The sequence below is a fragment of the Lacticaseibacillus mingshuiensis genome (genome assembly GCF_016861785.1).
In the GTDB taxonomy this organism is placed as follows: domain Bacteria; phylum Bacillota; class Bacilli; order Lactobacillales; family Lactobacillaceae; genus Lacticaseibacillus; species Lacticaseibacillus mingshuiensis.
Genome location: NZ_BOLS01000013.1, coordinates 1 through 52,504, shown reverse-complemented (window position 1 = coordinate 52,504; position 52,504 = coordinate 1). Strand labels below are relative to the sequence as shown.

The window sequence follows — 52,504 nt, the reverse complement described above, 5'->3', positions numbered from 1 at the left end:
CACCAGTGCAAGTTTGATGCAGATGCAGCAAATGCAGCGGCGGCACTTGGCGCAACAGCTCGTTTATCCAGCGGTGCTGCTGGGCCTGCTAGCGATTTTGCAGGTCGCGCTATTGGCCGTTGCATTACCCTTGCTTGAATTGCCAGTTGGTCCGGCTGCGTGGTGGTCGATCGGACTGTCAGGGACGATGGCACTCGCAGGCGGTTTCGGCGCGTTAGGGTGGCGGTTTGTGCCGGCCGCCGCGCGTGCCACCCTTGCCATGCGCGTGCCTGTGGTTCGGCGCATGATGACCCTGTTTTACCAATACCAGTTCATGACTGGGAGCCAGGCCTACCTGCTTACGGGCCAGCAACTGACCGATTATTTGGCACATCTGGGGGCCATGCCAGCCGGTCCGCTTGCCAAAGTTGGGCGTCAGGCGACAGTCAGCCTCAGTGGTGGGGCAACGGTGGCCGAGGTGCTTCATCATCCGTTGATTCCGCAAAGTCTGCCCGCACTGCTTGCGCTGGGTTTACCCCGCGAACAAGTTGTCAATGGAATCGAGTTATTGGCGGCACAGCAATTTGCCAGATTGCAGAGTGGTTTGGCCAAGGCCGTCGCGGTGGTGCAGCCGCTGCTGTTTTTAGTGATCGGTAGCCAGATCGTGCTGGTCTATCTGACCGTTTTATTGCCTCTTTATCAACAGATCGGAGGAATGGGAACATGAGACACAAAAGACGACGTGGGTTTACCCTGATCGAAGTCTTGGCCGCCATCGTTTTGATCGTGGTCCTCACAGTGGCACTGGTCGCAACGATCAACAGTCAAGTTCAGCAGGCTAATCGCCAAAATAATCGGATACTGGTCGAAACAGTCAACGCGCAACTCGTCATTACCGCCCAGCAGGTTGGCTGGGTGAAACCGACCAGTACGCAGGATCTCGTGACGCAAGGAATCATCTCCAAGGAGCAGCTGGATCGGTTAACTGGGACCGCCACATTTGATCTGACCAGCGACCCGCCGCAGTTTCGGATTCGCCCATGAGGCGGCGGGGGTTTACCTTGATCGAGGTCCTAGCCAGTCTTGTGGTGGCGACGCTACTTTTGACCGCTGCACTTACAGGCGCCAATCAGCTGATCGCGCGGCAGACTGCGCAACATTTTATGCAGGCTTGGCAGGCAAGCTGGCGCGCCCAAAGACTGGCGACGGCGCGAACTGGACAACGCGCACGACTGGTTGCTTCCTATTATGACCAGTGGGTGCGGGTGGGGCCGTGGCCGGAAAAAATGAGCGCCGGAAAATGGGAGACCGCCGTCACGACGCAGACTTTTGTTCTGCCAAAAGGGGTCTCTTTGCGCTGGCCCAAGGCAAAAAATGTTTTTTTCCCAGCCGATGCGGAAATGGTCTATCAAGGTGGTGATTCATTCAGCGGGCTAGTCACGTTGATCTTTGATTTTGCGGATGGCCACAGCGAGTCGGTCAGTTCACAGATGAGTTGGGGGGAATTGCGGTGGTATCGCGATTAAAGGGGAGTACCATGGCGGAACATCTTGCGGCCTTAATGGTGCTGGTGCTCGCCGCGTCATGGCTGGTCCTGATTCAATCTTTTTATTTGCGGAATGTGAAGCCGGCGCGGCTGGAAATGTCGGCCAAAGAGGCGGCGCTGATCGGACTCCACGAGCTTCAGGGGCGGGGCCAAAAGACTGACGAATTGGCGGCCACTGTCAGATACGGGCTCGAGAATTGGCAAATTCAGCTGACCGAAACCGGCATCCTGGTGACGGGGGAGGGACACCACTATGAATTTTTCCTATCCGGGAATGAGACGGCGCGGTAACACCATGGTCGAGGCCATGATCGCGGTGGCATTATTTGTGGCGGTCGTTTTACTTTGGCGGCCGGTCCTTCGGGGATTTTTGGTGGCGGCCTGGCCAGATCGGGATTACTTGTTGGCTATGAGCGCCCAGACGCGGCTGGAGGAGATGGCGCAACAGGCGACGACGATGACGATCAACCACGCCGAGGCAGGGGATGAATGGCAGGTGACGACCCCAGCTGGCGCGCTGACTGTCGCGGCGGGGATCAAGCCAACTGGGCCGTATTTGTTCCGGACCCCAGGCTTTAATCCACTCGCGATCGGCATCGCCAAGTGGACACTTGCACCGTTAGCCAATGGGGAGATCAAATGGACCTTCAAGACGCCACAACAGATCGAATTTTCTGGGATTCTGTCCCAGTCGTCACCAAAGGAGCGTGAGGGGGATGCGGCGACGCGGTAGTGCACTGATAGTTGCCATCGCCATTTTTGCGTTGATGACATTGGCCGGGGCGGCGCTCATGGCTGAAATGACGCAGTGGCGTCTCAGTTATCAACAGCGCAGTCAGACGCTGACAGTGCGCCTTCAAAGTGCCTGGCGGGCATACTGGCAGGCCGACCTGTCTGACGGGCCATGAGTGAATGCCGATGCGGCGCGGTTGTAACCGTGCCCATCGGCTTTTTTAAAACCTTGAAACTGGTCTGTCTCATAGGTAAAATGGAACTTGTATTATCAAAGGAGGGAGACGCTTGGCAAACGAGTTGAAGTCGCTTTACACAGTGCTAGAGCAAACAACGACGATGCTGGCGAAACAGCTGGGTACCAGCTTTTTGGCTAGTGCGATCGAGTCTGGCGAAAACCTCCAAGCGGGAGCTGTGAAGCAGGAGGACGGCAAGCCGGATGCAGAAACGGCGGCCAAGATGCAGGACCAGTATGATCAGATCGACCTGGGTGCTTTTTCTGCAGAAGACATCCGTCAGGCGCTGCAGTTACTGTTGGTCGAGGCGATCAGGCGCGATGGCATCGAGCCAAACAAACAGGTGACGCCCGATGCAATGGCGAGTCTGGCGACATATCTCGTCACGATCTTTGCGGGCTCTCTGAGCAGCCCAGTCACGGTGGTCGATCCAGTGGCAGGCAGTGGCAATCTGATCTTTGCGGTGATGAATCAGTTGCATGCCGCATTGAAGGTGACCACAACAGGGGTGCTGATCGATAATGACGAGGACCTGTTAGCATTTGCGGCCATGAGCGGTCAGTTGCAGCATCAAGATGCCCAGTATTTTCACCAAGATGCGCTGGCCACGCCGCCGGTCACGCAGGCGGACCTGGTCGTGGCGGATCTGCCGGTCGGGTACTATCCGGTGGATGAGCGCGCCAAGCAGTTTGCCACGGCCGCTGCGTCTGGCCACTCGTATGTGCATCATCTGCTACTTGAGCAGAGCCTGCACTTCTTGAAGCCTGGCGGACTCGGGCTGTTTTTCGTGCCGAGCAACGTTTTTCAGACGGATGAAGCGAAGGGCCTGACCGCATGGCTGGCAAAAACGACCTACCTGCAGGGCCTCTTGAATCTGCCTGAGGACTTCTTTGCGAGCAAGGCCGCTGAAAAATCGTTGCTGGTCTTGCAGCGGCCGGGTGGTTCGGCGAAGCGCGTCAACCAAGTTCTGTTGGGCACATTTCCCGCGCTCAATGATAAACAGGCATTCAGTCGCTTTATCGGCGACGTGAATCGCTGGGCGGCGACCAACCTCGCCCCCGCGCACCACTGAAATTAACCAGGGGTCATTGATCGATCCCGTTTAAGGAGATGTACTGATGACAAAGATTCTCGCTATCAACGCCGGCAGTTCGACGTTGAAGTTCAAATTGTTTGAAATGCCAGAGGAGACCGTGATCGCAAGTGGCATGGTCGATCGGATGGGCCTGCCGAATTCCAAATTCAAGGTCAAGTATGGCGATGGCCAGCAATACTTAGTGAACCAGGACATTCCAACGGCAGACATGGCCGTTGACCTGTTGCTGAAGGCGCTGATCGATCTCAAGATCATCGGCGATTACAAAGAGATCGAAGGCATTGGCCACCGCATCGTCGCAGGCGGCGAACGGTTTAAAGAATCTGAAGTGATCGATGCGGCGTCGCTGAAAGAAGTGCGCGCACTGTCAGATTATGCGCCACTGCACAACCCAGCTGAAGCTGACGGCATTCAGGCGTTTATGCACCTGCTGCCAGGCGTGCCGGAAGTCGGCGTCTTTGACACGTCTTTCCACACAACCATGCCGAAAATGAATTACCTGTACTCGATCAAGCGCGAGTATTACGAAAAGTTTGGCGCGCGTAAATATGGCGCCCATGGGACCAGCCACCGCTACGTGTCCCATCGTGCAGCCGAGATGCTTGGCAAGGACCTCAAGGACTTGAAGATGGTCACCTTGCATTTGGGCTCTGGTGCTTCGATCACCGCGGAAAAAGATGGCAAATCGTTTGATACCTCGATGGGCTTCACACCGTTGGCTGGGATCACGATGAGCACGCGCAGCGGTGACATCGATCCGTCGCTGGTTGCCTTTTTGCAGCAAAAGCTCGGTTTGAAGGATCCGCAAGAGATGATCGACATTCTTAACAACGAAAGCGGCTTGGTTGCGCTGTCGGAATTGTCACCTGACATGCGTGAACTGGAAAAAACGCGTGAGACTCGCCCACAGTCACAGCTGGCGATCGACATTTTCGTCAACCGCGTCATCAAATACGTGGCCGGCTACATTGCCGAAATGGGCGGCATCGACGCGTTGGTCTTTGCCGGTGGCATGGGCGAAGGCGATCCGAAGATGCGTCAGCGAATCATCGATGGCCTGTCCGTCTTTGGCCCGAAACTCGATCCTGTTTTGAATGACGTCGACACAGTTGAACGTGTGATCTCCAGCGATGACTCGCCGGTCGCCGTACTTCTGGTGCCAACCAACGAGGAATTGATGATCGCCCGCGATGTTGTGCGCCTTGCACATTTAGGTTAAAAATAAGAGGCTGGGTCGCACATTTGGGCGGCCCACCTTCTTTAGAAAAGAGGTGCTGTGATGCAGTGGACGAGTATTTTATATATCGTCGTCTTCATCGTTGCGGCTGTGGCAGTCGGGCTGTTTCGGCGGCAGGTGGTCTACGCGGCCCGGGCGCGGCGGGGCTGGCGAATCTTTTATCTGGTTGCAGCCGGCCTGATTCTGGCGATGACCCTGGTGATCTCAAAGACCGTGGATGAGTATGTGAGCGGGTTTTTCATCTGCGGGATGTTTCTGATCTTCGCTTTTTGGCAACGCGGGCTCACCACCAGTGCCGTCATCAATGGCCTGGGTAGTGTGCGCGCCTACCGCACCTTTTCCGCGATTCGGTTGCAGGCAGATGGGACTAGCGGCACCAGCATGCAGGCGATGGTCGGTTCGGTGACCGTGGTGAAAATGCGGTTTAAAGATGATCCAAAGTTCGTCGCGAAGTTTTTGAAGCGGCGGATGGACCCACAGCGCGTGATCATCGTGCAGTGAACAACTTTCATGAAAGTAGTAATAAAAGCGGCGTGACGCGATTCATGCCGCTTTTTGATTCGTCATTGGGAGGAAGCTGGGCCGCTTGCCGCGTATACTGATTCTAAGGAATAGAAGGGAACGATGTTGATTGACGCAGCACAGCACACACCAGCCGCAAATGGCCCGCAGTTTAAAGAGTCGCCACATCCAATTGATCGCGATCGGCGGCACGATCGGGACCGGCTTATTTTTGGGGGCGGGCCAATCGATTCACTTGGCGGGCCCGTCGATCTTGCTGGCGTATCTGTTGGCTGGCATCATGTGTTTTGCCTTGATGCGCGCATTGGGTGAGCTGATGCTGTCGGATGTCGATCAGCACTCCTTTGTGGATTTCATCAACCGCTATTTGGGGCCGCGCTGGGCGTTCATCACCGGCTGGACGTATTGGGTCTGCTGGATCGCGATCGCGATGGCGGAAGTGACGGCGATCGGACTCTACATTCGGTTCTGGCTCCCAGGCCTGCCGCAATGGGTGCCTGGACTGATCGCATTGGCGTTGCTGGCGCTGCTTAATCTGATCTCTGTGGGGGCGTTCGGCGAAACGGAATTTTGGTTTGCGCTGATCAAGGTGGCCGCAATCATCGCGTTGATCGCCATCGGGGCCGTGATGATCGGCTTTCATTACCGCACCGCGGTGGGCCATGCCAGCTTGCACAATCTCACGGCGTTTGGCGGTTTTTTTCCAACTGGGGTCCGTGGGTTCTTCTTATCGTTTCAAATGGTGACCTTCAGTTTCGTCGGCATCGAAATGGTCGGGATGACAGCCGGTGAGGCGCAAGATCCTGAGAAGGTGATTCCCGAGGCCATCAACAAATTACCCGTGCGGATCATTTTGTTTTATATTGGGGCCTTGTTTGTCCTGATGTGCATTTATCCTTGGAACACCTTCAGTGCAAATGCCAGTCCGTTTGTTCAGGTGTTCAACAATGTCGGCATTAAGATCGCGGCGGATGTGATCAACTTTGTGGTGCTGACCGCCGCGGCGTCGGCCTGCAATTCTAGCCTGTTTTCGACCGGCCGCATGCTGTTTTCGCTCACGCTGCCGACGAAGGGAAAATTGCACTGGTTCTCTCATTTGTCGCGCCGCCAAGTGCCAGCCCGCGCGATCGTCGGCTCGGCGCTTGTGATCGCGGTGGCAGTGCTGCTCAACATGGTATTGCCGGATCACGTGTTCAGCGTCATCTCAAGTGTCGCGACGACTAGCTTCCTGTTTGTGTGGAGCATGATCATTTTGGCGCATCTCCGGTTCAAAAAAGCACATCCCGGCAAGACTGCCTTTCCCGCGCCGCTATTTCCTGTGGCGGACTGGTTTGTGTTGGCTTTCTTGCTGATGATCGCGGTGGTGATGATGCTGCGCCAAGAAACGGCGATCGCGGAACTCCTGGCGATCGCTTGGCTGATCTTTTTAGCCATCGCGTACCGCTTGCAAGAACGGCGCGCCTAAAACGAGACGGAATCAAAAAAGTCGAGGGATCTTGACCTCGACTTTTTTACACTCATTGCTCATTGACGATCGCGGCTTTGAGCGCTTGTGCGGCGCCTGTTTCGCTGACAGTCTTATAAGCCTTGTACGCCCCGTAGAAATCACCTTTGGCCAGGGCCTCCCGCAGTGGCTGCAGCTGACTTTCGGAAAAAAGCACCTGCGCTGCAGCCTTGGCTTGGGTGCTGGATAGACTGGCGGCGCTCTGAAGTAAGTCCGCCGCCTTGGTTTGACTCTGGGCGGCGGCGACGATCGTACTCATTTTGGTGGCCTTGAGCGTCGATGCGACCTGATCCAGCGTCGCGTCGGTGTCTGGGTTGCCATTTTTTGCCGCGTCAATGCGCTGAACGATCTGGTCCTTGACCACGTTATCGGCAGGAGTGTTGCCGCCTGCCAGTGTGCGCAGGCCATTATTGACTTGCGGGAAAAAGGCGACGCCTAGGCCAATCAAAATGATGAGCGTCAGCCCGATCGCGAGGAGGATCTTTGGCCAGCGCCGTTTGCGTGGTCGATTTGTCAGACGTGTTTGGGTCATTGTTACCAGTCCTTTCATTTATAAACAGAAAGGGCCTCCGCTGGCCGCAAACTCTGCGGCTGGAGACCCATTTGTGACTGCATTTCACACGATTAGTTGGTCCTGATCAGGAACTGATCGTCACCAAGAAAGCCTATTACACCAGTAACTGTGGAAAAATTGATATTTACCCAATGGAGGTGAGGAGAATCGAACTCCTGTCCATCAGCCCTGCTACACCCAGCTCTACACTCATAGTCGATTCATTTGAATTTCGCCAACGCGCCGCGCCAACCGGCTAGGCTAACGCGCGAGGGCTATCCTGAGAATCTCTTGCGGCTCCCTCAGGCGGCAGGAGACGCCGTAGCTCAATGATTTGAGACCTGACACCGCCGCTTGAGCGACAACGGGCAGATCACGCTAAGCTGTTATTAAGCAGCCAGGGCGTAAGAATTTTCGTTTTTTGCAGTTAAATTAACTGTTTCCGTTGATGACGGAGCCGAGCCTCCGGAGTGCACTACATGCGCGAAGACCAATGTCGAGACCATTACACCCCCGATAGTTGCAACCGTCATGATAGCATGGACCAGAAAGGTTTGTCAAAGTTTGGCCAGGGTGCTAGGCTGGATATAAAATATAAGTTACAATTTGGTGATAGGAGAATTCGGTATGATTTTTATGATCGCTGGCGCTGTCCAGTTTGTGATCGGTGTCCTCTTTTTGATCGCACCGGCAAAAAAGCCAAGTAGCTTTTACGGGTATGTCTCATACCTGGCCCGCGTCACGGATGAGGGGTTCGTGTTGGCGCAAAAATGGGCGCGCAATGCACTACTGGTGACCGGGACGCTTGAGATCGCGGCGGGGGCTGCGATCAGAGCCTTACACTGGGAAGGCTTTTTCATCATTTGGCTGATTTTGGCCGTGCTCTTGTTTCTGCCGATGTTCACCTATACTGAAAGCAAATTGAAGCAATATTTGACAGCTCATGACGCGATGCCGACCGACTATGTGGATCCGGACGAGGCGCTCAAGGCGCGTTCCGCTCACCGCTACCGGCAAGGCTACCGTGATCAACGAAAGTGAGGCCCCTCATAATGAAGATTTTAATGATCGAGGACAACGAAAGCGTTGCCCAGATGATGGACATGTTTTTCAAGAAGGAACAGTGGGACGTGGTCAACGCGTATGACGGCGAGGAGGGGCTCGCCCAGTTCAATGCGGCCCCTGACAGCTTCGATCTCATCACCTTGGATCTCAACTTGCCGAAAATGGATGGGATGCAGGTCGCCCAGGAGATTCGCAAGACGTCAAAAACCGTGCCGCTGATCATGCTGACGGCGCGCGATTCGGAAAGTGACCAGGTCCTCGGCCTGGAGCTCGGCGCAGATGATTATGTGACCAAGCCGTTTTCACCGATCACGTTGGTTGCGCGCATCAAGGCGCTACATCGGCGCGCCGAAGTCAGCGACGCGCCGGCCGAGGTCAAACCGGAGACCACGGCTGAGTATGACGTGGTGACGCCGCATTTCAAGCTCAGCACCAAGACGCGCGAGGCGTTTTTGGATGACGAGCCGATCGAGGGCCTCACGCCCAAGGAATTCGACTTGCTGCACACGCTGGCGCAAAATCCTAAGCAGGTGTTCTCGCGGGAACAGCTGCTTCAATTGGTGTGGGATTACGAATATTATGGCGATGAACGCACCGTCGACGCGCATATCAAAAAGCTTCGGCAGAAGATCGAAAAGGTTGGCCCGCAGATCATCCAGACGGTCTGGGGCGTTGGCTATAAATTCGATGATTCAGGGCTTGATAAATGAAGATGCTCTACCAGCAGATGCTCGCCTTTTTCGGTGTGATCTTGGTCACGCTGGCGGTCGTCTCCATTTTGTTTATCCGCTCCACGACAAGTAACGTCTGGGAGACTAGCTTCGATCAGCTTGAACAATATACCGATGTGCTCAAGGATCGGGCGGTCGATAGCAACACGTACCTGATCAATTCGCAGTTCATCCAAAACTCCGAGGAGATTCTCAAGGACCAGCACGTGCATTTCATTATTTATGATGCCAAAAACAATGCGCGTTACCCGGCTCAGGCGGCCAATGGTGGTGCCGAGCCGATCGCCAGCAATTACTGGAAGCAGCTGAAAAATGGCAATGCCGTCGCGCTGCCTGAGCTGACGACCAATCCGGCAGATGGTAAGGCGCAAAGCATGACCATCTATTATAAGCCGGTCTTTTTGGACAATGAACTGCTGTTTGTTATCGCCGCGTATGCACCGGTCGACAATATTCAGGCGTCGATCAAAAAAACCGAGCATAACTTGTTGATCGCCTTTCTGTTGTCGATGCTGGCGGCGATCGTCATTTCCTATTTTGTCGCGCGTTACCAGACGGGGCGGATCAATCGTTTGCGGCTGGCGACCCACCAGGTGGCGGAAGGGGATTACGACGTCGAGGTGAAGGTCAAGGGGAGCCAGCGCGATGAAGTCGTGGCGCTGGCCAACGATTTTCAAGACATGGTGCAGAGTTTGCGCGCCAGCCAGGCGGAGATCAAGCGCCAGGAAGAGCGGCGCCGGCAGTTCATGGCGGATGCGGCTCACGAGATGCGCACGCCGCTCACCACGATCAATGGGCTCTTGGAAGGCCTCGCGTATGACGCGATTCCGGAAGAGAGCAAGGGCGAGTCGATTCAGTTGATGCGCCGGGAGACCAACCGTCTGATCCGACTGGTCAACGAAAATCTGGACTACGAAAAAATTCGGACCAACCAGATCATGCTCAACAAGCAGACTTTCAATGCGACAGAGGCGCTGCATGACATCGTCTCGCAGTTGACGAAAAAGGCGCAGGACGCTGGCGACACGATCACCATTGAGGCCGCAGAAGAGGTGCCGGTCTTCGCCGACCATGATCGCTTTGTGCAGGTCCTTTTCAACATCACGCAAAACGCGATTCAGTTTACCCAAAATGGGACGATCACGGTGCGTGCGAAGGCGGGCTATCACCAGACTGAGCTGGCGGTCACCGATAGTGGTATCGGCATGAGCCCGGATCAGGTCAAAAACATCTGGGAGCGGTATTATAAAGCTGATCCATCTCGTAAAAACACTAAGTACGGCGAATCTGGACTGGGCTTGGCGATCGTTCATCAACTGGTCACCTTGCATGGTGGCGAGATCAAGGTCGATTCCGAGCTTGGCAAGGGTACCACGTTTACCTTGACCTTCCCGGATGAGGAGACGGCCCCAAAGCAAGCCCCGATCACGTATACCAAATAGGAGGTTATCCGCATGGCAGATGTCCTGGTCGACGCATTCTATATTCTCAGCGAATTTCTTTTTCTTCCGGTAGCTGTTTCGCCCGCATCGCAGCGGTGGCTTTGGCTACGGCTGGCGCTGGCGATTCTACTAAACACTGCGTTGATGGGCAGTGGTGTCCTGCTGTTCGTGAATGGGCTGGGTGGCCCGAAGTGGCTGCCGCTGGTCGGTGGCGCCTTGGTAATCGGCGTCTTCGGTTTTTTGTTAGGCTATTCGCTACGCAATTTTTGGCGGGCCTACCAAGCGTCGCGCACTGCAAAATGAGACCAGACATTTCTAATCAGAACACTCGGCTACGGCTGGGTGTTTTTTTATGTCGTTACAGGCAAAACCGATTTCATTAGAATCAAATGTGTCGCAGGAATTAGAAATTGCTTTTATCAGAAACGTTCGGTAGAATGACGATATAGACAAAGTTAGGCTTGCCTAACCAAGGGAGGAATTATCTATGCTCAGAGTCAAGGGCCTGTCCGCGGCATACGAAGGGACCCCGATCTTCTCTGATGTGTCTGTCGATTTTGTACCGGGTAAGATCACTGGCATCATCGGACCAAATGGCGCAGGCAAATCAACATTGATCAAAAATATGCTGAACTTGGTGAAACCGGTGAACGGGTACGCGGAATTAAATGGCGTTCCGCTGGTGAAACAAGCGGCCTCCGTTGCCTATATCGAGCAACGCGCGGAGATCGATCTAACTTTTCCCATCGACGTCTTGGATGTGATCGTGATGGGCACCTATCCGAAACTTGGATGGTTCAAGGTGCCTGGTAAAACGCAGCGTGCCCAAGCCAAGGCGGCGCTTTCAAAGGTCGGATTGAGTGACTTTGCCCATCGCCAGATTGGCAACCTCTCTGGCGGGCAGTTGCAGCGCGTGTTCGTCGCTCGGGCCATCGTTCAGGAGGCGCCTTTGGTCTTCATGGATGAGCCGTTTTTCGGCATCGATATGCAAAGTGAGGCCGAGATCATCCGCATTCTCAAGGAATGGCGGGCGGCGGGCAAAACAATCGTGGTGGTCCATCATGATCTCAACAAGGTCAGCCAGTATTTCGATGAACTGGTGATCATGAGTCCAGGCGCGGGGGTCGTGGCGCACGGGCCCGTGGCTGAGGTTTTCACGCAAGCCAATATTCAGGCGGCGTTCTCGCCAGATCTTGGTAATGTGTTGTTTGGATCAGGCAAGGCCGATTCAGCGGTCGCCGCGGGCAAACAGGAGGTGGCCTTCAATGACTAGTCTTGTCGCGTTTTTCAACGGCTTGATGCAGTACAATTTCCTGCAGACAGCACTGATCACCGCCATTATGGTCGGGGTCATGTCCGGCATCATCGGCAGTTTCATCATTTTGCGCGGGATGTCGCTGATGGGGGATGCAATCTCTCACGCGGTGCTGCCGGGCGTGGCCGTTGCCTACATGCTTGGCATCAACGTCGTGTTCGGGGCCGCCTTCTTCGGCATTTTGGCCGCCCTATTGATCGGGTTTGTGGCCGATCGCACCAAGTTGAAAAATGATACCGCGATCGGCATCGTTTTCTCCGCCTTTTTCGCCTTAGGGTTCATCCTGATCTCGCTGGCGGAAAGCTCGACGAACCTGCATCATGTGCTGTTTGGCAACGTGCTCGCAGTCTCCGATTCCGATCTGTTACTGACAAATGCGGTGTTGGTCGTGGTCGTTCTATTCACCGTTTTGTTTTACAAGGAATTGCTGGTCTCTTCCTTTGACCCGCATTACGCACAAGCTTATGGACTGAAAGTGCAAGTCTTGCATTACGGCTTGATGCTGATGTTGACGCTGGTGACCGTGTCCGCTTTGCAAACAGTCGGCATCATCTTGATCGTTGCGATGCTGGTCACCCCAGCCGCGACCGCCTTTTTGTGGACGGAGAACATGGGCGTGATGCTGGTGTTGTCCGCGTCGATCGGCGCCGTGTCCGCATTGATCGGGCTGTATTTCAGCTATACCTTCAACTGGGCGTCCGGCCCAGCAATCGTGTTGACCGCCGCCGTCCTGTTTTTGCTCTCGTTCATTCTCTCGCCAAAACAGGGCCTGCTCCGTCAGCTGAAGGGTGGTGCGGCCAATGCTTAAACGCTTGGGTATCACCAGCCTGTTGTTGGCGGCGGTGACCGGCTTTGTCCTGTGGTTCGTGAATGCCAAACCGGTCCGGGTGATGGGCGATGCCAGCACAATGCGCATTGTCACGACCAATTCGATTTTGGAAGACATGACCGAGCAAGTGGTCGGCAGTCGCGCGGAAGTGTACAGCATTGTGCCGCGCGGGCAAGATCCTCACGAATATGAGCCGAAGCCATCCGACGCCCAAGCCACCGCGGCCGCGGATCTGATCTTCCATAACGGGCTCAAGCTCGAGACTGGCGGCAATGGCTGGTTCACAAAATTGGTGGCAAATGCCGGCAAACGCGATGGCAAGGAAGTCTTTGCGGCGTCTGAAGGCGTCACAGCCCGGTATGTAAATGGCGACAAACAATCGCCGGACCCGCATGCCTGGCTGGATATCGCCAATGGGATTCGGTACATCAAAAATATCACAGCGGCTGTGATCGACAAAGATCCGGCGCACGCAAAAGAGTACCAGGCCAACGCCGATGCCTACATCGCCAAGCTCACCAAGTTGGATCAGGCGGCCAAAAAGCAATTTGCCGACATCCCGGCGGCCAAAAAACTGTTGGTCACATCCGAAGGCGCGTTCCAGTATTTCAGCGCGGCCTATGATCTGACGCCGACCTTCATCTGGGCGATCAACACCGAATCTCAAGGGACCCCAGAGCAATTGCGCACCGTTCTGGCCAAGATCGACGACAGCGATGTGCCGGTGCTGTTCGTTGAGACCTCGGTGTCGAAAAAAGCGATGCAAAAAGTCAGCCAGGAAAGTGGCAAACCGATCTACGCGACACTCTTCACGGATTCCCTTGCCAAAAAAGGTCAGGACGGCGATACCTACCTGACCATGATGCAATGGAATCTGTCCCATATTCATGAGGGATTGGCACAATGATTGCAGGGGACTGAGTGCGCTGCCCAACACCTGTGCCGAACAAGCCACCCAGTCCTAAACGCCCCGCCCCGCACCCTTTTTCCCTTTTGTGCTACAATGAGCGTAAATTAACTTGTGGGGTGCGGGGTATGCAAAAGTATTACATTGTTGACAGCTCGATCTTGCCTGAGGTCGTTGACAAGGTGATCCGGGCGCGCACGATGATCGAAAATGGGCAGGTGCGGCAGGTCTCAGAGGCCGTCAAGCGAGTCGGTATCAGTCGTGGCACCTATTATAAGTACAAAGATTACGTGTTTTTGCCCGAGGCGGGTCTGACGCAGCGTAAGGCTGTGATCTCCCTGATGTTGCATCATGACCGCGGAATCCTGTCTGAGGTGCTCAACGCGATCTCGGCGGCGAACGGCAGTATTATCACGATCAACCAGAACATTCCGATTCATGATTGGGCCAGTGTGGTGATCTCGTTTGATATCTCTAATCTGGAAGGGACGATCGACGAGTTGCTGGATGTGCTGCGGGCATCCCGTGGGGTGACCGATGTGACCTTGATCTCAGTTGAATGAGTGCGACGCAAAAAGCGGGCGGCATTGTCATTGATGACAGCGCCGCCCGTTTTTTGTAGCCAGTAATTTTCCGGAAAAATCAGCTCAACTGATGATCTTCCAGCTGTTGATATTTATGGCGCAACGCCCCGACATGATGCTGATAATCGCGGGCATAGACCAGCGCGAAGAGGACATTGAGGACATAGTCAAACGCCGCTTGTGAGGCAAAGGTCCCAATTTTCATCACATCGAATTCCTTCTGGGTGATGATCAGCGCGACATCCGCCAATTGATTCAGCGGCGAGTTGACGTTGCCACTCAATAGGAGAAGCGGCACGCCGGCATTGGTCAAAAACTGCATCAGTTGTTCGGCGCGCGGCGTCTTGCCACCATACGTGATGAAGATGGCACAGTCGTCTTCGGTCAGGTTCGCCGCGGTCCAGGCCTCATCAGCATACTCATCCGCGATCACCGCAAACTTGTTGAGCTTGATCAGCCGATTTTGCAAACTGCGCGCCCGAATCTGTGAATCGCCACTGGCAAACAGGAAGATGCGCTTGGCATCATCGATCAGGTCGGCGGCGTGGGTAAGGTCGGCCTGCTGCAGTTGCGTCAGCGCGCGCGCCACCGCTGCCTGGGTGAGATCGGCCATTTTTTTGGCGATGGTCATGGTGCTGTCAGTCGGCATGAAGGGAAAATTCGCATCGACCGGCTCCGGCGTTTGAAGCGCGGCGGCTGCGGCCTGGGCGATCGCCACGCGGAGCTCTTTGTACCCGGCATACCCGAGCTTTTTTGCCAAACGAACGATTGCTGAGTGTGAGGTGTAAGTCTTGGCGGCCAGCTCCTCGATGGAAAGGGCGGGGATGCTGGCGAGATGAGTTTGAATATAACCAGCCAGCCGCTGCTCGGTCGCGGTCAGGCCTTCTGTTTGCGTCAATGCGTCTGTGAGTAACATCCTATCTCCAATCTGGCCGAAATGTTCAACCGCCTTGTTTTTCCAATCGAAAGGCTGGTCGGTTTCGGCCTAAGTGGCAGCACGTTCGCCGTCAAAGCAAAGAACTTGTTACACTGAGTATAACCCTACATGGAGGTCTTCACATCATGACAAAATTAACGATCGCATATATTGGCAATGGGAAAAGCACCAACCGCTATCATCTGCCGTTTGCGCTGAAGCAGGCGGACAAGATCACCGTCAAGACGATCTATGCCCGGCATGATGATCACACCTGGGCACGCATCCCGGGTGTTCATTACACGACGGACATCAACGATATTTATAATGATGACGCGATTCAGCTGGTGGTGGTCGCAACGCCGGCCGAGACGCATTTTGCACTGGCCAAGGAAGCATTGACCCGCGGTAAAAACGTGCTGGTGGAAAAGCCATTCACCGAGACGGTTGCCGAGGCGCGTGAGTTGTTTGATCTGGCCCAGGCGAAAGACCTGATGATTCAGTGTTACCAAAATCGGCGCTTCGACTCCGATTTTCTCACTGTCCAGCAGGTGATCGAAAGCGGCAAGCTTGGCGACCTGCTTGAAGTCGAGGATACTTTCGATTACTTCCGCCCGGACACCCCGGAAAACAGCACCTTCTCCGCAGCCGGCAGTTTTCTCTATGGTCATGCGTGCCATACGCTGGATCAGATCATTTCCTATTTTGGCAAACCGGATTCGGTGCACAGTGATGTTCGCCAGTTGCTTGGGCGCGGGAAGATGAACGATTATTTTGACCTAGATCTGTATTATGGCAAGATCAAGGTCGCTGTGAAATCCAGCTTTTTCCGGTTGGTGCCACGGCCGAGTTTTTCCGTGTACGGCAAACGCGGCGTCTTCATCAAGCAGGGGATGGATCGACAGGAGACGCATCTGAAGATGTTTTACATGCCGACGCATCCGGACTTTGGGCTGGACCGGCCGGAGGATTACGGGACCTTGACGTATGTGGATGACAACGGCCAATATCATCAGGAAAAAGTCGTGTCGGCCGTTGGCGATTACAGTCGCGTGTATGCGGGCTTGTATGAGACGCTGATCAATGGCAAGCCAAAAGCAGTCAAGGACGAAGAGACCTTGCTTCAGCTACAGATCTTGCAGGATGGCATCCAGCCGCTGGTCGACCAGGAAGAGGGCAAATGACATGAAGCTTGCGATTCTTGGCGCAGGGAAGATCGTGCATGATTTTTTGCCGATGGTGCAGGCACTGCCGTCGATCGAGGTGGCGGCCATTTGCGGATTGCCACAAGATGAACCAGAAATGACCCGCCTCGCTGATCAGTTTCCGATCGCGCATGTCTATACCGATATCAATGAGGGGCTTGCGGATCCGGCCGTGGATACGGTGTATGTCGCCTTGCCCAATGCCTTGCATTTTCGTTTCGCCAAACTGGCACTCGAGGCTGGCAAAAATGTGATCTGCGAAAAGCCGTTCACGCTCCATCTGGCAGAGCTTGAGACCTTGAAAGACATCGCGGAAGCAAAAGGGGTCCTGCTGCTTGAGGCGATCACCAATCAGTATCTGACTAATTATCAGCAGATCAAGGCGGATCTGCCTAAGCTCGGCGATATCAAGATCGTGTCCTGCAACTATTCGCAATATTCTTCACGTTATGATGCCTTCAAGGCGGGAACGGTGCTGCCCGTCTTTGACCCCAAGCTGGGCGGCGGAGCGCTGATGGACTTGAACATTTACAATATCCATTTTGTGGTTGGCCTGCTGGGCAAGCCGGTGGCGGTGCATTATTTTGCCAATATCGACCGCGGCGTGGATACGTCGGGTATTTTGACGCTGACTTATCCGACCTGCCAGGCGCTGTGCATCGCCGCCAAGGATTGCGCGGCGCCGGTCACGTCCAGCATTCAAGGCGACGCGGGGTCCATCATTGTTGAAGGGCCGACCAATACCGTTGAGCGCTTCGACGAGACCCTCAATGGCCAGCCGAGCATCCAGGTGGATCGGCGGGTGTCGGATCACCGAATGTTCCAAGAGTTCGATAATTTTGAGCGGCTCATTCGCCTGGCGGATCACGCTGAAGCGGATCGACGGATGGCGCACAGTGAAGCCGTGATGCAGGTGGTAGATGCGGCACTCAATGATGCGGGCATCACGCTGGGCTAACAGACACGTTGAAAAATGAGAAAGATGGGGCGCCGATCGTTGATACGATTGGCGCCCCATTAATATCTAGTTGCAATTTTGGTGAGAAGATGATAATTTGATTAAATAAATTGCTTGTGGGGGAAGTGATGGACATGACGCGTCCAGTAAAGGTGGCGGCGTTGATTTTGCTCGGCTTATTGATGATCTTGCCGGCTTTGGCGTTGACGACGGCGATCGTGGCACTCAGCTTATTTGCGACGGGCCTGGCTGCAGTTGGCATCGGGAGCGGGCTGTTGGTCGCGGTCAGTGGGACATTGGCCGGCGTCCTGCTTGTGGCGGCGGGGATGTTGATTGGGCTCCAGTTTATCCATTTTCACCAAGGCGAGCTGAATTATGTCGTGGCCGGGGCGCGCCACCACTTGCCTGTCTGTATCAATCTGGCGGGGCGTACGATCTGCCGCCATATTTGGGCCAAGGAGCGCCTTTTTCATTCACAAGGGGAGCATTTATTCGCTGCGATCGAGCACAGCATCGAGACCTATTTTGCCGTTGATCTTCGGGATTACCTGCTCCATCAGGCCGCCGATCAACACGGGGTGGCCGTCATCGAGGTCATGGCCCTTGCAGACGAAGAAGATTTTCACTTTTCACTTTAGGCAGGATCGGGGCAAAACGCGCATGCGGATTTTGCCCCCTTTTCGCGCTCGCACCAGTCTGTGACGGCACCCTCGATCGTTGCTCCAACCCACAGGACTCTTTACTCCCCGGATTCTTTTTTCTTTTCGATCAAATGCCAGGTGCTGGGCCAGCGCATGCCGGTAAAGCCGGTGTATTCGATAGAAAACTGGAAGTGCTGGCCCAGCGCTGAGATCACCTGTTCCAGTTCACTGAGGTCGCCGGTGGCACTATGAAGCGGGGTGGACTTCAGCCGGTGGCCGAGGGACTGCTGATTGAAAAAGAAGTTGATGGCGTGGTCATAAGGGTCGTTGGCGATCAGTAGCCAGTAACGGGTATTCCGGCGTTGGGCAAAAAGTGGCTGAATTCGGGCGACAATCAAATCAACATCTCGGCGATCCATTGGCAAGCCTTCTATTCATAACTGTTGCCGCCGTTGTGGCCACCGACCAGACTGGCGCGCTGAATCGCGGTGCCACCGCGCAACTTAGATTTTGCGTAAACAAGGGCGGTGAAGCCAAACCGCTCGCGAATTTGATCCACGGTGCGGGCGAGATCTGTGCGGTGGAGTTGTGATGGCAGTGGCTCAAATAAGTCGAGTTGCTCGCCTGTATCGGGACTTAAGCGCCCGGTGTAAACGGCGATATTTCGAATGACTTGGCCTTCCCAGCGGGCACGGAACAGTTGAAGCAGTGCCGCATTGATCGCGTCGTTGCGGTTGGTCGGGGCGATGCGCATACTGCCATTAAAGCCGCCGCGGCCATCTTCTTCGCTTGCCGCGTAGGAAAAACCGATGCCCAAACTGAGACTGCCAGCTTGTTTGTGGTGATGCCGCAGCCTGGCCGCCACCTGTTCGCCGATCTCTTTGATCACTAGTTCAATCTCGCTTTGCAAGGCATAATCGCGCGGGAGGACCTGGGAATTGCCGATACTGGCTGAACGGGTCGGTACGCGCTGCGAAAGCTTGCTGCGGTCGATGCCCCAGCTGAGGGCAAACAGCTGGGTGCCGATGATACCCAGTTCCTGTTTAAGGAGATACGGATCGGCATGGGCGAGCTCGTCCATATCGTGAATGTCGAGTTTGTTCAAGTGACGCGCGGTGCGATCGGCGATGCCCCACACATCGGTCAAGTTGGTGATCGACCAGATCTTTTCCGGCACGGTGCGATAGGTGATCTCGCCGATCAGATCCGGTGTGTGCTTGGCGTAGACATCCAGCGCGATTTTTGCCTGCACCGGATTTTCACCGATGCCGACGGTGGTGTATAAGCCGAGCTCTCGCCGAACGGTGCGCTGGATCTTCTCGGCGACGGCGCGCGGGGAGTCGCCAAAAAGCTGCCAACTTTTGGTCAGGTCTAGCAGCGATTCGTCGATCGAGTAAGGCCATAAGTCTTCATCGGCGACGAAACGACGAAAAATATCGTTGATCTGCAGGTTTCGCTTGATGTACAGATTCATGCGCGGGGGCACGACCCATAGATGTGCCTCATCCGGTAAGTCGCGCTGCCGCGAGACGTTGGCTTTCAGACCATACAGGCGTTTGGCTTCAGGTGAGGTGGCCAAGATCAAGCCGCCATTGGTGTTGGCTTGCTCTGACATCACGACAAGAATCGACTTTAGGGGATTGAGCCCACGCATCACACTTTCGACTGAGGCATAAAAGGACTTGTTGTCGATCATGAAGACAACGCGCCGCGGTTCTTTTTCATAGACCATCCGAATCACCTCGCCATTATTATACGAACGCGTGTTTGCTTTTGGCAAGTAAAAAGTTTGTCGCTGTCAGCACGCGTCGGTTGCTTCGCAAAGTGCTATACTCGACTGCAAACAATAAAGCAGGTGACTCGATGACAAAATTAACAGATACATATACGCTTTCCAATGGCGTCAAGATTCCGCAGGTCGGTTTTGGCACATGGCAGATTCCGGATGGCCCGATCGCTTATAAGGCTGTCGCAGATGCGTTGGCGGCTGGGTATCGCCACATTGATACTGCGTGGCAATATAAAAATGAGGCCAGTGTCGGCAAAGCCGTGCGTGATTCCGGCATCGCCCGCGATGAGCTGTTTATCACGTCCAAATTGCCGGCGCATGCAAAGAGCTATGAAGCGGCGAAAACGGCGATCGAGGAAAGCATGGCCAATCTCGGCCTCGATCAGCTCGATCTGTACCTGATCCACGCGCCATGGCCATGGAGTGACCTGGGCGGCGACTACCGCGAGGCAAATCGCGAGGTCTGGCGAGCGATGGAAGAGTTTTACCAAAGTGGGCGGGTCAAGGCGATCGGCATCTCGAACTTCAATGCCCGGGACCAAAAAGACCTGTACGCCCACGCGACGATTCAGCCGATGGTCTTGCAGCTGCAGTATTATATCGGCTTCACGGAAGCGGAAAATGTGCAGGCGGCTCAGGATAACGGCATGCTTGTCGAGGCATTTTCACCGCTTGCGACCGGCTTCTTGCTGAACAACCCAGACGTGCAAAAAGTGGCCGCCGCACATGGCGTATCTGTTGCCCAGGTGGCGATCAAGTATGTCTTGCAACACGGCCTATTGCCGCTTCCCAAGGCGACTGCACCACAACACATCAGCCAAAATGCGCAGCTAGAGTTTGAGCTGACGCCAGCGGAAATGGCCTTTTTGGACACGTTGAAGGACACAGCGCCTGGCGAAGACGATAATCTGTACTGATCAACGGACGCAAAAAGCGGGCGGTGCTTGTCGATGAGGACAGGCACTGCCCGCTTTTGCGTAGGCTGAATTTGCGTGCACTTAGGATAATCGTGCGTTCGGCATGCTGGCGTCGTTGAAAAGGTCTGGCGTCGTTTGAAAACTCGTCTGTGGATTGGCGGCGATCAGCGCCGTATCGGTGGTCAACATCAAGAGGCGGGCGGTGCTGTGGGCCAGGGCCGCTTCGGCACAGGCTAAAAATAGGCGCCGTTCCTGGGGATCCATGCTGGCTGGCAGATCGCGCATCAATAGATATTGGCGACCAGCCAGCAGTCCGCGAAACAGCTGGATATACAGGCTTTGCTGGTCGGTCAGCGCTGAGGCCTGCTGATCCAAAAAGTCGCTGTCTCTGCGCAAATTTTTAGGAAGAATGTCAAATGGTAAGCTTTCTCCGTTGATGAGCAGGTTGCCGCGCACCGTCAGATACGGGACCAAACCGGCATCCGGCAAGGTGATCGTCGCGAGGAGCTTTCTGGCACCGTTTGCGATAAACGTTTGGCCATACCGGCGAAAAGTCTCATCACGCACGTCGTCACTGGGCTGCTGAAGGTAATAAAGATGTGAAGGGGCAAACAGCGCGTCGAGCCGGGCAGCAAAGGCTTGGGCGGCGCGAACATGAAAGATCTGCATGAAAAGACTCCTTTCGTCAATGATGAAGCATTCGGCGTTTGGTCGCGGTGATCGCCGCGAGAAAAACGCTGCCTTGGCCGATCAGCATGGTCGCTAGTCCCGCTAAATAGGTGGGGAGCATGCCAACAATGCCGGCCTCCATGGGGCGCGGGCCGCGATGGGGGAAGATCAGCCCCTGATCATTGAATTCGGTCAGGCGGTTTGCAAATAGTTTTTTTGTGATCGTGCGCAAGTCTTCGGAGGCGCCGCTTTTGGTGAGCTGCGTGTCGAACCAATGCCGGTTGAGGTCGTTGATCCAGCTGGCCGCTGTGTCGCCAAACAAGGTGGCCAGCAGCCATAACACGACATAGACGCCGGTGAAGACCAGCACGTTTTCAAGCAAATATTGAGCAGTGATGTCTCCGGCGTTTTTGCCGACCATCAGATACGCGGTGGTCTCTTGCCGGCGAAAATGGGCGAACAATAGTGCAAAAACGATCCACACCAGCAAACTGACGAGGACGCCGATCCACCAAGTCAGCTGAAGGCGCTGGCCAACAGTGGCGTACGTCTTTTCAACCTGGTCGATCAGCTTGGCAGCGCCAGACAAAGCGGATTTATCAAATTGCCCCAGTCGCCCCTTAAAGGCGGCAAGCGCCCCGCGGTTGGCGGCCTGAAAGGTGAGCAGAAAAAGGCTGAGGATGGTAAACACCAGCGTCCACACCGCGGTGGCGATGTAGGCTCGGCGATGATAGTTCAGCGCCTTGAGCGCCCGTTCGAGAAAACGCATGCTTTCACCTCACCTTAATGACACCAGTATAGCGGCGGGGTGTGAACAAATTATGAATTTGACGGGAATAATTGCACTGGAAATAACGAAAAGACCCAGGACAAAATGGTGCTTTTTGTCCTGGGTCTTCTTGTTAAACGTGGGTCAAATGGGTGACTGGCTGGTCGCATCGGCGGGCCTCCGCACCCTAGTCAGGCTCCGCGGGGCAGGGGTGGGCATCTAGTCGTCCCGGTCGCCCGATGGCAAAGAGCGCCATCAAACGCCCAAGCCGGAACTAGCTGTCCACCCCTGTGCGCCCCGCTCCGCACCCTTATTCTAGTCAGGCTCCAGCTCGCATGGTGGAAACATCTAGGCGTCTCATGCACTCGGTGGCCAAGTTCGCCACCAAGCACCTGAGCCGACCTAGCTGTTCCACCATCCCGCGAGCTTCCGCACCCTTATTCTAGTCAGGCTCCAGCTCGCATGGCGGAAACATCTAGGCGTCTCATGCACTCGGTGGCCAAGTTCGCCACCAAGCACCTGAGCCGACCTAGCTGTTCCACCATCCCGCGAGCTTCCGCACCCTTATTCTAGTCAGGCTCCAGCTCGCATGGCGGAAACATCTAGGCGTCTCATGCACTCGGTGGCCAAGTTCGCCACCAAGCACCTGAGCCGACCTAGCTGTTCCACCATCCCGCGAGCTTCCGCACCCTGTCATCGTTTTGATTTTTGTTTGCTTGTTGCGCTACTACTGGATGAGGTGACGACGCCGTTCTTGATGACCGCCCCTGATTCAACTGCCTCTTTTGCCGCGTCGACTTGCGGCAAGACCTTATCCGGATAGGTCGTCAGTGGCGAGCGGTCGGTCGATAGTTCTGGGGCATCGGTTTGGAACAAGTCCGCCGTGGAGTGATCGCCGTTTTGTGAGTAAAGCGAGGTCGAGTGATCGCCCAATGCTTCCTCAGTCGCCAGCATATTTTTCAAACTATGCGCGTGGTCCAAGATGGTCGGGTCGACCGGGGTGAAGCCCTTAGGCACGTAGAAGCGCAGCAAGTTCTGGTTCGCCAACATGTCCGACAGACTCAGACTTTCATCAACATGCTGCTGGTCGGCCGTAAGCTCTTTTTTGAGCTTTTCATCTGGCGTGACGACATCGCCGCTTGAATTGGCGTAGACGGTATCGCCGAGCACCGTGTATTTTGGCGTGATGTAGTTGTGATTGCGGAAGGCGACCACGCTGTCGTGCTGAGGCGAAAGCAGGTCGGTGCCGAACTGGACGTAAGAATCGGTGCTGATGCCCAGCAGGTGCAGTAGCGTTGGCAAGACATCGATCTCACCGCCGTAAGTATTGTTGATGCCGCCCTTGAGCCCCGGCATGCTGAAGATCAGTGGCACGCGCTGCATCTGAGCGTCGTCGTAGCTGTCCCAGTTCTTGGCGTCCATGACAAGCGCCGAGGCCAGCGTCTGATTGCGATCATTTGAGATGCCGAAGTGGTCGCCGTACAGCATCACCAGCGTATTTTTCTCAAGACCACTGGCTTTGAGGTAGTCGAAGAACTCCTTCAGCGCCTGGTCGAGATAATGCGCGGTGCGGAAATAGCCGTTGATGTACGGATCTGACGTATTCGCATCCGGGAAGTTACTGTCGGTATCCGTGATGAAAAATGGGTAGTGGTTGGAGGTCGTGATGATCTTAGCCTCAAACGGCTGCTGAAGATGCTCCAGATACTTGATCGACTCCCCAAACATCAACTTATCCTTGATGCCATAATCGGTATCCTGACCGGTGTCATGTTTATAAAAGTTGCCGTCAAAAAAGTAATTGTAGCCAAGGCTGTTATAAACGTTGTTGCGATTCCAGAAGGTGCCTGCGCCGCCATGGAAAACAGCGGTGGTGTAGCCGGCCCGCTGCTCCAAAATCGCAGGCTGCCCTTCAAAGGTGTTGTCGGTGCCCAGCGAGGAAAAAAGCGATCCAGTCGACAAGCCAAAGGTAGAAGTCTCCAACATATTTTCCGCATCGGAGGTCTTGCCCTGGCCGACTTGGTGGAAGAAGTTTGAGAAACTCAAGGTGCTGGGCTGCTTGATCAACGAATTGAGAAACGGGGTGACTTCTTGGCCGTCGATCTTGGTGCCGATCAGAAATTGCTGGAAGCTTTCCAGATGGATGATGATCACATTTTTGCCTTTGGCGACGCCATCATACTGTGGATCTGGGGCCGCTGCATGCTTTTTCGTGTAGGCGAGGATCTGATTCATGTTGGCACTGTCGGCGCTGGCACGAACCTGGTTGTTCTGGGCGGTCTTGAAGCCGTCGTAGATCGTAAATGGCGTCAGCCCGAGGTATTTCACGATGTAGTTGCGATCAAACGTGCGCCACAGCAGTTGCGGACGGTTGAGCTCGCTGGTCATCATGGTGACGGCAAACAGCGCGACCCCAACTGTTGATACGGCTTGCGGCAGGTGATAGGTCGGCTGGCGTGGATCGCAGACAAAGCCGAAATGCGGCCAATGAAGCGGCTTTTGCTGAAGATAGGCGATCAAGTTGCGGATGGCAAAAAGAAGGAATGCCGCGCCGATCAAGACAAAGTCGAGGACATAGACGAGATCATGCCAGACCAGCATGTTCAGCGAGCTCGCCCCCAGGCCTTGTGAGACCTTCGAGACACCCAGTACTGTGGTCACCGTCATGAAATCGGAGAATTCGCGGTAATAAAGGACGTTGGCGATCAACAGCACGCACATTAGAAAATAAATAATTAACGCCGATATGTAGGCACGCCGCGGCCGCCGGATGTACAGCGCAAAACTGAGCAGCAGGATGCTGGTCCCCAGCGGGTTGATCACAAGTATGATCTGCTGCAACAGACCGGTGGCACCGAGGGTGAAGTCCACAAAATAAGCGAACAATGTTTTGAGCCAGATCAAGGCGAGCAGCACTGCCAAAAATCCCATGCGGGTGGTGCGCAGCCGAGTTATCAGTCGCTTCACTGAACTTCTCCTCTCTAAAATAGTCTTTCCTATTGTAACCGCCGCCGCGTGCTTGGGCAAACCAGCCCACGGAAAAAATCGGTCGGGGTGTGCCGCAAACCAGCGGCGGCGGCCACTTACTCGTAAAAATAAAAAAGGATTAAAATCTTGAATGGTGCGAAATGGGGCGGTGTGGTCTGGTACAATTGATGCGAGTTTGGAGGAGTCGCCATGTTGTTTTTAGGCCCATTATACCGGCTGATCGCCGACCATTTTGCCACCCGCATCAATCATTTTCCTTTGGTGCGGCTTGTTTTGTACAGCATGGACAAGACAATTCTCTACCTATTGATATGGATGGCGTTGCGCTGGGCGTGGAAACTATTGCGACGCCGCCCGCTACATTTCCGCCATGAGTTGCTGGTGACACTGTTTTCCGGCTATGTGATCATGGTGATGATGCTCACCGTTTTCCGCGATGTCTATTACCCCTGGCAACTGGTCTTCCATTTTGACCGCCCGCTGTCCGTGATCAATTTTCACCCCCTCGTCGAGACGTTCAAGCTCAGGCAAGGCTTGTCGCAATTTGATTTTTGGTATCAATCGGCCGGCAACATCGCCTGGTTCATGCCATTTGGCTTCGGCCTGCCGCTGGTCGCCAGCCGCAAACAGAACCTGCTGGGGGTCAGTGCGCGCGGGCTGCTTCTGTCGCTGGTCATTGAAACGCTACAATTTCTTCTGATCTCCGGCGTGGCCGACATCGATGACGTGATCTTCAACACGATCGGCGCCGCTATCGGGTACCTCGTTTATAAGCTGATCTGGCCGCATGGACGAGGCTAACGGGTTTTTCTGAAAATATTTTTGGATTTCATGATTTGGTGAAACTCATTTGCTTGAAGCGCCTAGACAGGGCGGTCAAGCGGTGCGTTTCGCTATTTTTTTTTGGCCGCCGAGTGGTCTGGCTGGTTTTTTCGAAAAAAGCCTGTTATTATCGCCTTGTCTGAAAATTGGGCGTGAGATGGCACCGATTTCAGAATTCGTTTTCATAGCGTGATGCCCGCCATTATGCGGTTGAATTGAAAACGAAATCACGATAGAATGACTACTTGTGTATTTTACATTTTGCAAGAGACACACGACCTTCGACGAAAAGAGGAAAATGACATGACCATCATCATCGCGCTGATTCCAGCCCTTGCCTGGGGCTCGATCGGCCTTGTCAGCGGCAAACTTGGCGGGAATGCTTACCAGCAGACCCTGGGGATGACGCTTGGCGCATTGATCTTCGGCATTGGCACCTGGCTTGTGATGCGCCCGGCCATGGATGTGAAAGTGTGGGCGATCGGCCTGGCTGCCGGCTTATTCTGGGCGTTGGGCCAGAGCCAACAGTTCCAAGCTATGAAATATATCGGCGTGTCGATGACCGTGCCGCTTTCCACCGGGATGCAACTGGTGGCCAACACATTGGCCGGCGCGCTATTATTCGCCGAATGGAAAACGGGCAAAATGGTCATTCTTGGCTTACTCGCCTTAGTCTTTCTGGTCGCAGGGGCATTTTTGACCTCGCGGAAGGAAAAAGGCGGTGACGCTGGCACGCCATTGGCATACGCAAAAGGCATCCGGACGCTGCTGATCTCGACCATTGGTTATGCGGGCTACACGATCATCATCAACGCTGGCCAAGTCTCGACCACCGGCGTTGTGTTGCCGCAATCGATCGGCATGGTGATCGGCGCACTGCTGTTTGCCATCGGCCACGATGCCTTCAAAAAAGAAACAGTCAAGAACATCCTCACCGGCTTTTTGTGGGGTACCGGCAACGCATTTCAGCTCTATTCGATGACATTGGTCGGCCTCGCCGTTTCCTATTCGCTTGCGCAAATGGGCATCGTGATCTCGACGTTTGGCTCGATTTACTTGCTCGGTGAACATAAGACGCACAAGGAGATGCAGTGGGTGACAGTGGGGTCTTTGCTCATTATCGCTGGCGGCGTCGTCCTCGGAATCATGAAATAACCACATGAGTAAGGTAGCGGATACGAAAGAACTGATTTTTTCGTATTGGGCTACCTTGCTTTTTCATATATGCGCGGTTAAAGTTGAAAGTGTTTCAGGAACAATTTAGGAGGATGCAGATAATGGCTTATATCTCTTTTGATTCATCGAAGCTGAGCAAGTTCGTTCACGAAAACGAGCTCGGCGAGATGCAGGCACTGGTCACCGCAGCTGATAAGGAGCTGCGTGAAGGCACCGGCGCTGGCAACGATTTTCGTGGGTTCTTGGACCTGCCTGTCAACTATGACAAGGACGAGTTTGCCCGGATCAAGAAGGCAGCAGAAAAGGTTCAAAGTGATTCCGAAGTCTTCGTTGCGATTGGTATTGGTGGTTCCTACCTCGGCGCGCGGATGGCGATCGACTTTTTGTCCCACACCTTCCGCAACTACGAACCAGGCCGCAAACTGCCAGAAGTTTATTTTGCCGGCAATTCCATTTCTAGCAGCTACCTGGCTGATCTGGTCGACATCATCGGCGACCGCGACTTCTCTTTGAACGTCATCAGCAAGTCTGGGACCACGACCGAACCTTCGATCGCATTCCGGATCCTCAAGGCTAAACTTGTCGAGAAATACGGCAAGGAAGGTGCAAAAGGTCGTATCTATGCGACGACTGACCGCGCACAAGGCGCTTTGAAGCATGAATCCGATGTTGAAGGCTACGAAGAATTCGTTGTGCCTGATGATCTTGGCGGCCGTTACTCTGTTTTGTCCGCAGTTGGCTTGCTTCCGATCGCCGTTGCTGGTGGCGACATTGATGCTTTGATGAAGGGCGCTGCCGATGCCCGCGACGAATACAGCGACGCGGATCTGACCAAGAACGAAGCATATCAGTATGCCGCATTGCGCAACATTTTGTATCGCAAGGGCTACACGACTGAATTGCTTGAAAACTACGAACCGACCTTGCAGTATCTCGGCGAATGGTGGAAGCAATTGATGGGCGAGTCTGAAGGCAAGGATCAAAAGGGTATCTACCCATCATCTGCAAACTTCAGTACTGACCTGCACTCCTTGGGTCAATACATCCAGGAAGGTCTGCGCAACCTGATGGAGACCGTTGTTTGGGTCGACCAGCCAAATCACGAGCTGACCATTCCTGTTGAAAAAGGCTCAAACGATGGCCTCGACTATCTGGAAGGCCGCAAGATGTCCGAAGTTAACCGTAAGGCGTACGAGGGCGTTGTGCTGGCTCATACCGATGGCGGCGTGCCTGTGATGACCGTCACCATTCCAAAGCAGGATGCCTACACCTTGGGCTACTTGATCTACTTCTTTGAAGCAGCCGTTGCCGTGTCCGGTTACCTGAATGGCATCAACCCATTCAACCAGCCTGGCGTTGAAGCTTACAAGAAAAACATGTTTGCGCTTCTTGGCCGTCCTGGCTTTGAAGATATGACCAAGGAATTGACCGCACGCCTGTAATGGCGATGGTTATGGCCGTTTTATCTGGTCAATAAAAGAGCAAAACTAAAGCCCATAAAGTGGGCGGGACACCTCCGTGGTGTAGAAATCGGTTTAGATGTTAGCCGATCCCGGTCGCTTTGTGGGCTTTTTTTGTTTGTCGCCAACGAGATATTCGTTAAGTTTGGCAGTAGCATTTTTCTTTACTAGCGGAGTGACCTCTGCGTAGATCAACGTCGTCGAGATATCCTTGTGTCCCAGAACGTCGCGAATATCCTCGAGTGGGACGCCTGATTCTCGCATAAAGACGCCGAGCGTGTGGCGGAGGTCATGAATGACGATTTTTGGCAATCCTGTGGACTTGCGAATACGTTCAAAGGCGCCGTTGGTTGAGCGGTCTCTGAGCACCTTTCCGTAGAAACGAGGAGCGGCACGCATACGGAACACAAAGTCTTCACCACCGTGGGCTGGTGCGTCTTCGTCCAGGCTTAGGATTTTTGGTCGCGGATACCATGTCCTATTCCACTCTAGCAACGCTGTACGCAGCCGGTCAGTCATATACAGGGTTCGAAATGAGGCCGGAAACTTAGGATCATCCAGGACCACTAGACCTGAATTTGGCCCGGTCTCGGCACGATAGAGACGGGTCTTATTAATGTTTATCGTATTAGTCGAGAAGTCAACGTCAGACCACTTCAGTGCCATTGCTTCGCCTTTACGAAGGCCTAGGTCAAGAATTGTCAAAAAGAAGTAGTACCACACAGGGTCGTTCTCTTCGTGAGCAGTCGCTAGAAAGCGGTCAGCTTGTTCTCGCGTCCAATAATGAAGTGTTGGATGGACTTGCTTCACAGAACGGGGGAACTCAACGCCAACAGCAGGGTTGCGAGAGATGTATTCGAGCTGGACTGCCTTTTTTAGGGCGTTGGAAAGGGTGGCGTTGATGATCTGAACCGAGTTGAAGGACAAGGGAGCGCCGCCTTTGCCACCGTGGTCGAGCATGTCGCTGATAAACCGCTGGTGCTGTCCTGGGCTATATCGCGCTAATGTGAAGCTTCCTACGTTGGGGATGATGTACTTCTCTATGTTGTAGCGGTAGACGATCATGCTGCCTTCTTTGACATTGAGCTTGTAGTTCTGTATCCAGTCATGCATCCAGTCTGCGATACGCATGTTTCCCTTTGAATGATTTACGGCGGACTGATCAATCAGGGCGGCCGTTTTTTGCTTAGCCCAGTTTTTGGCGGCCTCACGAGTTAGGAAGCTGCGCTGATGAAAATTTATCTGTTTTCCAGTGCCAGGGTTGACGCCGGCGTATCCAGTAACTTGCCAGCGTGTTTGTCCATTTTTTAGCTGATAACTGCTGATCGTGGCCAAGATATTACCTCCTTTTTGGATTTTCTGCAGTTGAAGTACAAACGTATGTTCTTTTGAACTGTGAAAGAAAAGCCCCGGAATGGGGCATGGACATGTAGGAATTAAACCTACGACCGAAGGGGGAAACAGAACGGCTACCCAATATACTTACCAACAATAGGCACTTTGCTGAGAACCTTTTTGCCGTGGGGAGAGACGTTAGTGATGATGTCAGTGAGGTCTTGACCAGCAACATTACCGTGATGATTTTCTCCGGCCCAGGCTTTAACAGACGTTAGATCGTATACTACACCATCGACTGCCACATATTTGTGGGGATCGTCTTTGCCATTATATTTTGCCAATTCTTCCTTAGTGAATGTTCGATCTGCCATACTGATGACCTCCAATGTTAAATTGTTGCCGGTAATCGCCGCAGCGGTCTGTGCCGTCATATTAGCAATTTACCTTTTTATAGCGCTGCCGGTTCCATAGAGAACCTGGCAGCGCTTGTTGCGTAGATATTGGGATAGTCCATTTTCATATCAAGATTCCTTCAATATGTTCGTCGGCATTTGGGCTTCTGACGGCTTACAGCCCGAGCAGCTTCCTCTTCTTGGCGTTAAACTCATCTTGCGTGATGATGCGGTCATCAGCCAGTGCTTTAAGTTCACGAATTTCGTCGGCCAACGTTTGACTTTCTGGGGACCCGGCATGATTGCTCGTCTGTCTTGGGTGAGATGCTCCTTCGCGAGCGTCGTTTATTGATTGGACCATCAATAATGCGGTTTTCTTGTTAACGTTTTCGATGCGGGTCACCGTTGCTCCGTTTGTGATAGTGATTGAGCCTAGCATCAACCCCTTCGAATACGAGATGGCATTGACCATGTTCAGCGGTATCTCTGTAGACTTGATACCGTAGAGGAGGCCTTTGTCAATAAAGAGAACGCGCTGGTCAGTAGAGACCATAAGCACTGTATTACCGTCCGCGACGCCACTCGTGGCGTATTTAATGGTTTCATTATCCCTGATTATGTCAGGAAGTGCCTGTACTTCTTTTTTTGTTCCCCAAATATCAGAGACCCCAGCATCGGCAAATTGTTTCTGTATCCGGCTGCGGCGCTCATTCTGACCAGACTTCGCTTCAATATAGGCATGTCCATCCATGACTCCCGATAAAATCAGCTTAATGTCATCTGAGGTTAGGAGCGGGGCAATTTTCACTGTATCTGTGGTGGTATTTAGTTTCATTGACTTCCAATGGGAGCGACATACAAAACCGCCGTCAGATATTTTGACAGATCCAGTTAAAGCGCCAATTTTTTCTCCATCAACAATGCATACGTGCATGATATCGTCCCTTTTGAGTATTCAGCTTTTACCGTCGTCAGTATTTGGACGTAGCTCATCTAATGAGTTCAAAGTATCGTACCATCCACTGCGGAAGCTCGTACTCCTCGAGAATCTGATCGTAGTTCAATGGGTTAATGCCACCGCGGTCGCCAAACATAAACTGAAACATGAAACAGTTGGCAATGTATTCGGCTGAGCCGGTTCGTGCCACGGATGCATTCCGATAGAAGTAATTAGTGTCCGCGGACCGTGTTAGCTGTGAGTGCCCCAATTCGTGTGCCAGGACGCCAGAGGCACTTGAATAGCTCTGCGCCGTGCTTAGGTTAATGATGGCTCTTCTTGCCGCTACGAGAGTATAGCCCATGATGTTTGCACCGAGGTCTCGCTTAACAACCTGGACGCCGGGCAAATACTCGGCAACAGTCCAAGGGTCCCGGGTATTGTATCGGTTGATGATGCTGCGTGCTTTGACGATGGCCGACTCTGCTTCGTATCGCATTTGGCCACCTTCTTAGTCCCCGGACTCGGAGCCGCGATACTTCTTTGGCGTGAAGCTCTTCTTGGCCATCTCGTGAGCCAAGGCGAGAGAGCTGCGCAGTGAGGCAACCAGCAACTCGCGATCGTGATCTGAAATCTCGGCATCGTTTTTGAAGAAGTTGACGCCTGACTTGTCGTCTAGCCCGTTGATGATACGCTCTAGCTCTTCGTCGATGGACTTCTGGTCCTTCTCAGTGAGGGAATAATAGTGACGCTTATCAGAGCGGCCCATCAGATAGTCAGCAGAAACATCGAAAAGTTTTGCGAGTCTATCAATAGCCTTCATCGGTGGCTCTCTCGTACCGCGCTCCCAAGTACCGATCGTCTTAGGAGATACGCCAAGCTTTTCGCCCAGAGTTTCTTGGGTGTAGGCATTTTCAGTTCGCAAATCATGTAGCCGTTGTCCGAACATAGTGTAACCTCCTATTGATTAAATACTACAAAGCGTAGCAAAAAATTAACACGCACAAATTGTAGCAATTTATGTTGACAGATACGTTTTGTAGTTTTATATTAGAAATATCGAAAGGCTACGAAACGTAGCGGGAGGTGATTACTTTGAATAAGCTTAAGCAATTAAGGAAACAAAAGAATATTTCTTCCGATTCATTTGCAAAAATGCTGGGCGTGTCACCCAAAACCGTTGATGCATGGGAGCGAGGCTATCGAAACCCAAAGCCAGCGGCAATGCAACATATTGAAGATATTTTGGGAGCTCCCAAGGAAGAAATTTTTTTTGCAGCATTTAGCTACAAAACGTCGCCAAGACAGGAGGCAGTCAAATGAACGAATTGATCAAAGTAGTCGTCAATGCACGGCACGAGCAAGTTGTGTCAGCACGAGAGCTATACAAGGGGCTGGAGTTGAAGAAGCGGTTCAGCCAGTGGGTCGAACAGAACTTCACCGGATTCGTAGATGGAACTGATTTTACGAGTGTACCTCAAGGTACGGTCGTTCGAAGCGGCAACGGTACGGAACGCCGATTTGATGACTATGCCATCACGGTAGACATGGCCAAGAACCTAGCACTCATGAGCAAGACGCAAAAGGGCGCAGCGTTCCGTGCCTACTTCATCGAGGTAGAGCGTAAGTGGAATGACCCGAAGGAAGTTATCAAGCGCGGCTATGAGTACCTCAAGGATGAGAACGCGCAACTCAAAGTAGAGAACCGATCGCTGAATGCGAACGTCGCTCTCATGACACCAAAGGCCGCCTACTTCGATGACCTGGTCGAGCGCAATACGCTGACCAACTTCCGTGACACCGCCAAGATGCTAGGCCATCGCCAGAATGAATTTATCACCTGGCTAATTGACCAGGGCTTCGTCTACCGCGACGCGCACAAGTACATCAAGCCTCGGGCGGCATATGCCAACACTTACTTCACCATCAAGGACAACAAGATGGGCTACCCGCAGACCCTGATCACTCCGCAGGGACGCAGCGCATTTAATCTGCTGCTGGGCGCTGGCGAGGAGGCAGTCAAATGAACAAGAGAGAACACGACGAGAGGCGGGTCCAAGGCTGGGAAGAGCTCTCCGCTGATATCACCAGAGAACTAAAGGCAGGGAACGAAAAGATACAGCACATATTAGTTGCATCCTTGCACGACGATGACGACGTTTCTAAAACATTCGGCACATTGGTAACGATGGTGCTTGTAAACACAAGGGACACCCCGAAGGATGCCCCGAAAGATTAGTCACCATCAGCGCTTTCTGGAATCCAGTTAGTGCCTAGTGAAAATGGATCGTCGTTGGCTGTGAAGACCGTAAACGAATATCCACGTAGTCTTGATTTTTCGTGAACGAGAGTCTGCGGATTAAGTTTCTCAGTTTTGTCTCCCATTTTTGCAACGATCGAAATTACATCAGGAATGGTCTTAGGCAAACCGGTCTGGGTATTTATGAAGGTTACGTCCCACATTTTAATCACCTCCTTTCATTTCTCCACCTCGTTGTAAGGGGGGAAGTCGAAGAAGTCGCGCACGCTGATGTTGAGGGAAGCACACCATGAGGTAACCGAGTAAATAGAGATTGGGGCGGTAGACGACAGTGCGCTCATCAAGGATTTTTTAGCCGTGTCGGTTAGTCTGATTGTTATGTCGAATTTGCTCCAATGATGGGCGTCTGCAATTTCAAAAAAACGGGTAATCAAGCTCCCACTGACAACTGGCATATCTTGCAATTTCACTTGTGCCAAAAAAGCACTAGCAGGTTCGTATTCCAACATTGATACCTCTCTATTCAAAATGAGTTGACAACAAAACTTCGAGAAACGCGGGGACGCTTCTCGTTTGGCACCTCATTTTTCGATCTTGTTATTCCCGGCCAGTATCCGCCGCACGCGCTCCTGTTCCTCGGGGGTGAGTGCATCGCCCAGTTGTTCCCACTTGTCGCGTTGCTTGGCGGCGCTGGTGCCATCTGGGCGGATGTTGTACGGCGGAAAGTCTAGGAGCTCCGTGAGGGACATTCCGAGGCCGTCTGCGATTCTTGCAAGAGTCACTACGCCGGGGTTAACGGATCGTAAGTTGATAATCGCACTAACTGAGGATTGGGAAACGCCTGCTAACATCGCCAGACGATTAGCGGTGAGATTTCGTTCTTCAAGTATCTGTTCGAGCCGACGACTTATCAGATTATCTTGATATTCCACAGCAAGGCTCCTTTCAAGATTTCTATGAGCAAAGTGTACCAAGCTACCAGAATTTTATGGCATTTTAGCACAATGTTGTTGACCAGCAGCCACGTTGTGCTAATATATTGCTGTAAGATGGCAAAATGTTACTAACCGAAAGAAGGTGGATTTATGAAGGCAAGCGATCTAGTACGCGAATATCGGAAACGGGCCCGCATGTCGCAAGTAGACCTAGCAGACATTAGCGGTGTTCCACAGACCACCATCAGTGCCATTGAGCGTGGCACTGATCCGTCTTGGAATACGCTCAAACGACTGGCGATCACGCTCAACATCACGGTTGAGGACCTGATGGGAACGGAGGTGAAGAACTGATGGAAGCAACACGAGAGGAACTAAAGGCAGCGTTCAAAGATCTGCTCAATGACCAGGACTTTCGCCGCGAAATGCGAAGCGAACTATCACCAACCGGCGGCTTCAATCCTGAGGCCAAAGCCTTCAAGGATGATGTGAAGTCTGAGCTACGCATCATCTACGCGGCCAAGTATACAGACGGCTCTACGGGGGCTTATAGGCTGGTTGAAGGCTTTAACTCGATTGCGCGCTTCATTCTCGGCCTACGCAGTATGGCGGGCCTGACGGATGAGCAGGTACCGGAAGCCAGAAAGTTGTTTGAGCAATACAAGCAGCTACTGAAGGGGGTGAGTTTATGAACCGCGAACGGTACTACGAAGCAATCACCAAGTTGAAGCCGGATGTTACTCGCACGCAGCTTGAGATGCTGAGCGATGAGGGGTTGCAGAAGTTCTACCTGCTGACCAAGAACGAACTGGATCAAATGGTCAGCGAAGCCTTTGCGGATGCGGGGCTTGCTCTTTAATTATTGTCACGCAAACAAGCGTGAATTTGGCGGTACGGAATACCCAAAGGAGGGATGGAATTTTGACTTCAAACATTATCAAGCAATTTGAAAATGCCTTAGATCGCACCGGTATAAGTAAGGTGACGCTGGCGCAGGAGATCCACATCAGTCAGTCGGCAATGAGCAACTGGAGTGCCCGGGGGTCGATCCCAGAATTAATGCTGATCCGGGTGGCGAAGGTCATTGGCGAATATCGTTTCAAGTTGGAAGCTGGCCTGGCGCTGGTTGGGTTGAAGATCGTGGAAGACAAGAGCATCGAGGACACGCCGCAGGCACACTATTTCTCAACAGAGAAAGAAGCGGACGACCGGAAGCGGCTCGACAATCAGATCCTGCTGGTGCTGAGCAAGCGCCGGGGCGCACGGACGATGGATGATCGCGAAGCGGTCGAGCGATACGTCAAGGAGCTGTCAGAACAGATTGGATCCGAGCAATCGTATCTGGCAGCTATCTTGGAAGATTGGGATCTTGAGGGGGCTTGAACATGGACATCGTGACAACGGCGAACTATGAGTTCACCAAAGAGCTGGCGAAGCTGGTCGCCGAGCAGTTGCGCCCTGAGCTGCCGAAGCTAGTCAAAGAGGCGGTTCGGGAGCTGGTGCCGCAGAAAGGCATGACGCGTGCTGAGGCTTCAAAGATGCTCCGCATCTCCGAGGGTGACAACCTGAGCGCCATTCTGGATGACCCGAGCTTTCCCAGCTACCCGAACGGAACCCAGCGCCGGTATTGGCCGCGCGCGGTTGATGAGTACATGACAACGCACAATTGGAGGTAACAAAAATGCTGAACATTTTGATCTGGATCATCGCAATCGTATTCAGCCTGTGGGCGCTGACAGAAAGCCCGCTGATGGACTGGGTAGACAAGAAACTCGCAAACAACAAGCACACTGCGAAGCTACTCGGCTACACGGAGCAAGACATTGCCGAGCTGAACGCAAAAAAAGCCCCAGCGGAGGCAACCGCCGGAGCTAAGAACTTTAACAATAATATTTACCCATTCAGTGTAGCACGTAGCGGCCTTGAGCGAAAGGCGGCGAAGTGATGAGCACATCAATGTATGGAATTGAAAAGGACTGGCAGAACCATGACTTGCTTCGCTGGAAGGAACCGTACCTCGACATCTTCGACGACACGGTGTCTGTTGAGGATCTTCCAGCCTACCTCGAGAAATGGTTCGGCATGGACGGGTACACGATGCGAGATGGCGAAAAGGACTGGCGCGGCGAAGAGGTGGATCCTGATGCCGAGTACATGATTATCGCAGCATACGGCGACATCGTGGCGGATTATGACCTGCAAGAATACGCAGAACAGAAATTGGGGGCAATGCCACATGACAACTAATGACAGCGGAACGTCTATGGTGGCCGTTGACGAGATCAAGTACACGGTCGACTATACGCCGGCAACAATCGAGTTCGATCACTTCGACGAGCTCAAGTCGCAACTATTGCAATATACGCAACAGTTCGAGTCGATGGAGGTCAACGAGGCAACCGTTAAGGAAGCCAAGAAGGTCAAGTCGAAACTGAATGGGCTCAAGAAGCAGGTCAACGATCGGCGTATTTCGATCCATAAAACGTATGAACAACCGTATGACGCGTTTAAGCAAAAGGTCGATGAATTAATCGGCATCATCGATAAGGCCGTTAAACCGATCGATACGGCCGCAGGGGCGCTTGCTGAACAAGACCGGGAACGTAAGCGGCAGATGGTCGAGCAAACGATCAACGAAGTGGCTCCGGAATACGGCATCGACCCGGCGAACGTTCCGGTGCGGCCGACTTGGTTAAATGCTTCAACGTCACAATCAACATTTATCCGCGAACTGGGCCAGGATCTCCTGGGCATTCAGGACCACGCCAAGAAGGTAATCGCTGATCGGGAGGCGGTCAAGGCATATGCCGCGGCAAACGACATGGACCCGAGCGGCTGGCTTGCCCAGATTGACGATCACACGTCCTTCGTCGATATTCGCCCACGTATGGACACCGCGATGATGCAGCGGAAGCAAGAGGCGGAGGCAGCGCAGAAACGCGCAGAGGCCGCCGCAGCGGTCGCAGCATTGAACCAGGAACAGATCGGCGAAAAAACGGTCGATACGGAGACTGGTGAAGTCGTGGCGGTTGAACAGATGGAACTTGAGCCGGAGCCAAAGCAGGATGAACGAAAATTTGTCCGCGCGTTCCGGATCACCGCGACCGCTGATCAGATGTGGGCGCTGGCGGATTGGATGAAGGCAAACGGGATCGACTACGAGCCGATCAAGGAGGCCCGCCCATGAAACGGTCAGAAAGCACAATCGAATTGATCAAGGATATGCGCAAATTCCGCGAGCAGGTGAAGCAACCAGACAAAAACGCGACGAACCCGTTCACCAAGTCAAAGTACTCGGACCTGTCGGCGGTCATCAAGTCGGTCGACGCCGGGACAAAAGGCACGGGGCTGTCATGGACCCAGGACGTATGCAACAGCGAGCAAGGCGTGACGGTCCAAACGATCATCTTCCACGACTCAGGCGAGTACATCGAGTTTTCACCGCTGACGATGCCGGCCGGTAAGGGCACGGCGCAGGAGTTAGGATCCGCCGAAACGTACGCGCGCCGCTACACGCTGCAGACAGCGTTCGGACTGGTTGGAGACGCGGACGACGACGGGAACGCGGCCTCCAATCGCACGCAGGAGACCCAACAGCGCCCCACACGTACCACACAGCCACGTTCAACGCCACGCCGGGAAGAACATCGGCCCCCGCAACAAGCCGCGCCTGCGGAACGTATGGCGGGCAATGACGACAAGCAGAAGTTGCTAGACCGGATCAAGGCGTTCTCCAAGGAACAACATCGTGATGCCAACGAGGTATATACGGCGGTTGTCCAACGTGCGAACGTCGGGACCGTGAAACTTGGGTCACTGACCCTTGAGAATTTCGTTGCGTTGTCAGCGGCGTTCCAGGACATGGTAACGACCGCGCCGGATCCAGAAACGGCCGGGGCGGGTGATGATGGTGAAGTACCGCCGCTTCCGTTTTAGGGGGTGACACCAAGATGGATTATTTCAAGCAGCGTCGGGCTTTTCGTAAATTGCTCACAGAAGAATTGGAGCTCTCATTGGGCCAGGTATGCCTGTATCGCGAGTTATTAGACTACGCGAACGACGAGGGCAAAATGGAGCATCAATTCAGGTTGCGCAATTCGATCATAGCCAGTCGCACCGGCCTAACCGAAGAGGGCGTTAAAGCCGCACGGAATAGGCTGGTACAAGAACACTTGATTGAGTACACCCCCGGAAGTAAGTCAAAGAAAAGCCCGGGTTACAAACTGGTTCAGCTATACGGCGAGCACCCCAAGCAACTTGCTAGTAGTACCCCAGACAACACCCTAGCAGTACCCCAGGCTACCCCCATACCAGTACCCCAGACTACCCCGCATAAGTACTTACCAGTACTTGACTATGACTTGACTATTAAGAACACCCCCCTTACCCCCCACGGGGGAAATGAGCGTGTGATCGGCCCGGCCGAGGAGTTTGTTAGTGAGCTATGGCCCGCATACCCACGCAAAGGCGGAAACTTTGCCCAGGCACAACAAACGTATGTGCAGGCGGTGACTAGCGGGGAAACTACGAAGGCTGCCGTCCTGGCCAAGATTGCCGAATATAAGGCCTATATTGCACTGAACCACGTGCAGACGGGATTTATCAAGACGGCGGGTAACTGGTTTGAGGGGCACGGCTGGATGAGCGAGTACGATACCAGCAAGCCCGCGAAGCTGCAGGAACCGAGCGGCCGGCAGGAGGCAACGCCAGGATGGTTGAATGCTGATCAGCCAGCAACTGGTGATGAGTTAAGCCCTGATGAGGAGGCTGAGCTGGCGGAACGTATGGCAAAACTGAAAGGTGATGCATGATCGTGGAAGGGACGGTAGTCCACGGTGGAACCGGAGGAGGAAGCAAGTGGTACAGCGACACACCGCGAGTGGAAATCGAGGTAGAGGAACTATGAGTTATCAAGTTATTGGCTTCGAAAGCGGTAAGTCTTACTTCACGGCCAAATACAAGGAACTTTGCTATCCGTGGATTAACCGGCAATCAAAGCATGGGTGGGCACAGAGCGATCGTCAGCGAGTGCACATCACACTGAGCGAGCCCGTTATAGTGTCGAAAATCGGCGTTGGAGCATGGGCGATCGGGAGGAAGCAAGTATGACAGCATACTACCACGGCACCCAGTACCCACATGGCGAGTATCCAGTGAGTATGGCTGTATTAGACGGTGTGGCCATACAGTTGCCGGACTGGCCAAGCCATGAAGCCCTTGTGCCGTATGCGGACGTCTGGATGAGTCAGGAGATGAGCCTATTCTAAAAATTTTAGAGCTATTCGGTGGCATCGGATCACCTCGCATTGCCCTCCGCAATCTTGGCGTTCCGGTGAAATCGATCGATTATGTTGAGATAGATGCAGCAGCCGTGCGGTCATACAACGCGATGTTTGATGGCCAGAAGTATGATCCGCAGAACGTCATTGGATATGATTTGAAGCCGGACATTCTCATCCACGGATCACCATGCCAGGACATCTCAATTGCCGGACGGAGGCTGGGGGCAGATGAAGGCAGTGGCACGAGGTCGAGTCTCATGTGGCAGACGCTAAAGATCGTTGAGCAAATGGGCGTGTGGCGTCCACGCATTATCATCTGGGAGAACGTCAAAGGCGTGCTTCAGAAACGCATGGCGGCTAACTACGCCAAATATTGCGACGTGCTGGATGGCCTCGGTTACACCACCACAAACGCCGTGCTGGATGCTAGACAGTTCGGCCTGCCACAATATCGCGAGCGGGTGTTCACGGTGTCAGTGCTCGGCGGACAGCCATTCGACTTTTGGCGGCTGAGACAGTCAGCTATGCGGCCAATCAGCGAGTTGCTGGAGAGCTGCGTGGAGGATGACTACATCATCGACAGTCCTTCGATGCTAAGTCGCTTGCCTGGCGCCTCTGGTGGTGCGTTCGCTGGGCGACTGATGCCAATCGACCGGTGGAGCTGGACGATAACGACCAAGCAGAACCGTAATCCTAACAGCGGTGTGGTGCCGCTCGGAGACGGCCGGTTCCGTCTGCTGACTCCACGCGAGTGCTGGAGACTGCAGGGGTACTCCGATGCTGACTTCGATGCCGCGGCCAGCGTGAATGGGAAGACGGCACTATACAAACAGGCCGGGAACAGCATTCCGGTGCCAATATTTGAATCAATATTTGAGGAGATGATCGTATGACTAAAGAAACGAAGCAGGACGTATTCGATGCCGTGCTTGACCGCCTAGCGGGTTATCAAATCTATTTCAACGGATGGCCGCGTGAGTCACTGGGCGACTATAAGCGCCGTTACGCCGCCGCTTTGCCAGACGATCTGCCGGTGATTCCGAAATCGGTTAGTGAATGGATCAAAGAATGCAAGCACGGGAATACTACCTTGGCAGATGCGCTATGTATGGAAATGCGGCCTGAAAGCGTTAGGTGGTGGATGGCATTCAAAGATGGAGACATTGCCAACGGGTTCGATGATGTAGGCTATCGGCGCAAGCAAGAAACAATGGCAAAAGCATGGGTGCTAGGCGTCTGGCGCGTTGAGGAAACCGGCGAAATCGTGAAATTGGAGGAAGCGAAATGAGTAAACATTGGGTACAAGATTCTGTTGAAGTTGAGAACCCATATCGGTATCGCGGTTACAAGGTGGGTGAGTTGCCTGTTTTCGATATTCAGAATGACCGGTCCGTGTATCAAAATCATGGCAAAGTGACCAAAATCGAAGAATCTAGCATTACTGATACAGAGACTTATGGTGTTGTCAGTAGCGTAACTTTTGAAGACGGTGCGGTGACGACTATTCAGAATGGGGCAGGCTATATAACCAGTGGACATTGGGAGGACGATGAAAATGCGGGAGATTAAGTTCAGAGTTTGGGACCATAACACGAATACAATGATGATTCCAGATTATTTTGAGTTTTACGATGGCAAAATTGACTGGATTGAGGCAGGCCGAGAAGCAGGACCGGAATCGGGCAATGATGGTTTCTCAGATCAATTCGAGATTATGCAGTACATCGGCTTGCACGACAAGAACGGCCGAGAGATCTACGAAGGCGATATTATTGTTACTCACCCTAAAACAAAATACGAGACTCCTAAAAGTGGTGTAGTTCAGTATGGTGATTGTCGCCCCATGTTTCAATACAAATCGGGAGATGGGGAAGAATATAGCATCTGGAACAATAATTTTTATCGAACATACGAGGTCATCGGGAACATATTTGAGAATCCGAAGCTACTGGAGGCGCCGGTATGAAGGAATTGCGGATTGTCTATTGCACGGTCACTGTGCTCGCATTCATTGTTTGCGCGTTAGTCGCAGTACTGACCGCTGTTGAAGGGCTTTGGTTTATCACTATTACGATGGCATTTGTTGATGTCGCTTTGATAGCCGCGGCTGTGTACGTTCTGGAGGATTGACATATGAAGCATCGTAAGAAATCCGCGATCAAGAAGAAGCGCCGCCGCATGATGCAGGCACGCGAGGACAACGAGGCCGCTATCAAGCTGACATCCGAACGCAAGCATTATGGCGGGAAAATGACACTGGATGAGCTGATCGACAGCAGCATCCATCTCGGGGGTGATCGGTGATGATACACGAAATCGGGATCATCGTTCGCACGATCCTCGGCGCGGTGTCGGGCGGCTTGCTCGGGCTGGCGCTGTGGACCGCGGGGACAGTCGTATTAGGGGGAAAGCATGGACGACGATGAAAAGAGCACATCACAGAAAGGTCTGGGGTTAGTTAGTTTGTTGACACTCATTCTGGTAGCGGCTAAGGCCTTCGGATTTGCCACGTACTCGTGGATGTGGGCGTTTATGCCGATCGTGGCGTCTGCGGTAATCGTTATCGGGTTCATCCTGATCGCGTTCATCGCTGTGGGGGTCGAGACGATCCTCGACCAGAGGAAACATAAATGGTGATGATCGTGATCCCGGGGGAACCGGTAGCGCAGGGGAGACCTTGCTTCACGCGGACGGGGCGTGCATACGATCCCACCAAATCTCGCAACTATAAAGCTCTGGTGCGACAGTTTACCACGCAGGCGGTCACAGAACCGCCCATATCGGGTCCTGTCCGCTGCGAGGTAAAGATGTTCCGGTCAATCCAAAAAGCCGGTAGCTCGAAGCTACGTGCCCAGAAAGCGCAAGGCGTCGTTCGACCGGTAGTGAAGCCAGACGTCGACAACGTCTTTAAGGCCGTCACGGACGCGATGAAGGGCATCGTGTGGCTGGATGACAACCAGATTGTCGAGGCAAAGATTGAAAAATTCTACAGCGACACCCCGCGCGTCGAGGTAGTCGTCGAAGCAATCAAGGAGGATAAAACATGACAAATGTCGTGGCACTAACGGGGCGCCTCACACGTAACCCGGAACTCAAGTACACACAATCTGGAGCCGCCGTCGCAACGTTCACGTTGGCGGTCGATCGAAACTATCTCAACGCGCAAGGCAAACGAGAGACTGACTTTATCAACTGCGTCATTTGGAAAAAGGCCGCCGAGAACCTGGCGAACTATATCAACAAGGGTAGCCTAGTCGGCGTGAACGGTAGCGTGCAGACACGATCATATGACGACAAGGACGGTAAGCGAGTATACGTGACCGAGGTCAATGTCGACAACGTGACGTTCTTGGACACGAAGAAGGATACGCCAGAAGCAAATGGCGGGGCCTATTCGACGTCGAACACTGGTTCCGGCTCAATTACGCCTACATCGGCCAACGCGTCGAATGCGGCCAATCATGGTGCAAATACGGCGGCCACCAATCCGTTCCCAGATAGCGGTGGACCGATCGACATCTCCGACGACGACCTGCCGTTCTGAATTTAGGCAAGAAAAAAGCGCACCATCACTGGCACGCTCCGAATATTTCCGACAAATCTATTCTAGCATAGGGGTGACGCAGGTGATGGCATTAGTTCCAGATGTGGATGAGCAAGCAAGTCGAGACAACGCGCGGAAAGTGCTCAAAGAATACAGACGATACGCACGCATGGTGGGGGAGCCACTTGTTGACATCAAGTCGCCTTCAATTGATGGTATGCCACGAACACAAAGCTTCGAGAACTCCGTTGAGGCCAAGCTCACTGATCGTTTTAACGCCGATCTAGAGTATGCAGCAATGCGTAACGCGTTGGCCAGTATGCCATTTCAATTTTACTGGGTGCTCTATTACTCATTTTGCACCCCCGCCCCGATGACGGCTGAAGAGATAGCTGCTCGAGTGGGCCTAGCAAATAAAGATGCAGTGGACTATGTAAAGCGTCAAGCGCTGATGTGGTTCGCAGAAGCATTCAAACATGGGCAGTGCTTAAAATTCCGTTTTTAGTCCGCTTTTTGTCCGAAAAAATTCAGCGCTTAGTTAAGAAACAGGTGCTATACTGGTATTAATCAAGTAGCAGGTAGAGCGTGCCCGGGACGCAATGTGGTTGACCACCCAATACCACAATTTGTAGCCGTAGCTCATCAGGAAGAGCACCAGTGCAAAATGCACTGGAAGGAGGCTGGTTCAAGACCCGCCGACTACATGGCCCACCCCCCCAAGGGGCCAACTTTCTTTCAACTTCTACTCCTCCAAGTAGAAGATTCTGTTTCAACCGTCAGTCGGTGGATAACTGCTGGCGGTCATAGTGCCTCGGCACGAGAGTTTTATTCTAGCGACGAGCCGGCGGAAAACAGTCATCGTCCCATCATATACACGGCACTGGTCCTCGGACGCGGTGCTATTTTTGTGCAAAAAAATAGCCCGCGTGGCGGGCTACATTGACTCGTAATGTGACCAAGCCGATAAGATGCGAATGACGTGATTGCTTTTGTCGATCGTGTAAACGACACGATTCTGGCCATTGATGCGCCGAGAATATTTACCTGCCCCAGGGGGAGCTAACTTCTCAAACGATTGTGTCGGGGCGTACGGATCTTTTTTCAGGACGTCGAGGATGCTCAGAAAGCTGGTACGATAGGGACTCTTGAGAACCCTGCGGATGTCGTTTTTGGAAGCTGCCTTATATTTGATAATCCAGTCTTCCACGATCAATCCTCGTTATCTATTTCGGCAATCAGATCATCAATAGTTCCCGGCGCGTCCGGCTCGTTCTCACGGGCCAGGGCGTCCTGCAACTGACCGTTAGTCAATAGCGCCAACGTTTCGAGCATCGCCTCGTAGTCGCGCTTGCCAACGATGTAGGCACTCTTATCATCATCGGCACCAGCAATCAATGCGGGGGCGCTGTCGCGGTTAACGTTAGTGATGACAGCATATAGGCCACTGCGAGCCTTGGTCGGAGTTAATACCTCCATGTTTACCACCCTTTCCGTACGGAGTTCCGTACGCAGTTTATGATAACGCACGCGATGACGTACGTCAAGCGGAGGGATTATATGAGCCAAATGGTGATGACCAAGTACGGCTACATGTCGAAGGCCGAGGCCCGGATCATCGGGAAACTCGCCAAAGAGGAACACGACAAGAAGACTAAAGATGACAAGAAGAAGCGCGGGAGGTGTGGTGATATGTGATGAAACTAAGCAAGCGGCAGAAAGCGTTCGCTGATGCCTATCTTACCAACGGAGGCAACGCTACAGAGGCTGCGAGAGCCGCTGGATATTCGCCACACAACATTGGGGCTAACGCAGCGAAAACCCTAAAAAACCCTAAAATTCAAGCTTACATGAAACAGAGACTGCAGCCGATTGAACGCAAGGCTGATCTCGATGTTGATAAGGCAATTATCCACTTGCTTGATATTGGAATGGGCCGTGAGATCACTGCCAGAAGCTCGACATATGACAACCTTCAAAAGATGATGATAGAAGACACGACAATGAAGTATTCACCAGGGCCTAAACAGCAGGTCGAAGCTCTTGAATTGTATTTGAAGTATAAGGGCATGCTCAGGAACTCAAGCAAGGAGCTCGAAGACCAGCAGGTTGCCAAAACTAAGGCTGATGTTCGCAAGTCTAATGCTGAGGCTGACATCATGGAAGCCAAGGCCAAACGTGAAACTAGCGAAGACACAAGCAACATCAACATCAACATCACGCCAATCCGGCAAGACGGAGGCGATGACAGTGCAGATTAACATTGATCTGGGTTCAATCGTCCCCAAGGCTTATGCACCGCTTTACAATGACAAAACACGCTATCTGACATACAAAGGTAGTCGTGGATCGCGCAAGTCATTCTCTGTTGCTGAAGACGTAATCATGCAGATCATCTTGCACCCTTACGTAAACTGGATTGTGCTTCGCCAATACGCATATACGAACAAAGATTCGACATATTCAACTATCCAACAGGCAGCATTCAGGTTGGGCGTTTACGATCTATTCAAGTTCACACTGTCACCACTAGAAATCACCTTTAAGCCAACCGGCCAGAAGGTGTTTTTTCGTGGGATGGATAAGCCGTTGGCAGTCACCTCATTGCAGCCGACCACCGGCGTCCTTGCTAGAGCTTGGTGGGAGGAAGCATACGAGCTTAAGTCACTGGACGCGTTCAAGACCGTTGAGGAAACAATGCGTGGCGAGATCAGTGATCCTAATGGCTATTACCAGTCAATCATCACATTCAACCCGTGGAGTGATCAGCATTGGCTTAAACGTGAGTTCTTCGATGAAGACACAAAGAACCCACGATCTAAGTCGTTCACTACCACATACAAGGACAACCCATATCTGGACGATGATTACATTGCAAGTCTAAAAGACATGGTTAAGCGCAATCCTAATCGTGCCCGTGTTGCCGTATATGGTGACTGGGGAATTGCAGAGGGACTTGTGTTTGATGGGCTGTTCGAGCAGCGTGATTTCAATATGGAAGATATTGCATCGTTGCCAAAAGCGGTTGGCCTTGACTTCGGGTTCAAGCACGACCCGACAGCAGGCGAGTTCATGGCGATCGATCAGCAGAACCGTGTCGCGTACATCTACGATGAGTTCTATCAGCAAGGAATGCTGACGCAGCAGATTGCTGAGGCTATCGGACAACACAAAGGCTACGGCTTGCAGATAACGGCTGACAGTGCCGAGCAGAGACTCATATCCGAGTTGTCCGGTGTATATGGTGTCCCGAACATCATAGGCGCTGGTAAGGGCAAAGACAGCGTCTCACAAGGCATTCAATACATGCAGTCTTACCATTTTGTTGTTCACCCGCGTGTTAAAGGCTTGCTAGAAGAATTCAACACTTACGTTTATTCAAAGGACAAATTCGATAACTGGACGAACACACCAGTCGATGCTAATAACCATGCAATTGATGCATTACGTTATGCGATGGAACCGTTTATGTTCAGAACTGCCGGCCATTACATGAGTAACCAAGAACGTATTCAGACAATCAAAAATCTAGGATTGGGGTGACATGATGGATCTATTTGAAGAATCAAACTTACTTTACCAAGAAGACATTACGAACCTCACTCCGGATCGGATCATGAAGTTCATTTTCCACCACCACGAATATCAGCTTCCACGGCTGAAAAAGCTTGACCGATATTACAAAGGACAGAATGAAGGCATTCTACAGCCGCAGTCACGGCGCATCGAAACTGGCAAGTCAGACCATCGAGCCGTTCATTCGTTCGGCAAGTACATTGCTGATTTCCAGACAGCCTATTCTGTTGGTAATCCAGTGAATGTGAAGCTTGATGAAGATGACAAACGGCTCGATCAGATTACACGCGTGAACGACCTGGACGCGCTCAACTATGATCTGTTCCTCGATATGACGCGATATGGGCGTGCTTACGAGTACGTTTACTACGGTAGTGACTCAATCGAGCATTGCGTGCGCTTAGATCCGCTTGACACGTTCGTCATCTACTCGCTTGACGTTGATCCGCAACCAATCATGGCTGTTCGCTATCATTCGGTAGAGTTGGTTGATGAGAACAACAAGACAATCATCGACATCATTCCTGAAACGTGGACAGCGGCAGAACATGACGTGTACAAGCCAACAACGGTTGGCGGCGCAATGTATTTGGATCACAGCGAGATCATTCGTGTGTTTCCCGTTGTCGAGTATGACAACAACCGGTTCCGAACAGGTGACTTTGAACACGTGATCTCACTGATTGACCTATACGATTCCGCCCAGTCGGACACAGCCAACTACATGACCGACCTTAACGATGCGCTGCTGGTAATCAGTGGCGATATTGATGCTCTGTTTAACGGCAGCACGCTTCTAAGCGGTGTCGACCCCAACGATCCCGAAGCAATGAAGACGCTCGCTAAGGACAAGCTAGAGCTTATTAAGGAACAGAAAGACGCCAACATGCTGCTGCTCAAGTCTCGAATGACAGCAACAGGTCAGCAGACAAGCGTTGACGCGAAGTATATTAACAAAGAGTATGACGTCAGCGGCACCGAAGCATACAAGAAACGTGTAGCGGAGGACATTCATAAGTTCAGCCACACGCCAGACCTGACAGACAGCAACTTTGCAGCCAATGTTTCTGGCGTTGCAATGAAGTACAAACTGCTAGGCACTGTCGAGTTAGCGGCAATAAAGCGGAGAATGTTTGAGAAATCGCTTTATCAGCGCTATTCAATTATCTATGCATTGGATCAAAGCGTTTCAGGTGGCATGAAGACGGATCCTAATACGATTCAGTTCACTTTCCGCGACAACTTGCCAACAGATGATATCACACAGATTCAAGCGCTTGTTGCTGCGGGTGCGACACTGCCACAAGAATACTTGTACAGATTTGCACCAGGCGTCACTGATCCGCAAGAGATTACCGATATGATTGCCAAACAACGAGCAGACAGTGAGTACAGCGAGGATTTGACGAACAATGACGAAAACACCGAAGGAACGGATCAAGGCGTTCGCGGACAAGCAGGACAAGAAGCACCGTCAGATCGCAAGTGATGTTGCCAAATACACAGCAGCATTCATGGCGTTCTGGTATGCATTCAATGAGAAGCACGAAGAATACACACACGCTGATGATTCACGGTACTACGATCCAGAATTGAAGGAACGTATTGATCGAGATGCACAGTCAGCAGGCGTTCAGCAGAAATCAGTCGCTAACAACGATGAACTGCTATCATATGCCGCCTATGTATACTCAACTGCCGTGGCTATTTCGGTAGTTCGGTACATTGGATCATCGCTAGGCAGTCTGGTTGAAGAAACAGCTAAACTCGGATCATCGATATACGGCAAGAAAATCAAAGCCGACACTTCAATTGTTGATCAATTACTTGATGGTGCTACATGGAGCGATCGCATCTGGTCGAATCAAGACGCGTTGCGCAATGATTTGGCTAAGATGATGAAGAATGCGCTGCTGACGCACAGCAATCCAATCACACAGAGCCCAGCGCTTCGCAAGAAGTTCGGTGTCATGAAATATCAGTCAGATCGCATTATCAGAACAGAAAGCGACCGTGTCATGGCTCATCAAAGCATTGTGAATGCTCGTGAGGCCGGATATAAGAAAGTTGTGTGGGTTATCAACTCAGGTGCGTGCGACATATGCCTACAGCATAGTGGCGAAATTTACACGCTAAAGCAAGCCGATGGCATGATACCGGCTCACCCTAACTGCCTTTGCTCATGGGCCGCTTATGATTCTGGCGATGAAGTTGACGAATAATATGTGACCTGAGCAAGTCCCTAAACTGCTCAAAAATAATAGCGTGAAGTGATAGACGTGTGATCGTGGCTGGGCTGAATGGTGTGGCTGGGGTCGTTAAGCATGTCTATTCGTTTTGGGCTAAACAGGAGGCACCATCATGGCAGAAGAAACACAGGCTCAAGAAGAAATTGAATCAACTCAAACAACCGAAACGACCACTCAGGCACCGACCACGTACACACAGGCTCAGCTTGACAGCGAGGCCGATAAGCGTGCAGCTAAGGCGCTTGAAACAGCTAAGGCTAAATGGCAAGCGGAACAGGCTAAGGCACTTGAGGACGCAAAGAGCGAAGGCGCTCGGCTTGCTAAGATGACCGAAGATGAAAAGACCAAAGAGCTTGAGAAACAGCGACAGGCAGAACTAGATAAGCGTGAGGCTGAACTAAATCGGCGCGAATTGTCGACAAGCACGAAGTCATTGCTCGTTGATAAAGGGCTTCCAACTGACTTTGCTGGCTCTCTGGTCGCGTTGGGTGATGCTGGCAAGATCAAGACGGCTGTTGAAAATATTCAAAAGACAATTCAGGAAACGGTCAACAAGCAGGTTGAAGCCAAACTGCAAACTGACTCTCCTAAGAATGGTGCTTCTGCCCTTGATGGTGCTGATGATCCATTCAAGAAAATCATGGCACAATACAAGAAAAAATAGGAGGTAGCTAGTATGGCTACAGAAAACAACAATTTACCAGTACGTCTCTATCAAAAACAGTTTATCGCAATGATGCAAACCGTGTTCGGTGTTCAAAGTACTTTCACCCCAACATTCGGTGATCTGCAAGCGCTCGATGGCATTCAAAACAACGCGATTGCTTTCAGCGTCAAGGCAAATGACGTGCCGGTAGCCGTTGGCGATTACAGCAAGGATCCCAACGTTGCGTTCGGTACTGGTACTAGCAACTCTAACCGCTTCGGGCCAATGAAGGAAATCATCTATGGAGACATCGATGTTCCTTATGATTTTGGATGGAGTTTCAACGAAGGTATCGACCAGTTCACTGTCAACAACGATTTAAACGCGGCAGTTGCCGACCGTTTGAACTTGCAGGCACAGGCTAAGACACGGTTGTTCAACGGCAAGCTGGGCGCTTATTTGGTTGCTAGCGCTGCGGCTGATCTGGGTGCGGTTGATGATGTTAACAAGGTGTTCGAGGCAGCGTCCGAACGCTACACCGACCTTGAAGTAGTTGTTCCGGTCCGCGCATACGTGACTGCCGAGGTTTACAACGCAATCATCGATCATCAGTTGGTAACCAGCTACAAAGGTTCTGCTGTGAACATTGATGAAAATGGCATTGTTCGCTTCCGCGACATCGTTGTTACCAAGACGCATACTCGTTACATGGCTGGTAAGGCCATCATCTTCTCGCCTGACAACATTGGCCGTGCGTTCACCGGTATCAACGTTGTTCGGACGATTCAATCCGAGAACTTTGCGGGCGTTGCTTTGCAAGGTGCTGGTAAGGCAGGCCAGTGGATCAGCGATGACAACCGTCAGGCAATCTTCACTGCCGGGACGTCAGCAACTACCACAACTTCGACTGTGGCGCCGACCACTACGACTACCACCTCGCACGCTTAATTAATTGATCTAAGTCGCCTATCGAAATAGGACAGTACGGGAAACCGGGCGGCTGATTGGAGGACAGAATGAAGCTTATTTTGTGTCAACCTGCCATTAAGCGTTTTGAGTGGGAGCTGGAAGTCTGCCTAACCAATCTGCAAAGTGTCGGGTTTGACATGAAAGATGTCGTTTTGCTCTTCACTGCGCATGATTATAAGGTGCCAGAAACGCTTGTAAGCAAATATGGGGTAGAAGTACACACGTACACCGACAAGCGCTCAGACAAGCAATATATTCCATCTGTGAAGCCTTGGCTTTGGTGGCAATATCTAGCGGAAGACCCTGAACGTGAGAACGAGGACTATTTCTACTTCGATAGCGATGTTATATTCCGAAAACGTCCAGACTTTCGCAAGCTGAAAGCAAAGCCTGATAGATGGCTTTGTAGCGATACTAATGGCTATCTCAGCCTCGATTATATTGGGCAATGCAAAAATGGTCAGCAGATTCTTGGCCATATGGCTGATATTATCGGGGTTACGATTGACTCGCTTGAAACAATCAATCACAACTCGGGCGGCGCCCAGTGGGTCATCAGTCACCCATCAGCAGATTACTGGCGCAAGGTGTATGCCGACAGCAACCGACTGTGGCAGTATTTGCAGACAGTCGACAGCAATATCCAAAAATGGACCGCTGAAATGTGGTCACAGTTGTGGAATATGATGTACTTCAACATCGGGCCCGTCATCAGTGATGAGCTCGATTTTTGTTGGGCTACTGATCCGGTCAAGCGATGGAATGAAGCCAAGATCATGCACAATGCTGGCGTCACAGTTGATGACAAACACTTGTTCTTCAAGGGACAGTATGTTAATCACACGCCATTTGAAGATGATTTGAGCTTTGTTGACAAGTCGAAGTGCTCATACAAGTATGTTCAAGCAGTAAAGGCGGTGAAATGATGGCTGATTCAGATACAAACGCAGAGATTTTGGCAAGCGTGAAGCTTCGCATCGGTTTGACCGATACGCTGCAAGATGACTTGCTGAATGACCTTATTAGTGATGTAAATGCTCGCGTGCTGGCTTATATCAACCAAGACGGTGTAATCAACCAGACAGTGCCAACCGCTGTTACATGGGTAATTAAGGACGTTGTGGTTAAGATGTACAACCGCATTGGTGACGAAGGAAAAACGGCCAGCGGCGAGGGTAATGTCTCAAATACATGGGAAACCATTGATCTGTCTAAATATGCTGACGGTCTTGACGTTTATCGCGAGTCATCGCAAAGCCGCCGTCCGGGAATGAGGTTTGTGTAATGAGATACAACAATCGAATCACACTCATTAGGAAGTCGCCACCGGCTGATCCATTGCATGACAGGCCAACAGAGACGCGTGAGACGGTCACTTGCCTGACAATCCCAGTCACCAGTGCACAAGAGCTGTCTGTGTACGGCCTCGTTAACACTATGGCCTATGAGATTCACGTAAAGAAGCCTGCATTGCCTGTGAACGAGATCGAGCTTGATGGCGTCAGATGGACAATCAACAAGACATTCGTAAACCGCAAGTCAACTGTATTCATTGTGTCTGGAGGTGGCAGCTAATGGCTGACATTAACGTTAAATGGTCAGGACTCGACAAATTGATGGAAGAACTAGGTGCTACTGCTGAAGCAACGATTGATGCTGCTGCTTCAGCGATGAAAACAACCACCGGTCAAGTTCAGGCAAAGGCAAAACAGATCCTGGATTATTCACCTCGGTATTTGGGACATGAAATCGCATCTGGCCGGTCTGAAAGCAACGTTTGGAGCGTTGCGA

Annotated in this window: 75 protein-coding genes, 1 other RNA gene and 1 pseudogene (1 of these 77 cut by a window edge); 59 read left to right on the top strand and 18 right to left on the bottom strand. The window is 52.6% G+C overall.

Features of this window, described 5'->3' with window-relative positions:
• The 10 genes from JUE67_RS09090 to JUE67_RS09045 all read left to right on the top strand — a co-directional run.
• On the top strand, positions 1-706 hold the 3' portion of the coding sequence (locus tag JUE67_RS09090; protein WP_203628248.1) for a type II secretion system F family protein. It extends 272 nt beyond the left edge of the window; 706 of the gene's 978 nt are visible here — the last part of the coding sequence; the start codon falls outside the window, past its left edge; it ends in the stop codon at positions 704-706.
• A complete protein-coding gene (locus JUE67_RS09085; protein ID WP_203628249.1) occupies positions 703-1,023 on the top strand; it encodes a type II secretion system protein in 321 nt (106 codons plus the stop codon). The genes JUE67_RS09090 and JUE67_RS09085 overlap by 4 nt, the downstream gene beginning before the upstream one ends.
• Entirely contained in the window at positions 1,020-1,505 is a 486-nt protein-coding gene (locus JUE67_RS09080) for a prepilin-type N-terminal cleavage/methylation domain-containing protein (protein ID WP_225877947.1), read from the top strand. The genes JUE67_RS09085 and JUE67_RS09080 overlap by 4 nt, the downstream gene beginning before the upstream one ends.
• A gap of 11 nt (positions 1,506-1,516) precedes the next feature.
• On the top strand, positions 1,517-1,816 hold the full coding sequence (locus JUE67_RS09075) for a hypothetical protein (RefSeq protein ID WP_203628251.1): 300 nt from the start codon (positions 1,517-1,519) through the stop codon (positions 1,814-1,816).
• On the top strand, positions 1,779-2,258 hold the full coding sequence (locus tag JUE67_RS09070; RefSeq protein WP_203628252.1) for a hypothetical protein: 480 nt from the start codon (positions 1,779-1,781) through the stop codon (positions 2,256-2,258). The genes JUE67_RS09075 and JUE67_RS09070 overlap by 38 nt, the downstream gene beginning before the upstream one ends.
• Positions 2,242-2,433 (top strand): hypothetical protein, encoded by a 192-nt coding sequence (locus tag JUE67_RS09065; protein WP_203628253.1) that lies wholly within the window; start codon positions 2,242-2,244, stop codon positions 2,431-2,433. Before JUE67_RS09070 ends, JUE67_RS09065 begins: the two co-directional genes overlap by 17 nt.
• A 112-nt stretch (positions 2,434-2,545) precedes the next feature.
• Positions 2,546-3,565 (top strand): class I SAM-dependent methyltransferase, encoded by a 1,020-nt coding sequence (locus JUE67_RS09060; RefSeq protein ID WP_203628254.1) that lies wholly within the window; start codon positions 2,546-2,548, stop codon positions 3,563-3,565.
• Positions 3,566-3,611: 46 nt separating this feature from the next.
• Positions 3,612-4,808: an acetate/propionate family kinase gene (locus JUE67_RS09055; protein WP_203628255.1), complete on the top strand. Its 1,197-nt coding sequence runs from the start codon at positions 3,612-3,614 to the stop codon at positions 4,806-4,808.
• Between the two features lie 60 nt (positions 4,809-4,868).
• On the top strand, positions 4,869-5,327 hold the full coding sequence (locus JUE67_RS09050; protein ID WP_125697159.1) for a hypothetical protein: 459 nt from the start codon (positions 4,869-4,871) through the stop codon (positions 5,325-5,327).
• A 160-nt stretch (positions 5,328-5,487) separates the two neighbouring features.
• Positions 5,488-6,813: an amino acid permease gene (locus tag JUE67_RS09045; protein WP_203628271.1), complete on the top strand. Its 1,326-nt coding sequence runs from the start codon at positions 5,488-5,490 to the stop codon at positions 6,811-6,813.
• A 52-nt stretch (positions 6,814-6,865) separates the two neighbouring features.
• Here JUE67_RS09045 and JUE67_RS09040 read toward each other — a convergent pair whose 3' ends face one another.
• Both JUE67_RS09040 and ssrA read right to left on the bottom strand, forming a co-directional pair.
• Positions 6,866-7,384: a hypothetical protein gene (locus JUE67_RS09040; RefSeq protein WP_203628256.1), complete on the bottom strand. Its 519-nt coding sequence runs from the start codon at positions 7,382-7,384 to the stop codon at positions 6,866-6,868.
• 171 nt (positions 7,385-7,555) lie between these two features.
• Positions 7,556-7,920, bottom strand: a transfer-messenger RNA (tmRNA) gene (gene ssrA / locus JUE67_RS09035).
• A 112-nt stretch (positions 7,921-8,032) separates the two neighbouring features.
• On the opposite strand from ssrA, the gene JUE67_RS09030 reads away from it, so the two are divergent.
• The 8 genes from JUE67_RS09030 (at position 8,033) to JUE67_RS08995 (ending at position 14,257) form a co-directional block, all read left to right on the top strand.
• Complete coding sequence (locus tag JUE67_RS09030) at positions 8,033-8,446, top strand: SdpI family protein (RefSeq protein WP_125697161.1); 414 nt, start codon at positions 8,033-8,035, stop codon at positions 8,444-8,446.
• A gap of 11 nt (positions 8,447-8,457) precedes the next feature.
• On the top strand, positions 8,458-9,180 hold the full coding sequence (locus JUE67_RS09025; protein WP_203628257.1) for a response regulator transcription factor: 723 nt from the start codon (positions 8,458-8,460) through the stop codon (positions 9,178-9,180).
• Positions 9,177-10,643 (top strand): sensor histidine kinase, encoded by a 1,467-nt coding sequence (locus JUE67_RS09020; RefSeq protein ID WP_203628258.1) that lies wholly within the window; start codon positions 9,177-9,179, stop codon positions 10,641-10,643. Before JUE67_RS09025 ends, JUE67_RS09020 begins: the two co-directional genes overlap by 4 nt.
• Positions 10,644-10,655: 12 nt before the next feature.
• Positions 10,656-10,946 carry a hypothetical protein gene (locus JUE67_RS09015; RefSeq protein WP_203628259.1) on the top strand — a complete coding sequence of 97 codons (291 nt, stop codon included), beginning with the start codon at positions 10,656-10,658 and terminating at the stop codon, positions 10,944-10,946.
• A 184-nt stretch (positions 10,947-11,130) separates the two neighbouring features.
• Positions 11,131-11,916 carry a metal ABC transporter ATP-binding protein gene (locus JUE67_RS09010; protein ID WP_203628260.1) on the top strand — a complete coding sequence of 262 codons (786 nt, stop codon included), beginning with the start codon at positions 11,131-11,133 and terminating at the stop codon, positions 11,914-11,916.
• Positions 11,909-12,766 carry a metal ABC transporter permease gene (locus tag JUE67_RS09005; RefSeq protein ID WP_125697165.1) on the top strand — a complete coding sequence of 286 codons (858 nt, stop codon included), beginning with the start codon at positions 11,909-11,911 and terminating at the stop codon, positions 12,764-12,766. Before JUE67_RS09010 ends, JUE67_RS09005 begins: the two co-directional genes overlap by 8 nt.
• Positions 12,759-13,694 carry a metal ABC transporter solute-binding protein, Zn/Mn family gene (locus tag JUE67_RS09000; RefSeq protein WP_203628261.1) on the top strand — a complete coding sequence of 312 codons (936 nt, stop codon included), beginning with the start codon at positions 12,759-12,761 and terminating at the stop codon, positions 13,692-13,694. The genes JUE67_RS09005 and JUE67_RS09000 overlap by 8 nt, the downstream gene beginning before the upstream one ends.
• 128 nt (positions 13,695-13,822) lie before the next feature.
• Positions 13,823-14,257: an ACT domain-containing protein gene (locus tag JUE67_RS08995; RefSeq protein WP_125697167.1), complete on the top strand. Its 435-nt coding sequence runs from the start codon at positions 13,823-13,825 to the stop codon at positions 14,255-14,257.
• A 79-nt stretch (positions 14,258-14,336) separates the two neighbouring features.
• Here the strand turns inward: JUE67_RS08995 and JUE67_RS08990 are convergent, their stop codons facing one another.
• A complete protein-coding gene (locus tag JUE67_RS08990) occupies positions 14,337-15,194 on the bottom strand; it encodes a MurR/RpiR family transcriptional regulator (protein ID WP_203628262.1) in 858 nt (285 codons plus the stop codon).
• Positions 15,195-15,340: 146 nt separating this feature from the next.
• Between JUE67_RS08990 and JUE67_RS08985 the strand changes: the two genes are divergently transcribed.
• The 3 genes from JUE67_RS08985 (at position 15,341) to JUE67_RS08975 (ending at position 17,995) form a co-directional block, all read left to right on the top strand.
• The gene (locus JUE67_RS08985) at positions 15,341-16,378 is read left to right on the top strand and encodes an oxidoreductase (RefSeq protein ID WP_203628263.1); all 1,038 of its coding nucleotides are present in this window, start codon (positions 15,341-15,343) and stop codon (positions 16,376-16,378) included.
• Position 16,379: 1 nt separating this feature from the next.
• Positions 16,380-17,357, top strand: a complete 978-nt coding sequence (locus JUE67_RS08980) for a Gfo/Idh/MocA family protein (RefSeq protein ID WP_203637129.1) — start codon at positions 16,380-16,382, stop codon at positions 17,355-17,357.
• A 134-nt stretch (positions 17,358-17,491) separates the two neighbouring features.
• A complete protein-coding gene (locus JUE67_RS08975; protein WP_203628265.1) occupies positions 17,492-17,995 on the top strand; it encodes a hypothetical protein in 504 nt (167 codons plus the stop codon).
• Between the two features lie 101 nt (positions 17,996-18,096).
• Here JUE67_RS08975 and JUE67_RS08970 read toward each other — a convergent pair whose 3' ends face one another.
• Complete coding sequence (locus tag JUE67_RS08970; protein WP_225877948.1) at positions 18,097-18,417, bottom strand: acetyl-CoA carboxylase; 321 nt, start codon at positions 18,415-18,417, stop codon at positions 18,097-18,099.
• An 11-nt stretch (positions 18,418-18,428) separates the two neighbouring features.
• The gene (locus JUE67_RS08965) at positions 18,429-19,730 is read right to left on the bottom strand and encodes a Y-family DNA polymerase (protein WP_203628266.1); all 1,302 of its coding nucleotides are present in this window, start codon (positions 19,728-19,730) and stop codon (positions 18,429-18,431) included.
• A 131-nt stretch (positions 19,731-19,861) separates the two neighbouring features.
• On the opposite strand from JUE67_RS08965, the gene JUE67_RS08960 reads away from it, so the two are divergent.
• Positions 19,862-20,704, top strand: coding sequence for an aldo/keto reductase (locus tag JUE67_RS08960; RefSeq protein WP_203628267.1), 843 nt, complete (start codon positions 19,862-19,864; stop codon positions 20,702-20,704).
• Between the two features lie 81 nt (positions 20,705-20,785).
• Here JUE67_RS08960 and JUE67_RS08955 read toward each other — a convergent pair whose 3' ends face one another.
• From JUE67_RS08955 to JUE67_RS08945, 3 genes are all read right to left on the bottom strand, one after another.
• Positions 20,786-21,373, bottom strand: coding sequence for a hypothetical protein (locus tag JUE67_RS08955; protein ID WP_203628268.1), 588 nt, complete (start codon positions 21,371-21,373; stop codon positions 20,786-20,788).
• Positions 21,374-21,389: 16 nt separating this feature from the next.
• Positions 21,390-22,142 carry a hypothetical protein gene (locus JUE67_RS08950; RefSeq protein ID WP_203628269.1) on the bottom strand — a complete coding sequence of 251 codons (753 nt, stop codon included), beginning with the start codon at positions 22,140-22,142 and terminating at the stop codon, positions 21,390-21,392.
• Between the two features lie 693 nt (positions 22,143-22,835).
• A complete protein-coding gene (locus JUE67_RS08945; RefSeq protein ID WP_505744168.1) occupies positions 22,836-25,130 on the bottom strand; it encodes an LTA synthase family protein in 2,295 nt (764 codons plus the stop codon).
• A 189-nt stretch (positions 25,131-25,319) separates the two neighbouring features.
• On the opposite strand from JUE67_RS08945, the gene JUE67_RS08940 reads away from it, so the two are divergent.
• The 3 genes from JUE67_RS08940 (at position 25,320) to JUE67_RS08930 (ending at position 28,570) form a co-directional block, all read left to right on the top strand.
• Entirely contained in the window at positions 25,320-25,931 is a 612-nt protein-coding gene (locus tag JUE67_RS08940) for a VanZ family protein (protein WP_203628273.1), read from the top strand.
• Positions 25,932-26,255: 324 nt separating this feature from the next.
• The gene (locus tag JUE67_RS08935; RefSeq protein WP_203628274.1) at positions 26,256-27,107 is read left to right on the top strand and encodes a GRP family sugar transporter; all 852 of its coding nucleotides are present in this window, start codon (positions 26,256-26,258) and stop codon (positions 27,105-27,107) included.
• Positions 27,108-27,229: 122 nt separating this feature from the next.
• Positions 27,230-28,570 (top strand): glucose-6-phosphate isomerase, encoded by a 1,341-nt coding sequence (locus JUE67_RS08930; RefSeq protein WP_125697179.1) that lies wholly within the window; start codon positions 27,230-27,232, stop codon positions 28,568-28,570.
• A 93-nt stretch (positions 28,571-28,663) separates the two neighbouring features.
• On the opposite strand, the gene JUE67_RS08925 is transcribed toward JUE67_RS08930, so the two are convergent.
• The 5 genes from JUE67_RS08925 to JUE67_RS08905 form a co-directional block, all read right to left on the bottom strand.
• Positions 28,664-29,923 carry a tyrosine-type recombinase/integrase gene (locus JUE67_RS08925; RefSeq protein ID WP_203628275.1) on the bottom strand — a complete coding sequence of 420 codons (1,260 nt, stop codon included), beginning with the start codon at positions 29,921-29,923 and terminating at the stop codon, positions 28,664-28,666.
• A gap of 134 nt (positions 29,924-30,057) precedes the next feature.
• A complete protein-coding gene (locus JUE67_RS08920; protein WP_125697332.1) occupies positions 30,058-30,297 on the bottom strand; it encodes a cytochrome b5 domain-containing protein in 240 nt (79 codons plus the stop codon).
• A gap of 196 nt (positions 30,298-30,493) precedes the next feature.
• The gene (locus tag JUE67_RS08915; RefSeq protein WP_236002639.1) at positions 30,494-31,153 is read right to left on the bottom strand and encodes a PH domain-containing protein; all 660 of its coding nucleotides are present in this window, start codon (positions 31,151-31,153) and stop codon (positions 30,494-30,496) included.
• A gap of 154 nt (positions 31,154-31,307) precedes the next feature.
• Positions 31,308-31,754, bottom strand: coding sequence for a M78 family metallopeptidase domain-containing protein (locus JUE67_RS12715; RefSeq protein WP_225877950.1), 447 nt, complete (start codon positions 31,752-31,754; stop codon positions 31,308-31,310).
• Positions 31,755-31,766: 12 nt separating this feature from the next.
• The gene (locus JUE67_RS08905) at positions 31,767-32,204 is read right to left on the bottom strand and encodes a helix-turn-helix domain-containing protein (protein WP_203628276.1); all 438 of its coding nucleotides are present in this window, start codon (positions 32,202-32,204) and stop codon (positions 31,767-31,769) included.
• Positions 32,205-32,350: 146 nt separating this feature from the next.
• Here JUE67_RS08905 and JUE67_RS08900 point away from each other — a divergent pair, with 146 nt between their 5' ends.
• From JUE67_RS08900 to JUE67_RS08890, 3 genes are read left to right on the top strand one after another with little or no spacing between them, the layout of a single operon-like run.
• A complete protein-coding gene (locus JUE67_RS08900; protein WP_125579664.1) occupies positions 32,351-32,578 on the top strand; it encodes a helix-turn-helix transcriptional regulator in 228 nt (75 codons plus the stop codon).
• Positions 32,575-33,282, top strand: a complete 708-nt coding sequence (locus JUE67_RS08895; protein WP_203628277.1) for an antA/AntB antirepressor family protein — start codon at positions 32,575-32,577, stop codon at positions 33,280-33,282. Before JUE67_RS08900 ends, JUE67_RS08895 begins: the two co-directional genes overlap by 4 nt.
• On the top strand, positions 33,279-33,494 hold the full coding sequence (locus JUE67_RS08890) for a hypothetical protein (RefSeq protein ID WP_203637128.1): 216 nt from the start codon (positions 33,279-33,281) through the stop codon (positions 33,492-33,494). Before JUE67_RS08895 ends, JUE67_RS08890 begins: the two co-directional genes overlap by 4 nt.
• Here the strand turns inward: JUE67_RS08890 and JUE67_RS08885 are convergent.
• From JUE67_RS08885 to JUE67_RS08875, 3 genes are all read right to left on the bottom strand, one after another.
• Positions 33,491-33,718, bottom strand: coding sequence for a hypothetical protein (locus JUE67_RS08885; RefSeq protein ID WP_203637127.1), 228 nt, complete (start codon positions 33,716-33,718; stop codon positions 33,491-33,493). The genes JUE67_RS08890 and JUE67_RS08885 overlap by 4 nt on opposite strands.
• Before the next feature lie 15 nt (positions 33,719-33,733).
• The gene (locus JUE67_RS08880; protein ID WP_203628279.1) at positions 33,734-34,024 is read right to left on the bottom strand and encodes a hypothetical protein; all 291 of its coding nucleotides are present in this window, start codon (positions 34,022-34,024) and stop codon (positions 33,734-33,736) included.
• A 72-nt stretch (positions 34,025-34,096) separates the two neighbouring features.
• Positions 34,097-34,447 (bottom strand): helix-turn-helix domain-containing protein, encoded by a 351-nt coding sequence (locus JUE67_RS08875; RefSeq protein ID WP_225877951.1) that lies wholly within the window; start codon positions 34,445-34,447, stop codon positions 34,097-34,099.
• A gap of 153 nt (positions 34,448-34,600) precedes the next feature.
• Between JUE67_RS08875 and JUE67_RS08870 the strand changes: the two genes are divergently transcribed.
• From JUE67_RS08870 to JUE67_RS08770, 21 genes are all read left to right on the top strand, one after another.
• Positions 34,601-34,804, top strand: coding sequence for a helix-turn-helix transcriptional regulator (locus tag JUE67_RS08870; protein WP_203628280.1), 204 nt, complete (start codon positions 34,601-34,603; stop codon positions 34,802-34,804).
• Positions 34,804-35,142 carry a hypothetical protein gene (locus JUE67_RS08865; RefSeq protein WP_203628281.1) on the top strand — a complete coding sequence of 113 codons (339 nt, stop codon included), beginning with the start codon at positions 34,804-34,806 and terminating at the stop codon, positions 35,140-35,142. The genes JUE67_RS08870 and JUE67_RS08865 overlap by 1 nt, the downstream gene beginning before the upstream one ends.
• The gene (locus JUE67_RS08860) at positions 35,139-35,309 is read left to right on the top strand and encodes a hypothetical protein (protein WP_164510138.1); all 171 of its coding nucleotides are present in this window, start codon (positions 35,139-35,141) and stop codon (positions 35,307-35,309) included. The genes JUE67_RS08865 and JUE67_RS08860 overlap by 4 nt, the downstream gene beginning before the upstream one ends.
• Positions 35,310-35,371: 62 nt before the next feature.
• On the top strand, positions 35,372-35,833 hold the full coding sequence (locus tag JUE67_RS08855) for a helix-turn-helix domain-containing protein (RefSeq protein ID WP_203628282.1): 462 nt from the start codon (positions 35,372-35,374) through the stop codon (positions 35,831-35,833).
• Between the two features lie 2 nt (positions 35,834-35,835).
• Entirely contained in the window at positions 35,836-36,126 is a 291-nt protein-coding gene (locus JUE67_RS08850) for a hypothetical protein (RefSeq protein WP_125697322.1), read from the top strand.
• Positions 36,127-36,131: 5 nt separating this feature from the next.
• Positions 36,132-36,395 carry a hypothetical protein gene (locus tag JUE67_RS08845; RefSeq protein WP_203628283.1) on the top strand — a complete coding sequence of 88 codons (264 nt, stop codon included), beginning with the start codon at positions 36,132-36,134 and terminating at the stop codon, positions 36,393-36,395.
• Positions 36,395-36,697: a hypothetical protein gene (locus JUE67_RS08840; RefSeq protein ID WP_203628284.1), complete on the top strand. Its 303-nt coding sequence runs from the start codon at positions 36,395-36,397 to the stop codon at positions 36,695-36,697. The genes JUE67_RS08845 and JUE67_RS08840 overlap by 1 nt, the downstream gene beginning before the upstream one ends.
• A complete protein-coding gene (locus JUE67_RS08835) occupies positions 36,687-37,637 on the top strand; it encodes a DUF1351 domain-containing protein (RefSeq protein ID WP_203637126.1) in 951 nt (316 codons plus the stop codon). Before JUE67_RS08840 ends, JUE67_RS08835 begins: the two co-directional genes overlap by 11 nt.
• Positions 37,634-38,386 carry an ERF family protein gene (locus JUE67_RS08830; RefSeq protein ID WP_125697318.1) on the top strand — a complete coding sequence of 251 codons (753 nt, stop codon included), beginning with the start codon at positions 37,634-37,636 and terminating at the stop codon, positions 38,384-38,386. Before JUE67_RS08835 ends, JUE67_RS08830 begins: the two co-directional genes overlap by 4 nt.
• A gap of 14 nt (positions 38,387-38,400) precedes the next feature.
• A complete protein-coding gene (locus JUE67_RS12710) occupies positions 38,401-39,261 on the top strand; it encodes a hypothetical protein (protein WP_236002637.1) in 861 nt (286 codons plus the stop codon).
• Between the two features lie 294 nt (positions 39,262-39,555).
• Complete coding sequence (locus JUE67_RS08820; protein WP_203628656.1) at positions 39,556-39,717, top strand: hypothetical protein; 162 nt, start codon at positions 39,556-39,558, stop codon at positions 39,715-39,717.
• A complete protein-coding gene (locus JUE67_RS08815) occupies positions 39,687-40,625 on the top strand; it encodes a DNA cytosine methyltransferase (protein ID WP_308441139.1) in 939 nt (312 codons plus the stop codon). The genes JUE67_RS08820 and JUE67_RS08815 overlap by 31 nt, the downstream gene beginning before the upstream one ends.
• Positions 40,622-41,020, top strand: a complete 399-nt coding sequence (locus JUE67_RS08810) for a hypothetical protein (RefSeq protein WP_203628655.1) — start codon at positions 40,622-40,624, stop codon at positions 41,018-41,020. Before JUE67_RS08815 ends, JUE67_RS08810 begins: the two co-directional genes overlap by 4 nt.
• Positions 41,017-41,301, top strand: a complete 285-nt coding sequence (locus tag JUE67_RS08805) for a hypothetical protein (RefSeq protein WP_203637125.1) — start codon at positions 41,017-41,019, stop codon at positions 41,299-41,301. Before JUE67_RS08810 ends, JUE67_RS08805 begins: the two co-directional genes overlap by 4 nt.
• The gene (locus JUE67_RS08800; RefSeq protein ID WP_225877966.1) at positions 41,288-41,698 is read left to right on the top strand and encodes a YopX family phage-derived protein; all 411 of its coding nucleotides are present in this window, start codon (positions 41,288-41,290) and stop codon (positions 41,696-41,698) included. The genes JUE67_RS08805 and JUE67_RS08800 overlap by 14 nt, the downstream gene beginning before the upstream one ends.
• Positions 41,695-41,862 carry a hypothetical protein gene (locus tag JUE67_RS08795; RefSeq protein ID WP_203628600.1) on the top strand — a complete coding sequence of 56 codons (168 nt, stop codon included), beginning with the start codon at positions 41,695-41,697 and terminating at the stop codon, positions 41,860-41,862. Before JUE67_RS08800 ends, JUE67_RS08795 begins: the two co-directional genes overlap by 4 nt.
• A 3-nt stretch (positions 41,863-41,865) precedes the next feature.
• Positions 41,866-42,036: a hypothetical protein gene (locus JUE67_RS08790; RefSeq protein WP_203628599.1), complete on the top strand. Its 171-nt coding sequence runs from the start codon at positions 41,866-41,868 to the stop codon at positions 42,034-42,036.
• A 108-nt stretch (positions 42,037-42,144) separates the two neighbouring features.
• Positions 42,145-42,369: a hypothetical protein gene (locus JUE67_RS08785; protein ID WP_203628598.1), complete on the top strand. Its 225-nt coding sequence runs from the start codon at positions 42,145-42,147 to the stop codon at positions 42,367-42,369.
• Positions 42,363-42,779, top strand: a complete 417-nt coding sequence (locus JUE67_RS08780; RefSeq protein ID WP_203628597.1) for a RusA family crossover junction endodeoxyribonuclease — start codon at positions 42,363-42,365, stop codon at positions 42,777-42,779. The genes JUE67_RS08785 and JUE67_RS08780 overlap by 7 nt, the downstream gene beginning before the upstream one ends.
• Positions 42,776-43,276: a single-stranded DNA-binding protein gene (gene ssb / locus JUE67_RS08775; RefSeq protein WP_203628596.1), complete on the top strand. Its 501-nt coding sequence runs from the start codon at positions 42,776-42,778 to the stop codon at positions 43,274-43,276. Before JUE67_RS08780 ends, ssb begins: the two co-directional genes overlap by 4 nt.
• 85 nt (positions 43,277-43,361) lie before the next feature.
• Complete coding sequence (locus JUE67_RS08770; protein ID WP_164510133.1) at positions 43,362-43,781, top strand: ArpU family phage packaging/lysis transcriptional regulator; 420 nt, start codon at positions 43,362-43,364, stop codon at positions 43,779-43,781.
• Between the two features lie 429 nt (positions 43,782-44,210).
• Here JUE67_RS08770 and JUE67_RS08765 read toward each other — a convergent pair whose 3' ends face one another.
• Entirely contained in the window at positions 44,211-44,483 is a 273-nt protein-coding gene (locus JUE67_RS08765; RefSeq protein ID WP_225877965.1) for a Txe/YoeB family addiction module toxin, read from the bottom strand.
• A 2-nt stretch (positions 44,484-44,485) separates the two neighbouring features.
• Positions 44,486-44,752 carry a type II toxin-antitoxin system Phd/YefM family antitoxin gene (locus JUE67_RS08760; RefSeq protein WP_203628595.1) on the bottom strand — a complete coding sequence of 89 codons (267 nt, stop codon included), beginning with the start codon at positions 44,750-44,752 and terminating at the stop codon, positions 44,486-44,488.
• An 81-nt stretch (positions 44,753-44,833) separates the two neighbouring features.
• Between JUE67_RS08760 and JUE67_RS08755 the strand changes: the two genes are divergently transcribed.
• The 10 genes and pseudogenes from JUE67_RS08755 to JUE67_RS12705 form a co-directional block, all read left to right on the top strand.
• Positions 44,834-44,971, top strand: coding sequence for a hypothetical protein (locus JUE67_RS08755; RefSeq protein ID WP_203628594.1), 138 nt, complete (start codon positions 44,834-44,836; stop codon positions 44,969-44,971).
• Complete coding sequence (locus JUE67_RS08750; RefSeq protein ID WP_225877964.1) at positions 44,971-45,534, top strand: terminase small subunit; 564 nt, start codon at positions 44,971-44,973, stop codon at positions 45,532-45,534. Before JUE67_RS08755 ends, JUE67_RS08750 begins: the two co-directional genes overlap by 1 nt.
• Entirely contained in the window at positions 45,518-46,816 is a 1,299-nt protein-coding gene (locus tag JUE67_RS08745; RefSeq protein ID WP_203628592.1) for a PBSX family phage terminase large subunit, read from the top strand. The genes JUE67_RS08750 and JUE67_RS08745 overlap by 17 nt, the downstream gene beginning before the upstream one ends.
• A 1-nt stretch (position 46,817) precedes the next feature.
• Positions 46,818-48,338, top strand: a complete 1,521-nt coding sequence (locus JUE67_RS08740; RefSeq protein WP_203628591.1) for a phage portal protein — start codon at positions 46,818-46,820, stop codon at positions 48,336-48,338.
• Positions 48,262-49,071: a structural protein gene (locus tag JUE67_RS08735; RefSeq protein WP_225877963.1), complete on the top strand. Its 810-nt coding sequence runs from the start codon at positions 48,262-48,264 to the stop codon at positions 49,069-49,071. Before JUE67_RS08740 ends, JUE67_RS08735 begins: the two co-directional genes overlap by 77 nt.
• Positions 49,072-49,210: 139 nt before the next feature.
• Entirely contained in the window at positions 49,211-49,762 is a 552-nt protein-coding gene (locus JUE67_RS08730; RefSeq protein ID WP_203628590.1) for a DUF4355 domain-containing protein, read from the top strand.
• A 12-nt stretch (positions 49,763-49,774) separates the two neighbouring features.
• Positions 49,775-50,692, top strand: a complete 918-nt coding sequence (locus JUE67_RS08725; RefSeq protein ID WP_203637124.1) for a phage capsid protein — start codon at positions 49,775-49,777, stop codon at positions 50,690-50,692.
• 68 nt (positions 50,693-50,760) lie between these two features.
• Positions 50,761-51,639, top strand: a complete 879-nt coding sequence (locus tag JUE67_RS08720; RefSeq protein ID WP_203628588.1) for a hypothetical protein — start codon at positions 50,761-50,763, stop codon at positions 51,637-51,639.
• Entirely contained in the window at positions 51,639-51,998 is a 360-nt protein-coding gene (locus JUE67_RS08715; protein WP_203628587.1) for a phage head-tail connector protein, read from the top strand. The genes JUE67_RS08720 and JUE67_RS08715 overlap by 1 nt, the downstream gene beginning before the upstream one ends.
• A 289-nt stretch (positions 51,999-52,287) precedes the next feature.
• A pseudogene (locus JUE67_RS12705) lies at positions 52,288-52,504 on the top strand (hypothetical protein); the annotation flags it as partial.

Excerpts from the sequence above, each read along its gene's own strand:
- JUE67_RS09080 (WP_225877947.1), top strand. The coding sequence starts at position 1,020 with ATGAGGCGGCGGGGGTTTACCTTGATCGAGGTCCTAGCCAGTCTTGTG.
- JUE67_RS08980 (WP_203637129.1), top strand. The coding sequence starts at position 16,380 with ATGAAGCTTGCGATTCTTGGCGCAGGGAAGATCGTGCATGATTTTTTG.
- JUE67_RS09050 (WP_125697159.1), top strand. The coding sequence starts at position 4,869 with ATGCAGTGGACGAGTATTTTATATATCGTCGTCTTCATCGTTGCGGCT.
- JUE67_RS08835 (WP_203637126.1), top strand. The coding sequence starts at position 36,687 with ATGACAACTAATGACAGCGGAACGTCTATGGTGGCCGTTGACGAGATC.
- JUE67_RS09075 (WP_203628251.1), top strand. The coding sequence starts at position 1,517 with ATGGCGGAACATCTTGCGGCCTTAATGGTGCTGGTGCTCGCCGCGTCA.
- JUE67_RS12710 (WP_236002637.1), top strand. The coding sequence starts at position 38,401 with ATGGATTATTTCAAGCAGCGTCGGGCTTTTCGTAAATTGCTCACAGAA.
- JUE67_RS09065 (WP_203628253.1), top strand. The coding sequence starts at position 2,242 with ATGCGGCGACGCGGTAGTGCACTGATAGTTGCCATCGCCATTTTTGCG.
- JUE67_RS08865 (WP_203628281.1), top strand. The coding sequence starts at position 34,804 with ATGGAAGCAACACGAGAGGAACTAAAGGCAGCGTTCAAAGATCTGCTC.
- JUE67_RS08725 (WP_203637124.1), top strand. The coding sequence starts at position 49,775 with ATGGCTACAGAAAACAACAATTTACCAGTACGTCTCTATCAAAAACAG.
- JUE67_RS08960 (WP_203628267.1), top strand. The coding sequence starts at position 19,862 with ATGACAAAATTAACAGATACATATACGCTTTCCAATGGCGTCAAGATT.
- JUE67_RS08870 (WP_203628280.1), top strand. The coding sequence starts at position 34,601 with ATGAAGGCAAGCGATCTAGTACGCGAATATCGGAAACGGGCCCGCATG.
- JUE67_RS08805 (WP_203637125.1), top strand. The coding sequence starts at position 41,017 with ATGAGTAAACATTGGGTACAAGATTCTGTTGAAGTTGAGAACCCATAT.
- JUE67_RS08915 (WP_236002639.1), bottom strand. The coding sequence starts at position 31,153 with ATGAAACTAAATACCACCACAGATACAGTGAAAATTGCCCCGCTCCTA.
- JUE67_RS08745 (WP_203628592.1), top strand. The coding sequence starts at position 45,518 with ATGACAGTGCAGATTAACATTGATCTGGGTTCAATCGTCCCCAAGGCT.
- JUE67_RS08755 (WP_203628594.1), top strand. The coding sequence starts at position 44,834 with ATGAGCCAAATGGTGATGACCAAGTACGGCTACATGTCGAAGGCCGAG.
- JUE67_RS09055 (WP_203628255.1), top strand. The coding sequence starts at position 3,612 with ATGACAAAGATTCTCGCTATCAACGCCGGCAGTTCGACGTTGAAGTTC.
- JUE67_RS08930 (WP_125697179.1), top strand. The coding sequence starts at position 27,230 with ATGGCTTATATCTCTTTTGATTCATCGAAGCTGAGCAAGTTCGTTCAC.
- JUE67_RS08935 (WP_203628274.1), top strand. The coding sequence starts at position 26,256 with ATGACCATCATCATCGCGCTGATTCCAGCCCTTGCCTGGGGCTCGATC.
- JUE67_RS08880 (WP_203628279.1), bottom strand. The coding sequence starts at position 34,024 with ATGTTGGAATACGAACCTGCTAGTGCTTTTTTGGCACAAGTGAAATTG.
- JUE67_RS08750 (WP_225877964.1), top strand. The coding sequence starts at position 44,971 with ATGAAACTAAGCAAGCGGCAGAAAGCGTTCGCTGATGCCTATCTTACC.
- JUE67_RS08840 (WP_203628284.1), top strand. The coding sequence starts at position 36,395 with ATGAGCACATCAATGTATGGAATTGAAAAGGACTGGCAGAACCATGAC.
- JUE67_RS08720 (WP_203628588.1), top strand. The coding sequence starts at position 50,761 with ATGAAGCTTATTTTGTGTCAACCTGCCATTAAGCGTTTTGAGTGGGAG.
- JUE67_RS12715 (WP_225877950.1), bottom strand. The coding sequence starts at position 31,754 with ATGCGATACGAAGCAGAGTCGGCCATCGTCAAAGCACGCAGCATCATC.
- JUE67_RS08920 (WP_125697332.1), bottom strand. The coding sequence starts at position 30,297 with ATGGCAGATCGAACATTCACTAAGGAAGAATTGGCAAAATATAATGGC.
- JUE67_RS08965 (WP_203628266.1), bottom strand. The coding sequence starts at position 19,730 with ATGGTCTATGAAAAAGAACCGCGGCGCGTTGTCTTCATGATCGACAAC.
- JUE67_RS09025 (WP_203628257.1), top strand. The coding sequence starts at position 8,458 with ATGAAGATTTTAATGATCGAGGACAACGAAAGCGTTGCCCAGATGATG.
- JUE67_RS08735 (WP_225877963.1), top strand. The coding sequence starts at position 48,262 with ATGACGAAAACACCGAAGGAACGGATCAAGGCGTTCGCGGACAAGCAG.
- JUE67_RS08760 (WP_203628595.1), bottom strand. The coding sequence starts at position 44,752 with ATGGAGGTATTAACTCCGACCAAGGCTCGCAGTGGCCTATATGCTGTC.
- JUE67_RS08995 (WP_125697167.1), top strand. The coding sequence starts at position 13,823 with ATGCAAAAGTATTACATTGTTGACAGCTCGATCTTGCCTGAGGTCGTT.
- JUE67_RS08985 (WP_203628263.1), top strand. The coding sequence starts at position 15,341 with ATGACAAAATTAACGATCGCATATATTGGCAATGGGAAAAGCACCAAC.
- JUE67_RS09000 (WP_203628261.1), top strand. The coding sequence starts at position 12,759 with ATGCTTAAACGCTTGGGTATCACCAGCCTGTTGTTGGCGGCGGTGACC.
- JUE67_RS09015 (WP_203628259.1), top strand. The coding sequence starts at position 10,656 with ATGGCAGATGTCCTGGTCGACGCATTCTATATTCTCAGCGAATTTCTT.
- JUE67_RS09020 (WP_203628258.1), top strand. The coding sequence starts at position 9,177 with ATGAAGATGCTCTACCAGCAGATGCTCGCCTTTTTCGGTGTGATCTTG.
- JUE67_RS08890 (WP_203637128.1), top strand. The coding sequence starts at position 33,279 with ATGAACAAGAGAGAACACGACGAGAGGCGGGTCCAAGGCTGGGAAGAG.
- JUE67_RS08810 (WP_203628655.1), top strand. The coding sequence starts at position 40,622 with ATGACTAAAGAAACGAAGCAGGACGTATTCGATGCCGTGCTTGACCGC.
- JUE67_RS08905 (WP_203628276.1), bottom strand. The coding sequence starts at position 32,204 with ATGTTCGGACAACGGCTACATGATTTGCGAACTGAAAATGCCTACACC.
- JUE67_RS08795 (WP_203628600.1), top strand. The coding sequence starts at position 41,695 with ATGAAGGAATTGCGGATTGTCTATTGCACGGTCACTGTGCTCGCATTC.
- JUE67_RS09030 (WP_125697161.1), top strand. The coding sequence starts at position 8,033 with ATGATTTTTATGATCGCTGGCGCTGTCCAGTTTGTGATCGGTGTCCTC.
- JUE67_RS08975 (WP_203628265.1), top strand. The coding sequence starts at position 17,492 with ATGACGCGTCCAGTAAAGGTGGCGGCGTTGATTTTGCTCGGCTTATTG.
- JUE67_RS08830 (WP_125697318.1), top strand. The coding sequence starts at position 37,634 with ATGAAACGGTCAGAAAGCACAATCGAATTGATCAAGGATATGCGCAAA.
- JUE67_RS08955 (WP_203628268.1), bottom strand. The coding sequence starts at position 21,373 with ATGCAGATCTTTCATGTTCGCGCCGCCCAAGCCTTTGCTGCCCGGCTC.
- JUE67_RS09085 (WP_203628249.1), top strand. The coding sequence starts at position 703 with ATGAGACACAAAAGACGACGTGGGTTTACCCTGATCGAAGTCTTGGCC.
- JUE67_RS08820 (WP_203628656.1), top strand. The coding sequence starts at position 39,556 with ATGACAGCATACTACCACGGCACCCAGTACCCACATGGCGAGTATCCA.
- JUE67_RS08940 (WP_203628273.1), top strand. The coding sequence starts at position 25,320 with ATGTTGTTTTTAGGCCCATTATACCGGCTGATCGCCGACCATTTTGCC.
- JUE67_RS08860 (WP_164510138.1), top strand. The coding sequence starts at position 35,139 with ATGAACCGCGAACGGTACTACGAAGCAATCACCAAGTTGAAGCCGGAT.
- JUE67_RS08845 (WP_203628283.1), top strand. The coding sequence starts at position 36,132 with ATGCTGAACATTTTGATCTGGATCATCGCAATCGTATTCAGCCTGTGG.
- JUE67_RS08740 (WP_203628591.1), top strand. The coding sequence starts at position 46,818 with ATGATGGATCTATTTGAAGAATCAAACTTACTTTACCAAGAAGACATT.
- JUE67_RS09040 (WP_203628256.1), bottom strand. The coding sequence starts at position 7,384 with ATGACCCAAACACGTCTGACAAATCGACCACGCAAACGGCGCTGGCCA.
- JUE67_RS08895 (WP_203628277.1), top strand. The coding sequence starts at position 32,575 with ATGAACGAATTGATCAAAGTAGTCGTCAATGCACGGCACGAGCAAGTT.
- JUE67_RS08885 (WP_203637127.1), bottom strand. The coding sequence starts at position 33,718 with ATGTGGGACGTAACCTTCATAAATACCCAGACCGGTTTGCCTAAGACC.
- JUE67_RS08780 (WP_203628597.1), top strand. The coding sequence starts at position 42,363 with ATGGTGATGATCGTGATCCCGGGGGAACCGGTAGCGCAGGGGAGACCT.
- JUE67_RS08850 (WP_125697322.1), top strand. The coding sequence starts at position 35,836 with ATGGACATCGTGACAACGGCGAACTATGAGTTCACCAAAGAGCTGGCG.
- JUE67_RS08800 (WP_225877966.1), top strand. The coding sequence starts at position 41,288 with ATGCGGGAGATTAAGTTCAGAGTTTGGGACCATAACACGAATACAATG.
- JUE67_RS08785 (WP_203628598.1), top strand. The coding sequence starts at position 42,145 with ATGGACGACGATGAAAAGAGCACATCACAGAAAGGTCTGGGGTTAGTT.
- JUE67_RS08950 (WP_203628269.1), bottom strand. The coding sequence starts at position 22,142 with ATGCGTTTTCTCGAACGGGCGCTCAAGGCGCTGAACTATCATCGCCGA.
- JUE67_RS09010 (WP_203628260.1), top strand. The coding sequence starts at position 11,131 with ATGCTCAGAGTCAAGGGCCTGTCCGCGGCATACGAAGGGACCCCGATC.
- JUE67_RS09005 (WP_125697165.1), top strand. The coding sequence starts at position 11,909 with ATGACTAGTCTTGTCGCGTTTTTCAACGGCTTGATGCAGTACAATTTC.
- JUE67_RS09045 (WP_203628271.1), top strand. The coding sequence starts at position 5,488 with ATGGCCCGCAGTTTAAAGAGTCGCCACATCCAATTGATCGCGATCGGC.
- JUE67_RS08970 (WP_225877948.1), bottom strand. The coding sequence starts at position 18,417 with ATGGATCGCCGAGATGTTGATTTGATTGTCGCCCGAATTCAGCCACTT.
- JUE67_RS08715 (WP_203628587.1), top strand. The coding sequence starts at position 51,639 with ATGGCTGATTCAGATACAAACGCAGAGATTTTGGCAAGCGTGAAGCTT.
- ssb (WP_203628596.1), top strand. The coding sequence starts at position 42,776 with ATGACAAATGTCGTGGCACTAACGGGGCGCCTCACACGTAACCCGGAA.
- JUE67_RS08990 (WP_203628262.1), bottom strand. The coding sequence starts at position 15,194 with ATGTTACTCACAGACGCATTGACGCAAACAGAAGGCCTGACCGCGACC.
- JUE67_RS08770 (WP_164510133.1), top strand. The coding sequence starts at position 43,362 with ATGGCATTAGTTCCAGATGTGGATGAGCAAGCAAGTCGAGACAACGCG.
- JUE67_RS08730 (WP_203628590.1), top strand. The coding sequence starts at position 49,211 with ATGGCAGAAGAAACACAGGCTCAAGAAGAAATTGAATCAACTCAAACA.
- JUE67_RS08790 (WP_203628599.1), top strand. The coding sequence starts at position 41,866 with ATGAAGCATCGTAAGAAATCCGCGATCAAGAAGAAGCGCCGCCGCATG.
- JUE67_RS09070 (WP_203628252.1), top strand. The coding sequence starts at position 1,779 with ATGAATTTTTCCTATCCGGGAATGAGACGGCGCGGTAACACCATGGTC.